This window comes from Methylomonas stagni (assembly GCF_050154735.1).
Lineage (GTDB): Bacteria > Pseudomonadota > Gammaproteobacteria > Methylococcales > Methylomonadaceae > Methylomonas > Methylomonas koyamae_A.
Genome location: NZ_CP189557.1, coordinates 4293004 through 4350674, shown reverse-complemented (window position 1 = coordinate 4350674; position 57671 = coordinate 4293004). Strand labels below are relative to the sequence as shown.

Sequence of the window (57671 nt, the reverse complement as noted above, 5' to 3'; positions counted from 1 at the left end):
CCCCGATCCGTTTTTAAGCGCTACAGCGCATCATACGATTAGGCTTCCAGAGAGAATCAACCTTCCCGCAACAAACCGCGCAGCTGCTCTCTCTCCGCGTCACTCAAGCCCTCTTTGGCCTCCTTTTCGATCAGCCGATTCAACAACAGAGTCCGTCCTTGTTTCACAAGCTGATGCAGCGCCCCCTCGAACTCGGCAACTTCACCGCCCTCCGGCAAACCCAAATCGACAACCCCGAGAGCACCGACGATTTTTTCCTGATCAGTATTCCGGTACCGTTCAATTAAAATGGCGCTGCTTCCGGGTTTTTCAAGCGCAATCGTCGTCAACAGATCACGCAGCAACTCGGCACCAGGAAAATCCAACCCATTCAACGATTCATCCGGAATCTCAGCAGCCTTGGCAACATTTGGATATTGCAACAATAAAGCAATCACCTTGCGCGCCAAGCTCATTTGCTTACCCCCACTCCGCCTTACGGAATTGGGCATCGACGCTTTAAGTGTAGCCGCGTTTTCAACAAGCTCCACCGCGGACAACTGGTACAACCGAGCCAACATCATGTCTTTGAAAAATCCCGGCTGCACCTTGTCGATCAAAGGCTTCGCCTTGCTCGCCAACCCCGAACGACCTTCGACGGTCGCCAAATCGAGCCCATCGGCGACATTCTCGAACAAGTAGTCGGAAAGGACTCGCGCCGTTGCAATTCGTTCCATGAATTTGGATAAATTTTCAGCCCTGATCAACGAATCGGGATCATGTCCTTGAGGCAATAACATAATTTTAATCTGCCTTCCGTCCCGCAAGCACGGTAAGGCCGCCTCAACCCCCTTCCAAGCCGCCTGACGGCCAGCGCTGTCGCCGTCGAAACAAAAGACCAATTCGGAGGTATATCGAAATAATAAATCGACATGCGCCTTAGATAGCGCCGTTCCCAACGCGGCTACGGAATTCAACACACCGAACTGAGTGAGTGCTATCACATCCATGTAGCCCTCGACCACAAGAATCCGCTCAGGCTTGCCGTTCTCGCTTAACAGCTCGCAGAGCCCGTACAATTCCCTACCCTTTGAGAACACCGACGTTTCCGGCGAATTCAAATATTTGGGCAGACTGTCGTCCAAAACTCGTCCGCCGAATCCGATCACGCGCTTACGCTTATCGCGGATAGGGAACATCAAGCGCCCCCTGAAACGATCATAAGCCTTGCCATCATCCTTAACGACCAACATACCCGCTTCGATCAAGGCTTCGCGAGGGAGTCGCCCGACCAACGCATCCCAGCGATCCGGCGCATAACCGAGCATGAATTTCCTGGCCACATCGTCACCAACCCCGCGAGCACGCAGGTACTCGACAGCCCGACTCGCCTCCGGACTCTTGCACAACTGCTCGACGTAAAACCCGGCGACTTTTTCCAGCACCTCGTAAACGGAAGTAAGATTGCGAGACTGCGTCGCATCGGACGACTGAAACTCCCTCGGCACCTCGACACCGGCAAATGCCGCCAAATCCTCGACTGCCTCGACAAAACCGAGATGACTGAAATCCATCAAAAAACTAATGGCGTTGCCGCTGGCACCACAACCGAAGCAATGATAAATCTGCCGATTGCGGTTAACTGAAAAACTGGGAGTCTTCTCGGTGTGAAACGGACAACGGGCCACAAAATTCGAGCCCGTTTTCTTGAGGGGAACATGGGAGTCTATCAGGTCGACAATATCGACCCTGACCAACAAATCGTCGATAAACTGGCGGGGTATCCTGCCGGACATATTACCGCCGCAAAGGATTACGCAGTCAGCCGAGCCTTGATTCTCGCACTGACTTGAGCCATGTCGGCACGTCCTTGCATTTTGGGCTTGAGCACATTCATAACCGCACCCATGTCCTTTATCGTTGCCGCACCGGTTTCGGCTATCGCACCGGCGACCAACTTATCGATTTCGTCATCGCTTAAAGGCTGCGGCAAGAAATCCTGGATAACCAACACTTCGGCCTCCTCTATTTCCGCCAAGTCGGTGCGCCCGGCATCGCGAAATTGCCGAATCGACTCGCGCCTCTGCTTGAGCATTTTATCGAGCACGATCAACACCCGATCATCGCCCAGCTCAACCCGCTCGTCGACTTCGACTTGCTTGATGGCGGCCATAATCAGACGAATCACGCCCAACCTGGCTTTATCGCCGCCTTTCATCGCGGCTTTCATCTCTTCCTTGATACGCTCCTTTAAAGCATCCATGGCCAGACTTAAATTTGCGGACGACCGCGACGCAGATTTTTCAGCGCATAACGCTCGCGAGCCAGCTTTTTCAAATGACGTTTTACAGCGGCGGCGCCTTTGCGTTTACGCTCGGTGGTCGGCTTTTCGTAGAACTCGCGACGACGAACCTCGGCCAATACACCGGCTTTTTCACAAGCGCGTTTGAAGCGACGAATCGCGATATCGAAGTGTTCGTTCTCTTTAACTTTTACTGAAGGCATTAGCAATAATCCGAATTGTGTTAGTATCTGGTTGAAACCTAGGGCACGCTACCCATGTGAAACGTTCGATTATACCGACAATTTCCATTTCTTCAAAAACTAATGTATGTCCTAGGGATAGAAACCTCGTGCGACGAAACAGCTGTCGCCGTTTACCACTCGAATCGAGGCTTGATTGCCCACACTTTGCACAGCCAGATTCCCACGCACCGCGAATACGGCGGCGTGGTTCCGGAACTGGCGTCCAGAGATCACATCCGCAAGCTAGTACCGCTGATCAAGTGCGTATTGGCAGAAGCCAATTTATCAGCGGATTCGATTAACGGGATTGCCTATACAGCCGGCCCCGGCCTGATGGGCGCTTTGCTGGTGGGTGCCGCCGCAGCCCGCGGCCTGGCCTGGAGCTGGCAAATCCCTGCAATCGCCGTTCATCACATGGAAGGCCACCTGCTGGCGCCAATGCTGGAGGCGGAACCGCCGGAGTTTCCGTTCGTCGCTCTGTTGATTTCCGGCGGCCACACGCTGTTAATCGAGGTGGAAGGGATAGGCCGCTACCGGCTGCTGGGCGAGTCACTGGACGATGCCGCCGGCGAAGCCTTCGACAAAACCGCTAAAATGCTGGGCCTAGCTTATCCGGGCGGGCCCAAGTTGGCCGAACTGGCGACTTTTGGCCGGGAGCGCTTCAAGTTTCCAAGACCGATGACGGATCGCCCCGGACTGGACTTCAGTTTTAGCGGCCTAAAAACTTTCACGCTGAACGCGTTGGCCGCTACCGAGCAAACCCAGCAAGATAAAGCCGACATCGCCTACGCCTTTCAACAAGCGGTCGCCGACACCTTGCAGATCAAATGCCGGCGTGCATTGCAGCAAACCGGACTAAAAACCCTGGTCGTCGCCGGCGGCGTCAGCGCGAACCAAGCGATTCGGGCGCAATTGCAAACGCTAACCGACCGAACCGGCTGCCGCATTTATTTTCCAAGGCCGGAGTTTTGCACCGACAACGGCGCCATGATCGCTTACGCGGGCTGCCAGCGGCTATTGGTGGGCCAGCACCAAAATCTGGAGATTTTCGCCAGGCCGCGCTGGCCGATGGAAGAATTGCTAACGATCTAAGCGCTTGCGATCAGAATTCCCGACCCGCCAGCAAGCGCTGAATATTGCCGCGATGCCGCCAAAGCAACACAGAGGAAATCAGCGCGAAAGTGGCGATCAAGTATACGTCGCCAACGATCAACCAGACGTAGAATGGTGTCAATATGGCGGCGACCAGCGCCGACAACGACGAAATCTTACCGATTTTATAAACCAACAACCAAGTACCTGAAACCGCCAACCCCAATAACCACGCAACACCCAAGGTCACGCCCAGCGACGTGGCCACCCCTTTTCCGCCCTTGAATCCGAAAAAGACCGGATACAAGTGACCGAGAAACGCCGCGAACACCACCGCCGACAGCACCGTCGTATCTACGCCGAGCGCCTTGGCGATCAGCACCGGAATCAAGCCTTTTAAGGCGTCGCCGGCCAACGTAATCGCCGCGGCCTTCTTACCGCCTATCCGCATCACATTGGTCGCACCGGGATTGCCTGATCCGTTCTCCCTCGGGTCCGCCAGCCCCATCAATTTGCAAACTATAATTGCGCTGGATACCGACCCGGTCAGATAAGCAAAAGGCACCAGCAACCATTCCATCATTCAAACAACCTCGTCTCGATACTTGTATAGGCCGGCCGGATACTCGATACTGGCCGCTTTGAAGAAAATATCATAACCGGAAAGCAACGATGGACATCATCTTTTTAGGCGGTCTTGAGATCGATACATTGATCGGCATTTACGAATGGGAGCGAAAAATCAAACAAAAAGTGGTGCTCGATATCGAGATGGGCTTCGACATCCGCCCCGCCGCCGCCAGCGACGATATCGCCCATGCCCTGGACTATAAAACCGTTTCCGACCGGGTTGTCGCCTTCGTCGAAGACAGCGAGTTCTTTCTGGTGGAAACTCTGATCGAAGAAATCGCCAAACTACTGCGCAGCGAATTCCCCATTCCCTGGGTACGCATTACTCTTAACAAAAAAGGCGCGATCAGCCGAGCCCGCGACGTCGGCATCGTAATAGAACGAGGCCAGAGATAGACCATGCCGACCGGATACATTAGCATCGGCAGCAACATCGACAAGGAAGTCCACATCCCGTCCAGCTTAAGGGCGCTGCAAGCCCAGTTTGGCGATCTGACGGTCTCGAGCATTTACGAATCGGAACCGGTCGGCTTCAGCGGCGATAGCTTTTACAATCTGGTCGCCAGCTTCGACTCCGACCTTCCGGCTAAAGCGGTGGCAAAACTGCTCCGCCAAATCGAACTGGATCACGGCCGCAGCCGCGACAGCCAAAAGTTCTCGGCCCGAACCTTGGATCTGGATTTGATTTTGTACGGCAGCGACATAATTAGCGACGGCCGCCTGCGAATTCCCCGAGACGAAATCGAACGCTACGCCTTCGTGCTAGAGCCACTGGCCGAAATCGCGCCTAACGAAACCCACCCGGTCTGCGGCCGCCGTTTCGGCGAACTGTGGGAGGCTTTCGACAAGACGCTAGCCAGCCAAACCAAACTAGGCCCGGCGGAATACTAAACTCAACGATTCAAACCGCGACCGCCGTCCACGGCCAGAACCTGACCGGTCACGTAGTCCGCGGTCAGCAAATACCGGACCGCCCCGGCAATATCGTCCGGGTCGCCACGCCGACCTAACGCCACCCGCTGAAGAATTTCGGCTTGGGCCGCTTCGGATCCGGCTTGTTCCGGCCACAAAATCGCCCCTGGCGCGACCGCGTTCACCCTGACCTCCGGTGCCAACTCCTTGGCCAGACAGCGCGTCATCGCTACCAGACCTGCTTTGGCGATACTGTAAACCGAATAGCCCGGCAAACCCGTTTCGGCATGTATATCGGCAATATTGACGATGCTGCCGCGCCAGCGCCTCAAACCCGCCGCCAGCGACTGGCACAAAAAATACGGCGCTTTCAGGTTAGCCGCCATCAAATCGTCCCAATCGCTTTCCGCGACCCTTCCGAACGGCGTCGGTAAAAACGCCGAAGCATTGTTCACCAACGCATCGACACCGCCCAAATCGGCGACAAACTCGATCAGTTTGCCGCGCTGATCCGCCTCCGCCAAATCGGCCTTTACGGTGAAGGCCGAATCGGGTCGAACGTCGTTTAACGCCCCGGCGAGCTCCAACGCGGCGGCTTCCGACCGGTAATAATGCAGCACGACATTCCAACCGGCTTCGTGCAAGGAACTGGCGCAAGCAGCACCGATGCGGCGGGCCGCGCCGGTGATTAAAACGGTTTTCGGCACCGAAACAGTTATTTATCGACCGCGGACAAACTGGCGATCAGCTTGCCGCGAATCAAATAGCAGACTGCCAACGAACACAGCACCGGCAATTGGGTGAGCAGGAATTCGACCACCGAATGCTTAGGCACCATGCCGGCCAAAGGCACGACAATCAGCATTTTGGATAGCCACCACGTCAGCCAATAACCGATCAAACCGATAACCGGCCAGTTCAACAAAGGACCGCCGTGATTTTTCGCGGTCATGTAAAACCAAATCAACGTCAAAATGCCGCACAACTTCGCCAAAAACAACATACCCCCTCCCCTTACTATTGTTATAAATTCGCAAATCAACCGACTCGCGCCCAATGTAATCAAAAGCACCCGGGACTTCAATGCCAAGCCCACCGGCGCTATAGGCCCGAATTTCAATCTTCCGGGCTTCGGACTTATAATCTGGACACTTTGACAATAAGAACATGAGGAAACACCCATGCGCATCCCCAAGCTACTCACCATTCTTGCGCTGACCGGCATCACTCAGCAGGCTTGGTCGCAATCCACTGAAAGCCACGGCGGGCACGGCGGCGGCTCGGCCGGCGGCGGTGGCGGAGACAACTGCATCAAGGCAAAAATCACTCGTTACCACCCCGAACATTTGGCAACGGTCGCGCCTGGCGCGGAATTTTCGTTCGCGGTATCGGGCAGCAACGGCCCTGGCCACATCCATGTCAGCATCCGGCAACAACCGGTCGACGTCGAAATCGAGGACAAAGACACCTTTTATTGGGTCAAAGGTCATCTTCCCGTAGATCTGAAAAATGCAGCGGTCCGGATTTCGGTCACCGCCAAGGCTAAGGCCGGCAAATGCGATGCGGAAGGCGGCTGGCTGCTAAAAGTGAGCGAATAACACCGCGTTCAGCGATTGTCGATGGCGGCCACCCTACTCGCCATCGACCACCTCGGCCGTCAATCCCATTCGAATAAGATCCACTGGTTGACATTGGTGTTCTTATCCAAATCGTTTTTCTTCACGTCCATTTCCCCGTCGCCGTTAGTGTCCAGCATGTAGTAGGGCGGCCCAACATCGGGTTGCACCTTAACCATGACCAATTTGCCGTTACGGCGATACTCGTGAATGATGTCCCGGCCCTTGCGGGTGATCGTAATATCCGGCGCCATTTCTTCACCCGACTGAATCGGCATCGGCAAATCGGGTGGCTCCGGCACAGGCGCCAATTCATCCGGCGCTGGTTCGGCCAGAACGAGTCCGGACGCGAACAAAATAAGGATCAAGCGAAATAGCTGGCGCATTGGAGCCTCTGAAATTTTCGGTGAGTTATCATGATAAACCATTTCGCCGTGCCTTATCGCGGAGCACTTTGATCAAAAAAATCATCAACGGACCGGCGTAGCCCGGCGCGCCAATCACCTCGGCGCGCCTAAACGGACGCAAAGCAATATAATCTGCGAAACCACCCAAGCCGGGGTGCCTAACCAAACCACCGCTTCGTGTGCGAACTAAACGATTCATCCCCTTGACACCGGCTTTCGCGCTAACGCCAGCCTAAATTCGGCTAACCAGATTCGACACCGAATTTGCGATGGCCGTTAAAAAAATTTGGCATCGCCTTGCAAAAAAAAAGCGAATCTATACTGCCTGCACAGTTGTTTCGCTAGGAATGTTAGACAGCGCACTCCCGGAACCACGGCCCAGCCAAGCCGTTAACGGTAGTAGCGATTTAATGCACGCCATGCGACAGCCTAATTATTAAGAAAATACAAGGGGCTAACGAATGTCTTCAAATTACGATAACGACCAGAGCACCAGTGCATTGACCGAATTGCAAGATTCCGGTCTTGTCGACGGAGCGTTTTTATCCGCACTGGACAGAGAGCGTGGCGACACCTTGAGTGTCATTGTCGATCCGGAAACCAGTCTGGTAGACCAAATTCCATCCGGCTCGGACGTGGTCTGGATTCAAGGCGGCGGCGACTTCAGCTTGGACGGCTTAAGCCGCTCGGTGATTCGAGACATGAACGCGCTGATTTTCTCGACCCAAACCAACGTCACCCTTGACCTGTCCAGCCTGTTCAGAGGCTCGGTGATATTCGGCGCGGGCGACGACTTCCTGACGTATTCCGGCCGCATTGCTCAAAACGTTCAAGGCGGCGACGGTAACGACTCCGTCATTGGCGGCACCGGCAGCGACACCGTTAAAGGCGGCGCCGGCGAGGACAGCGTCGTCAGCGGCAACGGCAAGGACATCATCGACGCCGGCGACGGCGACGATACCGTCGATAGCGGCACCGGTAACGACAGCATCCTCTGCGGCGCCGGAAACGACAGTATCACCGCCGGCACCGGCAACGATACCATCGTCACGGGCCTTGGCGACGACACGATCGTCTCCGGCACCGGTAAAGACAGCATAATCGGCAGCTCAGGCAACAATTATCTGGATGGCGGCAGCGGCAACGACAAAATTACCGGCGGCGGCGGCAACGACGTATTGATCGGCGGCGACGGCAACGACAGCATCATCAGCGGCACCGGCAACGATACGATCTTTGGCGGCGCCGGCACAGACACGATCACGGTCGGAGACGGCAGCGATATCGTCGACGCAGGTACCGGCAACGATAAAATCGTCGTCCAATCCAGCGAAATCAACGACGACTCGACCACGATTACCATCGACGGCGGCGCCGGTAGAGACGTACTCGATTTGTTCGGCGTACACATCACCAGCGGCTCGGTCGACACTGCGGCCAATACCGCTACCGTGGTTCTGGCCGATGGCACGACCTTGGACATCAGCAATGTCGAGCGCTTTATTGGTAATTTCGATAGCGATGCGCACGCGGAAAATATCAGTCTGACCGGCCTGGGAAATTTCTTGGATAGCCTGTAATGACGCTTCCGACTAATTAAAACTCCATTGAAAGGTGCCGAACATTCGGCACCTTTTTTTGCCTGACGAATTTTTTGCCGATATTGGCGCAGGTCGGGTTGCGTCGGCCTTGCCCCCAACAAAGTCCCGGCCTGTTTTGACGAGATTAACCCCACTGCCCCTGCTTTCCGCCGAAGCGATAGGCCTCGATGACCGCGACCGAACCGTCGGCGGCGAACCGTCGCACACCCTCGATTTTATCGATACCGCCGCCCGATTGTTGCGCAGCGGCCACCCCTATCACGCATGGCGACTGATCAACAGAGTAACGCGCGTCTACCAACTTAAGTCGGTCGATTTGACGCTTTTGCAAGCCAAGGCGCTCGAGCACTGCCGACAACCCAATGCCGCGGTGGAATTATTGTTCAACGCGAGAAGACGGTTTCCGGACAACGACACGTTGGCCGCATATTTACTGGAACTGCTGGAAGCGCATCCCCAGCCGCCCAACCCCGCTTCGCGGCAGCTGGCCTGGGCGGCCTTGGCCAGACACGATCAACCGGTGGATGTATTACGGGCGGCGCGGATTCTGACCCGATTCGGGGATGCACCGATCGGCGCTTGCCGCTTCGACGGCGAAACCCTCAGCGGTTGGCTGTTGAACGCCGAGCGGCAACCGCCGCTCACCGTGGCTCTCGACGGCATCGATTACACGCTGAAACCGTTTCTGGCGACCCCACTGTTAAACCGGAACGGCTTGGGCGGCGAGCGCGACGGATTTTCCTTTAAACTCCCCAATCGCCCCCGACACATCCGGGTCAATTTGGCGAATAAAGATCTGGCCGGGTCGCCGCTGGTTTTCAGCGGCGCGTCCGATGTCGCGTCCAGCGGCGATGCCGCTTTGACAATAGCGGAGCAAGACGGCGCCGTTGACGTGATCGTGCCGGTCTATAAAGGTTACGCGGAAACCAAGGCTTGTCTGAAATCGGTTCTAACCGCCGCCAATCGCACCGCCTACCGTTTGATTGTCGTCGACGACGCAAGCCCCGATCCTTTGTTGGCAACTTATTTGCGCAAACTGGCGGACCAAGGCCGTATCACACTAGTAAAACAAGCCGTCAACGCCGGCTTCGTCCAATCCGTCGATCGCGGCCTACGGCTCGGCCCGCATCGCGATGCGATACTGCTCAACGCCGACACCGTGGTACACGGCGATTGGCTGGACCGCTTGCGCGACGCCGCATATCTGGCCAACGATATCGGCACTGTCACGCCATTCAGCAACAATGGCGAACTGGTCAGCTACCCGACGCCGATGCGCGCTTGGGCCTTGCCCAAGCCGGCGGTCTTGCAACGTTTGGATCGTCTCTGCGCCGAACTGCCCGCCGACAACATTGTGGACATTCCGGTTGGCGTCGGTTTTTGTTTATACATCAAACGCCAATGTTTGACCGAGGCCGGCGGATTCGATAGCCGCATGATCGAACGCGGTTACGGGGAAGACACCGAGTTTTGCCTACGCGCCGAACGGCGGGGTTGGCGTAACGTTTGCACGCCGCGAGTGTTCGTCGGTCACTCCGGTAGCGTGTCTTTCGGGACTGAAAAAGCCGATCTGGCGGCCAAGAATGTCGCCAAGATCTACGCCAGATACCCGGACCATTCGGATCAATACGACCGCTTCCTATCGGAAGATCCGTTGCGGCCGATACGGCTAGCCTTGCAGCGGCAATTTTTACCAATGCGGTCCGGCAAACGCGCGGAGTTGGCCCTACTGCCCACCACCCAGCCCGGCGATTTGCGAGGAGAATGGTTGGCGCAAGGCCTAAGCCAAACCGCCACGTTTACCCTGCAAGCGTCGCGCGCGGCGGACGGCGCACTGACCCTGTCCTTGCAAGGCACTCGAACCGAAACGCCGATATCGTTGCACTACCGCTGGCCGGATGACGAGCAGCCACTGTGGCAAGACCTGTCCCGGCTGAACCTCGCCCGCATCGATATTTACGATTTGGCCGATTGGCCTTTTCAAATAGGGCCGGGGCTGATCGAACTCGCTATTCCCTACCGGATCTTTTTAAGCGATTATGCCGCGTATTGTCCCCGCATCACGCTGACTCGACCGAACGCGGCGTTTTGCGGCGATCCTCCGAACATCACCGCTTGCGTCGAATGTATCGATCGTTACGGCAGCCGACTGCCCGACCTGAATAGTCCAGCGGATTTGCGCCAGGGTTCGCGGCAATTGCTGGCAAACGCCAGCGGCGTTTATTTGGCGTCGAGGGACGGGTTAAACCGTTTTCGGCGGCGTTTTCCGGAAGTTCGGTTTCGCTACCGAGCCCCAAACTGGGCAAGCGATCGCGACGCCGCCGAAAACATCCCTCCATTGCCTCGGGACCGACACCTGCGCATCGCCGTCATACAGGCCGCGCCCGGTGGCGACGATTTCGAAGCGCTTTTGAAGATGTCCCGATGGCTGGCGGCTCGGCGGCTGAATGCGGAATTGATCGTATTCGGCGAAAGCGTGGATGACGGCGCGCTACTGGCAACCGGCCGGGCGTGGGCGGTCGGCGCGCTCGCCTACCGGGAAATTCCGAGGATGCTCGCGCTGCATCGGTGCTCGTTAATACTCGACGCCAGCCGCTGGCCGCAAATCGAACCCATAGCGTGGCGGCTGGCAAAAACCTGCGGTCTGCCAATCGCCGCGCCCGCCATCGGGACTTATGCCGATTTACTGGACCCAACGGCTGGCGACATACCGTTGGCTCCCGACGCGACGGCCGAAAATTGGCTGAACGCCATACTCTCCGCCCATCCCGTTATTTCGCAATGAACGACCCGACATGAGTTTCCAAGGCGAATTAACCGATTTCAGCGACGGCTATTTGTCGGGCTGGGTCTGCGACGCCACGCGGTTACAGGAACGCGTCGTCGTCGAAATCCATGGCGACGACTATCCGTTGGCGCTAATCCACGCTCATTTTTGGCTGCCGCAATCGCAGACCATCGGGGATGGTTGCTACGGCTTTCGCGTCGCATTACCGGTCTCGAAATTGCGCAGCATTAGTCGCTTACGCGCCAAAGTCGCCAATAGCGAATTCTGGCTGAACGGCACTATTTATCTGAACCGAACCCAAACTCGACCGACCTCGACACTGCTCGGCAGCGTCGCTAATACACGAGGATTGAAACTCACCGGCTGGGCCTGGAATTCCGCCAGACCGGATCAAGCGGTACGCCTGAGTGTTTTCGTGGACGATAAATTGATCGGGGAGGTCCACGCCGACCGGCGGCGCGCGGATTTGATCGAGATGGGTTTAGGCAACGGCCGGCACGGTTTTAGTTACACCCTGCCGTTTGCCTATGCCGACGGCGACAGCCACGAAGTCCGGGTATTGAACGAACAAGGCCAAAACCTGCCTGGCAGCCCACTCACGGTGGCCACGGCCCCGCTATTGTTGGAGCAACTCGTCGAGGCGGACCGCGTGTTGTTGCCTGATCAACGGCGCCTGCTCGCGAAACAGTTCTTAAAATACCGAGATTATTTGCCGATGTCGGTGGATTTTTCGGCGTATCCGGATTGGGCCGCATGCTATCCACCTGAAGCGATCCGGAGTCCGCTCGACTGCCAACAAGACTTATTGATTGTGGTGTTCGGCAACGGTGATTTGCAAAAAACCTTGGATAGCTTGTCTGCGCAAAGCTGGCAGGGTTTCGAGGTATTGGCACAGGGCCAAGGCAACTTCGCCGATTCCCGCCTGACCGTGGTCGATAGCCGAACGTGGCCCGAAGCCATCAGACATAAATTAAGCCAACACGACGGCTTGTTGAGCTTTATCGAGGCGGGCGATACTTTGCCGGCATCGGCGCTAGCCCGAATCGGCAGCGTGTTCGCCGATCCGGCGGTTCGGATAGCCTACAGCGATTGCCTGCTGCATCGTCAGCCGCCGACCATCGAACCCTGGTTCAAGCCGGACTGGGACCTGAATTTGTTCCTGAGCCAAGACCTGCTTCAGCATCTATTCGCGGTGCGAAGCGGGCTACTGCCGCAGGACTCGGTGTGGCTGGAACACCCGGAGTGCTGGCCGTGGCTGGCGGTCCGCGCGCTTCCCGAACGGGAGCGAACCGCGTCGGCGATCAAACACCTGCCGGAAGTGTTATACCACCGTCATCAAGCCAGTCTCTCCCCAGCATTGGACGAGGCGGTCGCCGAGTGCCTGCCCACAATCGCGCCAGGCAGCCGCATCGAAACCCGGATCGCCGAGAACGCGTTCAGAGTAATGCGCTGGCGGCAACCGGAAATCTGGCCGACGGTCAGCCTAATCATTCCGACGCGCGATCATCGAATCCTGCTGGAAAAATGTATCAAGAGCTTAAAGAAAACCGACTACCCCTATCTGGAAATCATCGTCGTCGACAACGACTCGCAAGACAAAGCAACCCTCAAGTATTTATCCCAACTTAAAAAAGCCGGCATTCGCATCATTCCCTACCCGCATCGCTTCAATTACTCAGCGATTAATAACCATGCGGTTACCCTAGCAACAGGCGAAATAATCGGCTTAATCAACGACGATATCGAGGCGATCCATGCTGACTGGTTAAAAAACATGGTTACCCAGTTGCTAAGGCCGGACATCGGCGCGGTCGGCGCAAAGTTGTTATGGCCCAACGGCATGGTCCAACATGGCGGCGTTTTGCTGGGATTACACGGTTTAGCCGGCCATATCGGCAACTTGTGGGACGAATCCGATTTGGGATATTTCGGCTATAATCAGTTAATCCGCGAAGTTAGCGCGGTTACCGCCGCCTGTTTAATCTGCCGAAAATCGGATTATTTGGCATTGGGCGGCCTGGATGCCCAGGCGTTTCCGGTAGCGTTCAATGACGTGGATTTTTGTTTGCGGCTTGGAGACTCGGGCAAAAAAATCGTCTGGACGCCTGAAGCCAGATTATGGCATGCGGAATCGGCCAGTCGAGGACGGGACGATACGCCGGAAAAACGCGCCCGACTGGAGAAGGAAAAATCGGCATTGCGCGGACGCTGGGCGAACCGACTGTTTTTCGACCCCTACTATAATAACAATCTTAACTTGGACCGCTATTCGCACGATGGCTTGGCATTTCCGCCTCGAACTCGCCGGCATCGCTAGCCCCAACTGTCCTTTCCTATGAAAATCCTATTTATTCATCAAAATTTTCCAGCCCAATTCCTGCAAATCGCCACGCATTTAGCCAAGGACACAAAAAATCAAGTCATGGCGATTCGCCAAGCGCCGAATGTCGAAATCGCGAACATCAGTACTATCGCATACACTCCGTCTCGCAGTAGCAACCCGGATATTCATCCATTGATGAGCGAATGGGAAGCCAAAATTCTGCGAGCGGAAGCCACCGCCAAGGCCGCCGATCTGCTAAAAAGCCAAGGATTCCAACCCGATGTCGTGATGGTGCATCCCGGCTGGGGCGAGGCGCTGTTGTTGCGCGATATCTGGCCCCATGCAAAATACTTGGGATATTTAGAATATTTTTACGCGGCGACCGGCCAGGACTTTAATTTCGACCCCGAATTCAAAACCGACGATGTCGAAAAGCTCGCTAAGTTGCGCTTGAAAAATACCGTCAATCTGCACGCGCTGCACGACATCGATGCCGGGATTTCTCCGACCCATTGGCAGCGGAGCACCTACCCCGCTTGGGCTCAATCCAAAATCGACGTGATTCATGAGGGTATCGACACGAACTACTTTAGCCCAGATGCCACTCGAACCCTGACGATTCCAAACAAGGGCATAACGCTTGGCGGACAAGACGAGATCATCACGTTTGTCGCCCGCTATCTTGAGCCCACGCGCGGATTTCATGTCTTTATGCGTGCCCTCCCGGAACTATTGAAGCGTCGACCCGACGCGCACGTCATCATCATAGGTAGTGAAACCGGCGGCTACGGTCCCGGTCCCCACGGCCACGACTCCTGGCTGGCCATGCTGATGCGGGAAGTCGGTTCCCACTTGGACCCGAACCGGGTTCACATCCTCGGCCGCCTCGCCAAGGCGGATTACCGTAACGTTTTACAACTCTCGAAAGTACATGTGTACTTAACCTATCCGTTTTTATTGTCGTGGTCGCTGCTGGAAGTCATGGCGACGGGCCCCATCATCGTTGCCTCCGATACCGCACCGGTAAGAGAACTGATTCAGGATGGCAAAAACGGCTTGTTGTTCGATTTCTTTGATCAAGAGGGCTTGGTCAACCGAGTGGTCGAAGCGTTAAGCCTACCCAAACGAAAAGCCAACTCGCTTTCCAAAGCCGCCAGAAAAACTATAGTGACTCAGTATGATCTTGAGCAATGTTTGCACAAGTGGACCACCAAAATCATGGCGTCAATTTAAAAGCGCTTGAATCTATCGTGGATTATCGCACCACCAACTCAACTCTAGAGCGGACTTAAACTTGGAAGCAAGCACAACCGTTTGTTTCCGAAGAACTTGAATCCCCATTAATCGAGGACAATATAATGAGAGCCGAAGCAGAAAAACTCAATTTGGCCGTTCACGGCGTATACGAACGCCATAAAAACGAGACCGATATCGAAATGCACTTGGAAGAAGTCTCTAGAAACGGCTTCTCGGTAATAAAATCCGCTCTAACGGTAGAAGAAGTCGATTATACCCGGCAAAAGCTGGACGAAATCTATCAGCAGCAAGTCGACGAATTCGGGCTAGACAATCTGATTGCTCTAAAAGATCGGTATATCGTACGCTCCATGCTGGCCTACGACGATTTTTTTCTGCATAAAATTGCCTGTAATGAAAAAATCTTACCGGTGATTAAAAAGGCGCTAGGCAACAATATTAGCCTTTCCTCCCAAGTCGGTATATTAAACCCACCCGACGATACTCTTTATCAAACTGCTTGGCATCGCGAACTGCAATATCAACACTTTACGATTTCTCGTCCGATTGCGTTGCAATCGCTATTCTGTATCGATCCATTTAACGCGACGACCGGCGGCACGTTTTTCCTGCCCGGCTCCCATCTCCATGAGCCTTTTCCTTCGGACGAGTACGCTAAAAAGCATGAAATTCAAATCATAGCGGACCCAGGCGATGCCGTAATATTCGACGCGCTCGCTTACCACCGCGCCGGGGTTAACGTATCGCCTAATGTTAGAAGAGCCATTAACAATCTCTACACCCTGCCCATTATTCAACAGCAAATTAATTTCTCGCGCATGATGAACGGCCGCTTCAAAGACGACCCTTTTCTCGCGGGCTTATTAGGCTACCGCTGGGAAACCGCCGACTCCGTTCTTGCTTGGCGACAAAGTCATTTAAACAATAAAAAAGCCTAACTCAAGAATTAGTATTCGATAAACAACATCCAATACCATGTATAAGAATTTTTTTGACATAAGCGCATACACCGATGAAGAGTTAGCGGTCATTGAGAAATTATTGGTATTCGATAAAAAAGCGTATTTAGAGAAGTTCCCCGATGTCGCCAATACGAAAACCGATCCGCTGATCCACTTTCTTACCCAAGGCATGTACGAAGGCCGTTTCCCTTGGTCGATAAATACTCAAACAGCTCAAGAACAGCAAGCGCGATTACTGTCGTCGCAAACGAGCCTTCGGGACATTTTGGGCTTTGACGAGGAATTCTACAAAAAGCAATACCCCGATGTAACGCAAAACCATTTCCGACACTTCATATTGAACGGCATCCGCGAAAATCGTTTGCCGTTCAATTTCAACGACAACGTGGATAGCGAAACCCTCACTTGGAATATCTTGTCGAGGTTCAATATTGCATGCGACAACTCGCTCGACCGGCAACTGCGTTTCGAGGTTAAAAACGGCCCCGCGCTATTGCAAGCCCTGTTCGACGAAGCCAGTAAAAAAGGCCTTGTACCGAAAACCTATCGCAACAATTATTGGTTGGCTCTAGCAATTGCCTTCTCCGCCTGCGGATATTTTGGAGCATCCGCGCTTTGCTATAACTATTTTTTCAACTATTTCTTACCCATGCCGCACCTGAATAACTGGCGCGAAGGTGTGTACGTCGTTGGAAAAATACACAAAATAGTTCAATTTGCTCAAAATCGCCGCTGGTTTGTTAAAAAGCTTTCTGCGGCATCCAGCATTTCGGTCCCAGACCCGCATTTTCTGAATCGGCCTAACACCATTGGCGAAGTTGAAATTCACCCGCTACCGACACCGTATTACTGTATATTGGAAAACGTGGTGCTAATTGGCGGTAGCGCCATGATCATCGCGAATAGCCACGATTTACTTTACGACCATCTTGACGATACTACCGACAACACTTCCGAAATCAAATGCCATTACATACTTCATGCCGTCAATAATGTTTGCGCGGTAAAATATACTTACACAGACTTGTATGTACCCGAAGCGTTTTCGCTCATGCACGATCATGGTCACAATTACTTCCATTGGATAATTGAGGTTCTACCCCGATACTTATTAGCCAGAAAGAATGGACTCGCTTGTAATGCTACTTTTTTAATCGATGAAAAAATTGGCAAACTTCAGGAAGCCGTCATCCGTCTAATTTTAGGAAACGACGCCATAGTCATCAAGGTTGCGCGAAATGCCTCGGTGAAGGTTGGAAAACTCCATTGGGTATCGGACCTATCGATCAATACGGTTCGCACCCTGCAGCTACCTAAAAAAAGTGACATTTTAATTTCGCCCACAGCCGTCGAATTATTAAAGGAACTCGCTGCCGATCATGCCATGCAAGGCATTGCTAAATATGAGCGGATATTAATTACTCGCACTAACGTCGAATTTCGCCGTTTAGTGAACCGCGAACTCTGCCGTGAAATGCTTATCCGCGAGGGTTTTTGGGATTTCGACCCTGGCCGCGCTTCGTTCGAAGAACAAATCCGCGTATTTTCTAATGCTAAAATCATTGTCTCGGAAGCAGGGGCCGCTCAAGCGAATCTGGTATTTTGCCGCCCTGGAACGATAGTCGTGGTTTTAGTGAATGGTTATAAGAACAGCAACTATTTCTATCTTGCCGAAATGGCCCAAATAGCGAAATTAAAACTGGTCTTCTTTGAATGCTTTAGACTGGACGGCTCCCACGAATTAGGCGTGCATGACGACATGATCGTGAATATCAGCGATCTAAGAAACCATATAAACAATTTAACCAACTCCGCAAACTCGTCTGGAAAACGTGAAAAACGTCTGCCCAAGCAGCCGACTATCCTTAATTGATAGAATTCAGTCTGATCTATCAATTACTGGCTTTACAATCAATTCCATTTAAACTACCAAATGAAACGTGTTTTTATTGGCGGCATGGGTCGCTCGGGCACTACCATTACACTAAATGCACTGTATCGACATGGCGCCCTCTATGCCGTACCGATTGAAACCAAATTTCTGGTTGAAAACGACGGTTTTTACGACCTAATACAGGCGATTACCGATGATTTTTCGACTGCGGGCACGCCCATGGCTGTTAAACGCTTTGAACATTTGATGCGTAATCTAGTAACTGGCTTAGAACCCTCGGAGAGTTTTACCGCTCAAGCAAGGTTTTCATCGGATATTTTCGAGCACTACGAAGGAGCCGTCGATTGTTTGCTGGAAATGGTGTTATGCCGAAACTTTTATCCGCAAAGAGAGCCGGTACTCAACGCGATGCGGCATTTTATTGCCTATACTTTCGACCATGCCACCACCATTTCCGATAAGGCTGGCTGGGTGGAAAAAACGCCGGCAAACTTTTGGCGATTGGAGTTTCTGCGAGAGCTTTATCCGGATTGTTATTTTGTCCACCTGATTCGAGACCCGCGCCTGATTATGTGGAGCCTGATGGAAAAGGGCTGGATTTCCACCGAAGTTTCCAGAGCTGCGATACGCTTCGAGAACATGATTGCCGCGCTAGTGCTTAAACGGAGGGAATTGCTTAAATCCCCCCGGTTTATCGAGGTCAGACTGGAAGATTTAGCGAACCCGGAAACGCTCGGCGGCACGCTGAATCAATTGGCGAATCAGCTGGATCTTGAACCGTTTCCCTCTCCGGCAATCGCATCGGTCGCCGAAACCATTTCAACCTACGAAAAATCTCGGGATGCGCGCGGTCATAGCATTAGTTACTCGAAAGACGAGGCACTGACGATTAATCAACTACTCATGCCGTGGATTTTAGAATTGGGATATTCTCCGGTATTCCCGGCGAGTTTGATTTCCGGATAATGTAACCGCCAAGCCAAGAAAATAACTTTCCAATTCAATAAAATAGCAGGAATGATCAATGGTTGAGGGCATTCAACAGTTTATCAGGTCACAGCAGGCAGCAATAATAAAAAACGATCTCGAACAGTTTCTGCAATCGATGACCCAGTTTTTCATCGAACTAGGAAGCTCTCAACCAATGCAAGGCCTACACTTGGTCTCTTCGAAATTCGACCAAATGTGTCAAGATGTCGGCCGCTTGTCAGCTTTCGAGCTGCTAGCCAAAGCCGAGGAACTACCCAACGAGCCTCATCATATAATATTGGTTACCGAACTGTACTGCCTAGGCGGGCATCTGGAAATAGTTCGCGATATTATACGGACAAGCCAACTGCCAATATTACTAGTTGCCAGTAATATTAATAACCGCAAGAAGCCCGTGATGGCGACTATCTTGGACGAGTCCAATCTAATTGGGTTCATTAATGCCGACAACCAAAGTTTTCTGGATAAATTGCGCACGGTGCAGACCACGCTAGCCAACCCTCACACCAATTCCGTTTACATGCTTACTCACGGTTACGACGCGGTAGCCACGGCGGCAATCGCTTCGGATACCGATAAAACAGTGCTTTTTATGCACCACTGCGACCATTATCCAGCCTTAGGTTGTTACTTGGAGGGTGCGCACCATATCGATTTGCATAATGTCGGCTTTTTACGCTGCAGAAATGAATTCGACATCCAGCAAAACCGTTATTTATGCCTGAGTTCCGCAGGCTTTGCCTATCATCTAAACGCTCAAAGGAATTTTGCATCCCCCCGACTGAAAACCGCTTCTTGCGGCGGATTGCATAAACTCAAAAACCTACCTTATCATCTCGATTACCTGGAAGTCATTCTGCATGTATTGTTAAACCACGACGCCATTCATTTTCATATCGGCCATTTGAGCGACGAGTATTTACAGAATATTTACAATACACTGAGTCGGAATGGGTTAGCCGATTCAAGATTTATTTACTTAGGCCCCGCGCCGAATCTACCGCAGATATTGACTCAACTGGAAGTCGATATTTATCTTCCAACATTACCGTTGTCGGGCGGCAAGGCGATTATCGATGCGATGGCGGCGGGAATTCCGATAGTGGCTCACCAAAATGCGCGCGACCGGCTATGGGGCAGCACCGACTTAATTTATCCGGGGGCACCCACCTGGGATTCTCTGGACAAATTGGACGACATCATTCAACGCATGGACGAATCTTTCTGGCGGGATCAGTCTCGGCAGAGCCGAGCGTATTTCGAACGCTACCATAGCGAAAGCCTATTCGTTTCGCAATTGGCGCAAGGCGGCGCACCGATGGGCAGCCCGGACATTCCATCATTAAATTCCTACCGTCCGGAAATAGCCTATAGCTTGCTTTATTCGGGATTCCGGCAATGATTTTCCCGGCGGTTTGCTTTATTTTTCAGGATAGCCATGTCGGACAATAATCTGTTTGAAAACTTGAATTTCGATAAATTCCGCGAATTGGCGAAATCCGACCAATTAAGCCGACACGAGAAAGTCGGCTTTCCGGACAGTTACCGCGAAGGCAAGGAACCGCTGATTTTTTCCGACGTTTGCAACAAATTGCTCAATCTGCGGCAGCGCGGCAAAACAGTATTGGAAATCGGTCCGGGTTGCAGTCAACTGCCAGTGCTTCTGGAAAAACTGTGCACGGACCAAGACCATCGGCTATTGCTGGCCGATAGCCAGGAAATGCTGGATTTGCTGCCGGACGCTCCAAATACGGTTAAATACCCCGGCTGCTATCCGAATTTACCGGCTTTATTTGCGCAATATACCGGGCGCATCGATGTCATCATCTGTTATAGCGTCATCCAATATATTTTCCTCGAAGGCAATTTGTGGAATTTTGTTGACCTATCCTTATCGCTATTATCGGAAGGCGGAGAAATACTGTTAGGCGATATTCCCAATTCAACCATGCGCAAGCGTTTTTTCTCGAGCAGTGCCGGTATCGCTTGCCATAAAGCCTATGTCGGAAAGGACGAAACGCCCACGGTGACGTTCAATACTTTGGATCCCGGCGCGATGGACGACTCGGTAGTTCTGGCAATACTAGCGCGAGTTCGAGCCCAAGGTTTTCACGGCTGGGTGGTGCCTCAGGCCGCGGATTTGCCCATGGCCAATCGCCGCGAAGACATTTTGATCAAAAGACCTTAATTTGCCGAGATGAATACCGCCATGAAACAACGAAAACTGATTATTGTCGGCGCATCCGGATTCGCCGACATCGCCCAAGAATATTTCGAAGCCGATAGCCCATATAGCGTGGTCGGCTTTGCGGTGGAAAGCGCCTTTTTAACGGGCGACACCAAGAACGGTTTGCCGCTGGTGCCGTTCGAATCCATGACGGAGCATTTTTCGCCAGCGGATCACGATGTATTCGTGGCGGTCACCTATACCCAGCTAAACCGTCTGCGCGCTCGCCTGACGCAGCAGGCAAAAGCCGCCGGATATCGATTGGCGTCTTACATCAGTACTCGCGCGTTCGTTTGGCCCAATGCCCGGATCGGCGAGCATTGTTTTATTTTCGAAGACAATACCGTGCAACCTTTTGTCAGCATCGGTAACGACGTTATTTTATGGAGCGGCAACCATATCGGCCATCATTCCTCGCTCGGCGATCATTGTTTTATCTCCTCTCACGTCGTCATCTCCGGTTTCTGCCACATTGGTGAAAACAGCTTTTTAGGCGTGAACTCCACGCTCGCGAACAATTTGACGATAGGCAAGGACAACTGGATCGGGCCGGGTATCGTGCTAACGCAAAACACCGAAGACGGCGCTTTGTACGGAGCGGAGATGCCTTCTCCGTCACGCGTCAGCTCGCTACGTTTTTTCAAGGTTAAAGCATGACGATGCACTGGCGGAAACTCGGCATCGTGTATGCGCCTCCCGGCGACCAGGATTGGGCCAGCAGCCATGCGATGGTACCAACCCCGTTGCAAATATCGCCCGAGGTGATCCGGGTTTTCGTGACTTTTTGCGACGCCAACGGTTTGGGTAGACCGGGTTTCGTCGATGTGGATGCCAACGATCCCACCCGAGTATTGCGAGTCTCCGAACGTCCGCTACTAGACCTCGGCGCCCCAGGAAGCTTCGATGAGAACGGTTTGCTGACGTGCTCGGTGCTACCGATGGGTGGCCGACGCCTGTTTCTGTATTACGCCGGTTTCGAATTGGGTACCAAAATCCGCTACCGCCTGTTAACCGGGCTGGCCATCAGCGACGACGGCGGCGAAACTTTCCATCGCCATTCCAGCGTTCCGGTGTTGGAGCGCTCCGACCAAGAGCGGCATATTCGGGGTGGCCCCTGGGCCTTGCTCGATCAAGGCGTCGTCCGGTTGTGGTACGTGGCGGGTAGCGACTGGATAGAATTGAACGGCAAAAGCATGCCGGTTTACGATTTGCGTTATGTCGAATCCAAGGACGGCGTGCATTTCCCCAGCCACGGCCAGGTGCAGCTTCGTGTCGAGGAAGCCGACGAGCACGGCTTCGGCCGCCCCTGCGTGATCAGAAAGCGGGACGGCGGATTTCGGCTATTTTACTCAGTGCGCCGACGGTCTTTCGCCGCCTACCGATTAGGTTATGCGGAGTCGGAGGACGGGATACATTGGCGGCGCATGGATGCGCATCTGAACCTGGACGTTTCGCCCGGCGAATTCGATTCGGATGCAATTATGTACGCGGCGCCTATCCAGATTGGCGAGCAGCTCTACGTGTTTTATAACGGCAACCACTTTGGACGCGATGGCTTTGCCTGCGCGCGGCTGGAGCGGGAATGACGTTACAAGTGCGTGCTTACGGCGAAGCGGACGCCGAGGATTGGGATAGCTTTTGCGACGATTCGCTGCAATCCACGCTACTGCATACCCGGCGGTTTTTATCCTATCACGGTAGTCGTTTCGTCGACCAATCGCTGATCATCTACGACGAACACGGCTGGTTGGGCCTGTTGCCAGCCGCGTTGCAACCGGACGACGAAGCTTGCGTGGTCAGCCATCCCGGCGCGACTTACGGGGGCATCGTGCAGCAGGGCCAACTACGTGGGGAGCGGATGATAGAAGCCCTCCGGACCTGTTGCCGGTATTATCGAAGCCAAGGCAAACAACGCCTGTTGTACAAAGCGGTACCGGCCTTTTATCACCGCCAACCGGCGCAAGACGATCTATACGCGCTGTTCCGACTCAACGCGCACCGCTACCGCTGCGATCTCTCGAGCTCGATTGACCTGACGACGCCGCGCGGGCGAATCAGCGAACGGCGGCGGCGCAGTTTGAATAAAGCGCGGAAAAATCAGATAGGCCTATCTGGAGACATGGCCTTACTGGGCGAATTTTGGCAGGTATTAACCGAGAATTTGGCGCGAAAACATGGCACCGGGCCGGTTCATAGCTTGAGCGAAATCACGATGCTCGCCGAGCGTTTTCCCGATCAAATTCAAGTCGTTTGCGGCACCCACCAAGACCAAGTCGTCGCCGGCGTTTTATTGTTCATCACCGCGACCTGTATTCATACTCAATATATCGCCGCGAATGACATCGGCTATCAATTTTCCGCACTGGACGCGGTGTTCGACTTCTGCATTACCAAGGCCGTCAGCGACGGAAAGCGTTGGCTCGATTTCGGTATCTGCAACGAACAGGCCGGCAAAGTGCTGAATGAGGGACTTTATAAATTCAAAACGGAATTTGGCGGAGGAGGAACCGTACATGAGTTCTTCGAGATCCCATTAACCGGAGAAGAAAATGTCGATTAACGATTGCAAAATCATCGAATTACCCCGCATCCCGGATGCCCGCGGCAACTTGACCTTTATCGAGGCGGGGCGCCATGTTCCGTTCGAGATCAAGCGTACTTATTACTTGTATGATGTTCCCGGCGGCGCGACGCGCGCCGCGCATGGTCATAAGACATTACAGCAACTGATGATCGCGATGTCTGGCAGCTTTGACGTAACCTTGGACGACGGCTTCGAAAAGAAACTGTTTCATTTAAACCGCTCCTATTACGGCTTATATATCGCCCCCGGCATGTGGCGCGACTTGGACAATTTTTCATCCGGCGCGGTCTGCTTGGTCCTGGCTTCGGAGTTTTACACCGAAGAAGATTATTACCGCGACTACGACGTCTTCCTGAAGGCCGCTAGAGAAAAGCGCCGATGATTCCGTTTCTGGATTTAAAAACGCCGAATCTAGCATTGCAAAACGAGTTTGAGCAAAGCTTTAAACGCGTCTTGGCCTCCGGTTGGTTCATTCTCGGCGAAGAAGTCGAGCGGTTCGAAGCGGAATTCGCCAGCTATTGCGAAGCCGAACATTGCGTGGGCGTCGGTAACGGACTCGATGCATTAGCGTTGGCACTTTCCGCCCAAGGAATAGGCGTCGGCGATGAGGTTATCGTTCCGTCCAACACGTTTATTGCAACCTGGTTGGCGGTTACCCGCACCGGAGCGACCATCGTCCCGGTCGAGCCCGATACCCACACTTACAACTTGGATCCGTCGCGTATCGAAGCGGCGGTGACCTCGCGCACTCGAGCCATCATTCCAGTCCATCTGTACGGTCAGGTCGCCGATATGGATGCCGTTATGCGCATCGCCGATAAGCACCAGCTGTTCGTTCTGGAGGATGCCGCGCAAGCGCAAGGCGCGTTATATCGCGGCAAAAAAGCCGGTAGCCTGGGCCATGCGGCCGCCACCAGCTTCTATCCCGGCAAGAATTTGGGCGCGCTCGGCGATGCCGGTGCCGTGGTCACCAACGATAGAGAATTGGCCGAAAAATTCGGCGACTTCGCAATTACGGCTCCACGATCAAATACCAACACGACACACTGGGTCAAAACAGCCGCCTGGATGAATTACAAGCCGCTTTCTTACGTGTCAAACTCAAGGTATTGGATGAAAACAATCGGCAACGGCGGGAAATCGCACGCCGCTACCACGTCGGATTCGACAGCCTGATTCAGCGAGATTCAAATCTAATCCGGCCGTTTGTCCCGGACTGGGCGGATCCGGTTTGGCACTTGTACGTCGTATTAAGTCCCCAACGCGACGCCTTACAGCAGCATTTGCAGGCCGCCGGAATTGGCACGATGATTCACTACCCTATTCCTCCGCATCGCCAGGGTTGTTATCCTGAGTTTGCCGAATTTTCATTGCCGATTGCCGAGAAACTTGCTCAAGAGTGCCTGAGCCTACCCATGTGGCCAGGCATGCTCGACACCGAAGTGGACACGGTTATCGATGCCATCGCCGGCTTTCACCGCTAACACACGTCCGGTTCGAAGCTCTCGGTGCGGCTAGCCGAGAGTTCGCCGGAATTACCGGGATATACCCAAGCGTGATAACCAAAATCGCGCGGCTATTTTTCAGGGTTCGGGACTGAAGAAGCTTGCACCGGCTTCTCCAACCAAGTATTGACTTCCTGCAAGTTTTCCTCGCTGATAGCGCCGATGGCCTGTAAAAATCTGAAGCGATTTTTAATATACGCGTATTTGCTCTGCAACAAATCGCGCCTGGCTCGAAACTCGGTTTGCTGGGCTACTAAAACGTCACCGATGGTGGCAACACCGTATTTATAGGCACTCTGCATCGCATCGTGGGACTTTTGAGCGGATTCCAACGCCTTGATCGAAGCCTTAATCCGCCTGACGTTGGCGTTCGACGTCAAAAACGCATCGCTGGTTTCCTTGACCACGGTTCGGAGTTTCTCTTCCTCGGCGTGGCGATTCAGTGCCAAGCGGCTTTCCGCTTCGCGAACCTGATGCATGGTCGTACCGCCGCTAAAGATCGGCACGTTGACGTTAATCGCCGCGACTTGAGTTTGGGTTTGATTGGACAGCAGGGTACTTTGATAACCGGTGTTGGTATCGTAGTAATTAAGCTGCAGGTCGACCACCGGTAGGTGGCGGGATTTCTGGGCGACGAGGTCGTTGTCGGCCGCCTCGATCGCTTTCTGCTGCGCGGCCAGGGCCGGATTATCGTTTGTTGCCACGGCGATCCAGTCGTCCAACTTACCTTCCAATTCCTTGTATTCGATGTTTTCGCGCAAGGTTAGTAGACTGTCCGGCTCCTGGTTGGTCAACTCCCTCAAGTTTTGCTTAGCCGAGGAAACCAAGCTTTCGGCTTCGATTTGGTCAGCCTCGATTTTATCCAGTTGCGCTTCGACCTCGTAAACATCGGTGATTTTGACTAACTGCTTGGCAAACCGCTTTTGCACCTGCTGCAATTGCTGTTGAATCGCAAGCTTCTCGGTTTGAATGAAGCGAAGTTGATCCTCCGCTTCCAAAACGCCAAAGTAGCGTTCAACGACACTGAACATTAAAAGATTGCTCACATCGGTGCGCTCGAGTTCGTATTGCGATTCGGCTACCCGCGCCCGCCGCCAGGTCCAGAATTTGGCAAAATCGATCAGTGTCTGATTCAGCGACAGATAATAACGAGTGCCCGAATAACTCAAATCGCTATTTCGCACGTTCAACCGATTTTCCGACCAATTCGCGGTTCCGGTAACTTGCGGCAGCATTTGGCCCAAGGCTTGGCCGGTTTGCGCGGCGCCGATATCGACTTTGACGTCGGCCGACTTAAGCGACGGCGCCGCCTGCAATGCTTGCTGATACACCGTCAGCAAGTCGTCGGCGCATGCCCGACCCGCCAACGTAACAGCCAAGCCCAACGAGATCAACTTAGTCGAGCGCATCGCTCAATCCTCTCGGAAAGCCCGCGCGAACGCGTCGGTGATGGGTTGCATCAGATACTCCACGACGGTGCGCTCGCCGGTCCGGATCATCACCTCCACCGGCATGCCGGGTACCAATTCCAGGTTTTTCAGCTTTTGCAAGCTCTCCGGCGTCAATTCCACCTCGGCCTGATAATAAGCTGCGTCGGCCTTTTCATCGACGAAACGGTCGGCCGAAATATGAATAACCTTACCTTCGGTAGTCGGCGTCAACGCTTGCTTAAACGCACTGAACCTGACCTCGGCGACCAAGCCCAAACGTATCCGATCGATGTCCAACGGCGATACCCGCGCATCAATGATCAAATCTTCTTGCTGAGGCACAATATCGAGTATCGGATTTCCGGCCATCACCACGCCGCCCTGGGTATGTATCGCCAACCCCATCACCCGCCCGCCAACCGGAGCCTTGATCTCGATCCGGCTAACCTTGTCGGCGGTCGCCGCCAAGCGTTGATTAACGTCGAATAGCTGGGATTGAACTTCGCTCAATTTCTCGGACACCTCTTCTTGAAACTTCTTTTCGAGCTGCAGTATCTCCAGCTTGGTTTCGCCGATCTGAATTTCGGCGGCCGCGATCTGCGACGTTAACGAAGCGATGTCGCCCGAGTTACTGGCATGATTGCGTTCGGTGTCACGCAAGCGTTGTTTGTCGGCAAACCCCTCGGCCAACAACTCTTTTAAATCCTTCGCCTCTTCGCCGTAAGACTCGGACAATGCTTGCTTGCTCTGGCGCTGACCTTTAATCCCGACGATTTGGGTACTGAGCTGGTTGATCTTTTGTTTCAGAACCGAAATTTGCCCTTCGAAGGCCACACGCCTGGCTGAAAATAGCTCGGTCTCGCTAGTTCTGGCTTCCGCGACGCGGCTATCGTCCAAGCGGCTCAAATTGTCGGGGAATTCAATGCGGGCTTTCCGATCGCGCTCGGCTTCCAATCGGGCCAATTGCGCGGACAGCGTGATCGATTGGCCTCGAAGTACTTCCAATTGCGAGCGGGCTTCGGTACCGTCCAGCGTCAGCAAAATATCGCCTTCCCGGACGATGTCGCCGTCCTTGACGAAGATTTGATGCACGATGCCGCCGTCCAGGTGCTGCACGGTTTTACGGTGAGATTTGACGGTGATGACGCCGGAGGCCAACGCCGCCCCGTCGATCGGCGCCCAATAACTCCACAGCGCGAATAAACTAAACGCCACTAACAAAATGATGACGCCGATCAGGCGTATCGGCCTATCGTCGACGACCGGCGTCATTACGGCGCTCGGTTTGACGGACGGGGACAAATTCTTCACATCCATGGGCGGGCAAAGCGATCGATACCGGTCACGACGCTTGCGACTGGGCTTGTTGTTGCAAATGGGCGAGCACTTGGTCTCGCGGCCCGTAAACCGCCAACTTGCCTTCATTCAAGATCATTAACTTATCCACGTTGGACAAAACGCTGTTTCGATGTGTAATCAGAATCACGGTAGCCCCCTTTTGTTTCAGCAAAATCAGCGCTTGAGCCAGCGCCTGCTCGCCTTGTTCGTCCAAATTCGAATTGGGTTCGTCGAGCACGACGACGACGGGCTCGCCGTAAAGAGCCCGCGCCAGCCCGATACGTTGACGCTGACCGCCCGACAAAGCGCCGCCGTTTGCGCCGATGACGGTGTCGTAGCCGTTGGGCAAATGCAATATCAGGTCATGCACGCCGGCCATTTTCGCCGCCTCGACGACTTTAACAGCATCGACTTCGCCAAACCGGGCGATATTTTCGCCGATCGTGCCTTCGAACAATTCTATATCCTGCGGCAAATAACCTAGGTAAGGCCCCAATTCATTGCGATTCCAGGCATGGACATCGGCCTGATCCAGGCGGATCTTCCCGCCGGAGGTGGGCCAGATGCCGAGCAAGGCGCGAGCCAACGTCGATTTACCGGCGCCGCTAGCGCCGAGAACGCCGACAATGTCGCCGGCATTGATCGCTAAGCTTATCCCTTTGATCACCGGCGCGTTGGCACCGGGCGGGGTTACGACGGCCCCCTCCAGCTGAAAACTGCCGCGCGGCCTAGGTAAGGTCATTCGCGCGGGCTCGGCGGGAATCCGCTGCAAGATTTCATTCAACCGCCGATATTGGCCGCGCGCATTGACAAAACCCTTCCAGTTGGCGATCAACATATCGATAGGCGCGATCGAGCGCCCCAGCAGAATCGAACCGGCAATCATCAATCCGGGCGTGATTTCTTTTTGTATCACCAGATACGCTCCCAAGCCCAGAATGAGCGACTGCGACGCCAGCCTGATTACCTTGGAAAACGCCCCGACCAAGCCGGCGCGCGAACTCGCCAGCCCTTGCAAAATCAAAACGTGGTTTGCCGCCGCCAGCCAGCGCTGTTTGATATTCTCGGCCATGCCCATCGACTCGATCACTTCGGCATTGCGGAGATTTTTATTCACCAAGGCCCGTCCGGCTATCGCCACCTTGTTGGCCTCATCCAGCGTGGCGGCGGTGACTTTTTCGTTGACGACGGCAATCAAGACCATCAAAACTGCCGTCGCGACTGCAAACCAACCATATAGCGGGTGAAAAATAAACATCACGCCGAGATAGATCGGCATCCACGGCGCATCGAAAAATGCGAACAAGCCATTGCCGGTCAAAAATTGACGCAACGCGGTCAGATCGTCTAGCGGCTGTGATGTCGCCCTCTGTCCGCCGGAATACAGCGCTTGTTTGTAAGCGACCTGAAACAATCGTTCGTTTAACAGCAGCTCCAAACGGCTACTGACACGCACCAGTATTTGGGAACGAACCCATTCCAAACCGCTCATCGTCGCGAACAAAATCAACATGATCAAGCTCAACATCAGCAAGGTCGACAGATTTCCGGTCGCCACCACTCGGTCATATACTTGCAGCATATACAACGGCGAGGTCAACATCAACATATTGATAATCAAGCTAAAACCGGCGGCGGATAAAAAAGCCCCTTTACAGAGTTTAAGAGCAATTTGAATGTCGGTGGGTTGGGAAATGCTCACGACGCGTTGAAAGAATACTGGCCAAAGTTAGCCCTCCAAGAGTAGCATGATTTTGGCTGTTACCTAGGGAATGTTGTTTTTTACCTACGCAACGGGACGTCTCCGCCACTTGACGATAAAAAGCCGCCGAATTTCGGCGAAAAAAACCGGCGTCCCGAAAAGAGTACGCCGGCTTTGGGTGCCGTCAAGCGGGATTAGCCCTGCGTGCGCAAGTACTTCTCGACACCGGTCGTTCTGGTATAGCTAACTTCGTCGGATTGTAACGCCTGTCTGGCTACGTATTTTGACACGCCTGACACGCTAGGCACCTCTCTATCCGCTACTTCCTGCTTGGCCATGTATTTGGCGACCCCAGTCACTTCGCCGGCGGCCTTTTCTTCGACGGCGTGTTTCGCAAGATATTTGGAAACCGAACTCACCACCACCTCGGGCTTGACTTCCAGCCGCTGCTTGGCGACGTACTTGGCAACACCGGTCAATGTCGGCAATTGTTTAGCTAAGACGGATTGCTTGGCTAAATAACGCGCCACGCCGGTAACCGGCGCGGCCTGACTTTGCAGCTGCAATTGTCTGGCCAAATATTTAGCGACACCGGTTGGCTTCGGCGCCAGTTCGGCCGCCGCGGATTGACGGGCCAGATAGCGATCCACCGCCGAACCTTCGACAATGACTTCGGCGGCAAATGCGATTTCCTCGGCTTGTTCCTGCTTCATCAATGCCTCCGCTTTTTCAGCTTGCAATTTGGCTTCCGCTTCGGCGTAGCGAGCCACCAAAGCCAACGCTGCGGCTTTACGCGCAGCCAACTCCTGTTCGGCAACGAATTTGGCGACCCCGGTTAACGGCGCCTGCTCTTTCAATAACTTGTCTTGCCGAGCCAGATATTTTTCGACGCCGCTCAAAACAGGTACATCCTTGGAAACCAGCGCCTGCTTAGCCAAGTACTTGCTAACGGAGGTTGCCGCCGGCACATCCTTAGCCGCCAAGTCTTTTTTTAGCACGTATTTAGCGACGCCAGTCACCGCTGGAGATTCGGCCATATTTTGCCGAATAACATATTTGGCAACCCCGGTTACCGAATGGTCTTCCCTATCGTGCATGGTGACGTATTTGGATACGCCGGTAATCGGCGCGGCCTTGGACTGGATTGATTCCTTGATCAGATACTTAGCGACTCGGGTAACCGGATGTTCAGCTTGCAGACTCAAATACTTTTCGACACCGGTCGGTACCGGCTCGGGCTCGACAACCTCGACGGCTTCGACGACCTCCTCCTCAATCACTTCTGCTTCGGCCTCCGCTTCCGGCTCGACCGCCGCCGGCTCAAGAGCCGCCAGATAGCGAGCCACGCCGGTCAATGCCGGTTCGTCGTCGGCCGTTTGCGGCTCCAGCCGTTGTAGGTAACGCGCCACGCCGGTCAATTGCGTGCCTCCGTCTTCGCTATTACCCTCGGAGGTACCGCCACCGCCGGGCTTATCGAAGAAAAAGCTCGGCAACAAGCCGAATAAGCTATTCATCAAACTATTATTTGCCATTTGAGAATACTCCTGAATGTTATCGTTGTTATTTTAATCGACCGGTCAACCTGAACTGGCCGGTTGGATTAACCCGAACCGCGCCGCAAGCCTGGCCCGCCGAACTGAGTATTACGACCCGGTGCCGCTAAACACGACTTTGGGTTGAAAGCTGGAGGCCGGATATTTGGGATCGGCTTCCGATTGCGTCTGCGCCTGCTGATTGACGCACGGCACCGCTGCGGCGCTTGTCGGAGCCGAGCTCGCGGTCGGCGCGGCTTCGGCAAGCGCCGGATCGCGGTAAACCACCTTGGGCTGAAAATCGGCCGCCGGATAGTCCTGGGCCTGCGCGGCCGCGGCGGTCAACAGTAACGCAACGAAAAATCCTCGTTTCAATTCCACGCTTTTCATAGTGCTCACCTTCCTCTTCCGTATGAATCGCCCCTGCCCGGCGGACAGGGACGTTTGACAAGTTACCGGCTATTAAAGCACGGCTTCCACATTAGCGACGACATTATCCACGGTAAAGCCGAACTCTTTGAAGAGTTGGCCGGCCGGGGCCGATTCGCCGAAGCGGTCCAGGCCAACCACTCGGCCTTGGCTGCCCGCGTATTTCCACCAGCTGTCGGTCACGCCGGCTTCGACTACCACGCGCGCGGTCACGCTCGGCGGCAGTACGCTGTCTTTGTACGCCTGATCTTGCGCTTCGAACACGTTGGTCGACGGCATGGACACCACGCGGATGTTTTTGCCTTTGGCTGTCAGCGCCTCGGCCGCTTTCGCCGCCAGTTCGACTTCGGAGCCGGTGGCGATGATGATGGCGTCCGGATTGCCTTCGCCGCTCAGGATGTAGCCGCCTTTGGCGATCGCGTCGATCTGGGCTTGGCTGCGCGGCATGTGCGGCAGGTTTTGCCGGGAGAAGATCAGGGTGCTCGGGCCGTCGGTGCGTTCGATCGCGGCTTTCCAGCTGACCGCCGATTCCACCGCGTCGCACGGACGCCAGACTTGCATGTTGGGGATCATGCGCAACGTGGCGGTTTGTTCGATCGGTTGGTGGGTCGGGCCGTCTTCGCCCAGACCGATGGAGTCGTGGGTGTAGACGAAGATGGTCGGCGCTTTCATCAGTGCGGCCATCCGCAACGCGTTGCGGGCGTATTCGCTGAACATCAGGAAGGTGGCGCCGTAGGGCTTGAAGCCGCCGTGCAGGGCGATGCCGTTCATGATGGCGCTCATGCCGAATTCGCGGACGCCGTAGTAGGCGTAGTTGCCGTCGTGGCCCGCAGCGTTGATGTCTTTGCAGCCTTTCCACAGGGTCAGGTTGGAACCGGCCAGGTCGGCGGAGCCGCCCAAGAGTTCGGGCAACAGTGGGCCGAAGCCGTTCAGGGTGTTTTGCGAGGCTTTGCGGCTGGCGATGGTTTCGGCTTTGGCGTTGACGTCGGCGATGAAGGCGTTGGCTTTTTCGCTCCAGTCGCCGGGCAGTTGGCCTTTGACGACGCGGCGTTCGAATTCGGCGGCCAGGGCCGGATGCGCGGCTTGGTAGGCGGCGAATTGGGCATTCCAGGCGGCTTCGCGTTCGGCGCCCTTGGCTTTCGCATCCCATCCGGCGTAGATGTCGGCGGGGATTTCGAACGGGGCGTGCGGCCAGCCGAGTTGTTCGCGGGTGGCGGCGACTTCGGCTTCACCTAAAGCCGCACCGTGGCATTCTTCCTTGCCTTGTTTGTTCGGCGAGCCGAAACCGATGATGGTTTGGCAGCAGATGATCGATGGCTTGTCGGTGACGGCTTTAGCCGCTTCGATGGCTTTTTTCACGGCGTCGGGGTCGTGGCCGTCGACTTTGGGGATGACGTGCCAGCCGTAGGCTTCGAAGCGTTTCGGGGTATCGTCCAGGAACCAGCCGTGGACGTCGCCGTGGCCGCGCACTTCGCCGTCGATGGAGATGTTGTTGTCGTCGTAGATGGCGATCAGTTTACCCAGGCCCATGGAGCCGGCCAGCGAGCAGGCTTCGTGGGAAATGCCTTCCATCAAGCAGCCGTCGCCCAGGAACACGTAGGTGTGGTGGTCGACGATGTCGTGACCGGGACGGTTGAATTGACCGGCCAGTGCGCGTTCGGCGATGGCGAAACCGACGGCATTGGTGATGCCTTGGCCGAGCGGGCCGGTGGTGGTTTCGACGCCGTCGGTGTAGCCGTATTCCGGGTGACCTGGCGTTTTGGAGTGCAGTTGCCGGAACTGTTTCAACTGGTCGATCGGCAGGTTATAGCCGCTCAGGTGCAACAGCGAGTAAATCAGCATGGAGCCGTGACCGTTGGACAGGACAAAGCGGTCGCGATTCGGCCATTTGGGGTTGGTGGGGTTGTGGCTCAGAAAATCGTTCCACAATACTTCAGCGATGTCGGCCATGCCCATCGGCGCACCAGGGTGGCCGGAGTTGGCTTTTTGGACGGCGTCCATGCTGAGTGCGCGTATGGCGTTCGCTAAGTCTCGGCGCGAAGGCATTGGTGTATCTCCTTTAAATATCGATGATGACAGCGGGCGGTTGGCGCCGCTTTTCAAAAACTGGGGTTTAAAACGTAAGAAAGGACGAGTGGCGTTAGCCACCCGTCCTTAGATCTTGCAGATTACAGCTTAGGTCTAACCAAAGCGGTCTTATGCGGAAGCGGCGTCGACCAGCTCGCGGATCTCTTTTGCCGCGGTAGCAGGGCATGCAGCCCCGTAGATTGCCGCGCCGACCACGATAATGTTGGCGCCCGCTTTAACGGTTTGATCGATAGTAGCTGGTTTGATACCGCCGGCAACGGAAACGCGAACGTTCAAGCCCAGGTTAGCGACTTCCGCCAAATCGGTGAAAGGCGTTTGACCGGCCGCTTGTGCGTCCAGACCGGTGTGTACACCCATGATTTGGGCGCCCAGTTTCGCGGATTCGCGAGCGCACTCGCCTTTGTTAGGCACGTTGATCAGGTCGACTTGAACTTCGGCGCTATATTTTTTAGCCGCTTTGATCACGCCACCGATGGTGGCCAGACCGGAAACGCCCAATACGGTGCAGATGTCCGCGCCGGCAGCGTAGAAAGCACCGGCTTCGTATTCGCCGGCGTCCATGGTTTTCAGGTCAACCAGCAGCAGTTGGTTAGGGAAACGTTGTCTCAATTCCTTGACCAGATTGATACCGTTGTATTTGATGCAAGGGGTACCGATTTCGAAGATATCGACGTAAGGTGCGACTTTGTCGGCCAACGCAACGGTTTGGTCGAAATCCAGTGAGTCCAACGCCATTTGAATTAATGGTCTTGCCATACTTATGTGCTCCGATTGTTATAGTTACAGTTATTGTTTTTAAGGCGACCCTTACAACAAAGCTCCCGTTTCCCAGCAAGATTCGAGAGCCTAGCAAGCCTTTGTTGACGGGCAAAATAATCGAGTGCGGCAACTCTAAATCAGAACCGGCACCCTGTCAATTCGCGACGGGCCAAATAAACGCAAAAAACTCCGGGAATCGATTGGATTTGATCGCGACTCAGCCTTCCAGGCCGGTCCAGGGCTTATACAGACCGGCGGCATCAACGCCGAACATATCCAATATGCGGCCGACCCCCTCGTCAACCATTGCCCGCAGCGAATCGGATTTATTGTAAAACGCCGGCATCGGCGGAAATATGATGCCGCCCATCTCGGTAACCGCCGCCATGTTGCGGATGTGCGCCAAATTTAACGGGGTTTCGCGGGGCACCAGCACTGTTTTACGGCGTTCCTTCAGTGCCACGTCGGCCGCCCGCGAAATCAGATTGTCGCCAAAACCGTGCGCCACCGCCGCCAGGGTTTTCATCGAACACGGCGCAATGACAACTCCCTCGGTCTTGAAGGAGCCGCTTGCAATACTGGAGGCAATATCGTTGATGCCGTGCGTCACGTCGGCGAGCGCATACAGCGCCGCCCTATCCATGTCCAATTCGTATTTCAGATTGACCAGCCCCGCCGAGGAAATCACCAGGTGCGTTTCCCATTCCGGCCGTTCTCGGAGTATCTCCAGCATCCTGATACCGTAGATAGCGCCGGTTGCGCCGGTCATTGCGATCACCAAGCGTTTTTTCGTATCCGCCATGTTTTAGCCCAACAGCCCAGCCATCCGATCGGCCGCCGCAACCAAGGCGCCGATCATTTCCTCGCCGCGAGCAACGTGTCCGGCATTGGGCAGCACGATATATTCGGCATGAGGCAATGCGCGATGCAAGGCCCAACCTGCCTCCAACGGACAGGTTAAATCGTTCTGCCCGTGGATGATCGAACAGGGAATCTCGCTCAAGAGTCCGCAATTCGCCAATAGCTGACTTTCAGAGAGAAAATAGCGATTTCGGGCGTAATGCAGCTCCATCCTGACTTGCAACACCTCACGTTCACCGGCCGGCTCTGCACTCGCGATGAACTCATTACCCAAAGCGACCTGGCCGCCCCAGTCCTGCCAACCTTTCGCCGCGCGCCGGGCAAGGCTCTCGTCGCCACCGAATACCGAGCTCAACAAATTGGGCAGTACCTCCTGATTTTCGTTGGCGTCGACACTATCCAGCAAACCTTGCCAAGCTTGCGGATAAATCCGATTGGCGCCATTGCCGAGAAACCAATCCATATCGGCCGCACGCGCCAAAAACACGCCCCGCAGCACCATGCCCGAGACCTTTTCGGGGAAACGCTGCGCATAAAGCAAAGCCAAGGTAGCCCCCCACGAACCGCCAAACAGCAACCACCGTTCCACGCGCAAGCGAATTCTGATCCGCTCGATGTCGTCGACCAAATCCAGCGCTGTATTCGCCGCCAACTCGCCAAACGGCAGAGACTGGCCGCAGCCGCGTTGGTCGAGCAAGACGATGTGATAGCGCTCCGGATCGAAGTAGCGCCGATGTTCCGGCTTGGTACCGGAACACGGTCCACCGTGCAGAAAGATCACCGGGATACCAGCGGGATTGCCGGATTGTTCGACATACACCCGATGCATCGAATCCGTGTCGAGAAAGAAGCTGTGAAAGGGCGATATTTCAGGGTAAAGCGTTCTCATCATTTAATTCAACGCTGTTAAACGAACCGAGTTAAGCGCTTGGCACTCGGCATGTGAAGGAATCGGCGCGCGCTCGGTTTTTGATTTCGTTGGCCGGGAAGTCATTTTTCGGGCATCGGCAGGATAAAAAGGCACCGACAGCGGCGACGGATTTTTGAGACAACCGATTGACAAGTGCCGCCATCTCAATCAAATCGAATCTGTGTAGTATAACATCAGAGAAACTCGCATCAGGCCTGTAAAACCGACTACTCCCAATGGCCCGCTACCCTCGGAAATGACCGACTACGAAATACCCCAAAACCTAGACGAAACAACAAATGATTGTTCTTCATCAATTTCCCAGAGCCTGGCATATCCCCAACCCCGGCCAGTTTTGCACGAAGCTGGAAACCTATCTGCGGATGGCCGAAATCGAGTACCGGATCGTGGAAACGCTACCGATATACGCGCCGCTAGGCAAATTGCCCCACATCGACCACGACGGCCGCAAAATCGCCGATAGCCGGATCATCATCGCCCATCTGCAACAGAATTTCGGCAACCGGCCGGACCAAACCCTTTCCGACCGGCAAAAAGCCCAAGCCCTTGCCTGGCAACGGCTGCTGGAAGAGCATTTGTATTGGGTCTGCATGTACAGCCGCTGGCAAACCGGGGCGGAGAATTGGCGCATCAACAAACAGGCAATTTTTCGAAGCCTGCCGCCGCTCCTTGCCGACGGGGTCGCCAGCCTTTACCGCCTGCGGATCAAAAGCCAGATTCGCGGCCACGGCATCGGTCGCTTACCGGCCGCACAAATATTCGAGTTGGGCCGGCAGGACGTGGCCGCGTTGGCCGCTGCCTTAGCGGACCAACCCTATTTGCTCGGCGAGCAACCCGCCAGCGTCGACGCGTCCGCCTACGGCATCTTGATCAACCTACTGGCCTGCCCTGTTGCCTCGCCGGTCAAGGACTATGCGCTGGCGCAACCGGCCTTGACCGATTACTGCCGGCGCATGCAGTTGCGCTACTTTCCGGAACTGGGCGAGCCGCGATTCGTTTAAGCCGTCAACTCGACGCAAGCGGCGCGGATCTCGCTGCGCAACCAACGGTTGGCCGGCTCCTGGTCTTGCAACGGATGCCAGACCATGACCGTGGCGTAATCCGGCAAATCCAACGGTAACGGCACCCATTGCAGAGGCTGGTTTTGCGCGATTTGCAAGGCGGTACGCTTAGGAAAGGCCATGACCATATCGGTTTGGGCCACAATCAACGGCGCCGACAGAAAATGCGAAACCGTCAATGCCACCCGCCGCTCCAGACCGCGCTCGGCCAGCCAACTATCAACTTGGCCGCTACCGGAGCCGGCGCCAGACAGCATGATGTGCGGCAAGCCGATGTATTGCTCCAGCGTCAATTCCCGATTCACGACCGGATGACCGACCCGCGCCACGCAAACCATGCAATCGTCGAACAAGGCCAGACAATGCAGATGCTTCGGCGGATTCAGCATCACCTCGAAACCCAACACCAGATCGATTTCGCCTTGTTCCAACGCATCGAGCGGAAACCGGCTACTGGTACGTTTGAAACGAATGTCCACGCCCGGCGCCTGACGGGCGATGCGCGGTGCCAGTTTAGGCAAGAGCAAGGCTTCCACGTAATCGGTGGCGGCAATCGCGAACGCGCGCCGGCTGCCAGCCGGATCGAACGGGGCCGGCGCCCTGATCAAACCTTCCACCTCTTTCAGCACCACGGAGACCGGATCGACCAGTGCCAAGGCCCGCGCGGTAGGCACCATGCCGGCCGGGGTTTTCACCAGCAACGGGTCTTCCAACTGTTGCCGTAAGCGCTGCAATACATGGCTCATCGCCGACTGACTGATGAACATTTTCTCCGCTGCCCGCGACACGCTACGTTCTCGCATCAGCCAATCGAAAGCGACCAGTAAATTCAAATCGAAGCTGCGTAAATCGGCCATGGTCGGAATACCCAAAACCGCGGAATGTTAACGACGCGCCGGGAAGACCGGCATCGAAAATATTCATCCGCGTATGAATATTCGCCATTTTACGCTTGGCTCCAGCCGGCCTAAAGTAATCCCCGACGCCGCCATTCGGCTTGCATCCCCCCAAGGATTTCGCAAACCTGGACTAACGACGCGTCGCCCGAGTTCGGATCGCCGCCGGCGCCAGGCGACCGAATTCGGATTTTAGCGGCCCCCAAACCGGCCCGTCCCAATACTTCAAATTCAGGAGAATCACCATGCCTTTGTGGAAAGTCTACCATCCGACCGGCGCCTTCAGTGCCGAAGACAAACAAGAACTCGCCGAGCGCATCACCGGCATCTACGCCGGCGTGCCCATCCCCAAGTTTTACGTCGTAATCCTGTTCGAGGCCATCGATAAGGGCAATTGCTACGTCGGCGGCAAACCGCATAACCAATTCGTTCGCTTCAAGGTGGACCAGATCGCCAGAACCATTCCCGGGCCTATCCTACGCGAATGGTGGATCCGCACCCTGGACGCCGTAGTCGCCCCGTATGTGAAGGAGCGCGGTTACGACTGGGAAATTTCGATCGACGAAACGCCGTTCGATTTGTGGTCGCTGCAAGGCGAATTGCCGCCGCCGTTCGAATCGGTCGCCGAAAAGCGCTGGGTGGCCGAGAACAAGGCCAGTCCTTACACGCTACAGGAGAAACTGCCGGTCAACCTGATGCTGACGCCGGGCCTGACCGATCGCGCCTAAACCGAATGCGGCCGGCTCCGCGCGGGCCGGCCTTTCGCCATCTTGAATCGGGACTCCACCTTGAGTTACCAATCCATCAACCTCGCCAGCGGTGAACTCATCGCCAGCTATCCCGCAATATCAGACGCGGAACGGGAGAGCGCCGTCGCCGGTGCCGAGCGAGCATGCCGAAGCACCGCTGGCTTCGGAAAAAACCTCGAACCTGCTGCTGGAGTAAATCGATCGGGCCCGCCAAGCCGGAGCGGCGATCGGATTGGGCGGCGACCGCCTCGACCGGCCCGGCTATTTTATGGAACCCACGGTGATTACGGGGATAGACGAACGCAATCCGGTGTTTAACCGGGAATTGTTCGATCCGGCCGCAGCTTTCCACGTCGTCGACAGCACGGCAAGCGCGATTGCGTTAGCGAATGCTACACCCTTCGGCCTCGGCACTTAGGTATTCATGGCCGGTATCGAGCGTGGGCGCGCCGTTGCCGCGCAAATCGACTGCGGCATAGTGTTCGTCAACCAACCGGCGCGGACCGCGCCGGAACTGCCGTTCGGCAGACTCAACAACTCCGGTTTCGGCCGCGAGCTAAGCGAACGCGGATTTTACGAATTCGTCAACGAGAAACCGGTCAATTTGGCACAGGCGGGCGCCCGCCTTTGGGGCCCGGTGGCTGACTCAGCGGAATATCAAGATGCCACCACGAACAAGTTGCAAGCCAAAGCCATCCTAATGCGCCGATAACCAATTGAGCATAAAAAAAGGGAAGGCTTTGACACCTTCCCTTTTTGGGTAACGCGGGGTTTACAAATTAAAATTTGAAACCAACGTAACCGCCAGTACTGAAACCGTCGGTTGGCGTACCATCAACTTTGCTCGTTGAATAATGGTAACGAACATCGGTACCCAGAGTGATACCTCTGAAAATATCGTATTCCACACCACCGCCGAATTGCATGCCGGCGTTCAACACGGAAACCGCGTTGGAAGGAACACCCAGAATATTGATATCAAGACCGACGGGGATGATCCATGGACGCAATTTGCTGTCGTGCATGAATTTGATTTTTGGTGAAGCGTTGATCCGCAAGCGAGAATCGGTGGACTGATGCGGACTTACAGTCGCATTTACCGCAGTCACGGTACCCAGTGTATTCAAGCCTTTACCAAACTCAGAGTACTCAACACCAATCTCAACGCCGAATGAAGTGTCATCCATCAAGCCGAATAAATCGTTGTTGACATTAAAGTCAAACGCACCGCCAAAGTAAAAGCCATCTGAATTCATATTGTTAGACAGCAATGCGCCATCGTTCAGAACGCTGTCGTTGTCTCCACGGGCGTGATCCAGTTTTTGCCAACCACCACGGACTGCAACCAAATTATCTTTGGCATGCGAGGTTTCGGGAGCTGATTTAACAGACGCCATCCAATGATCTAACTCTTGGATTTTGGCGGTTTCGGTAGAGGATTTAGCGGAAGAAGCCGTTTTAACCCGGTTCAACTCGGCTTGCATGGCTTGCATTTGTTCAGCCATTTGTTGCATTTGAGCTTCCAACGCTTCGGTTTTTCTAGCGGCGGCATCGGCCACGCGCTCGGCGCTGGCGCCCGCTGCTTGGGCTTGCGCGCCAACCAGTGTCAAAGTCGCCGCAGCAACGCCTAGCGCTAATTTGGTTTTGGTAAAACTCATAGTCGTTCCCCCCAAGGGTTGTTATTGTTAAGACTGCATTGGCTGGAATGCAACACAGGATTTCTTCACGCGGGCAATAATAGCAGCAAAAAACCAGCCGTACAAGTTTTACGTCTTTTTTTGCGAATTAAAATTTAATTAGAATTCATTGATTTACATCAAAATCATAATCTATATTCAATGTTTGTCTATTTTTCACAACAGCCGTTTGTTTTTTTACACTCCGCGAAAGCCGACTCACCTATTCCGCGACGGGCCGGCTTCGTGATAACTTAAAAAGATTCGCCCTTGCCAATCTTCCGCACCCGCATGACGCAAAATCTGGACATACTCATCATCGGCGGCGGCATCAGCGGCCTGCTGGCCGCGCGCGAACTCCGCCTGGCCGGACGCGATGTCGCCATCATCGACAAATCCCTCGCGGGTCGGGAAGCGTCCTGGGCCGGCGGCGGCATTTTGCTGCCGATTTACCCTTGGCGACAAGCCGACGCCATTTCCAAACTGGCGACAGCCAGTATCGAAACCTATCCGCAGCTGTGCCGCGAGCTGCACCAAGCGACCGGCATCGATCCGGAATGGCGGGATTGCGGCATGCTGATCAGCCAAAACCCCGACCATGCAGCCGCCACGGCGTGGTGCGAGCGCTACGCCATTCGCCATCAAACCCCGCCGACGGACCTCTCCGCAGGGCTGCATGCCGACTGGCAGGAACCGTTATGGCTACCGGACATTGCCCAAGCCCGCAATCCTCGGTTGCTGAAATCGCTGCAAGCTTGGCTGCGCTTACAAGGTGTCGAGTTTATCGAGAATGCCGACATTACTTCGCTGACGATACGCGGCCGCCGAGCCGTGCATTTGCAAACCGCCGACCGCACACTGGCTATGCGGGAGCTCGTGGTCAGCGCCGGCGCCTGGACGGCCAACTTACTGAATGCTTTGCTACCCGAGCAAGCTCTGGATTTGCGCATTCAGCCGGTACGCGGGCAAATGCTGCTGTTCGAGGCCGAACCGGAAACCCTACCCTGCATGGTGCTCGACGGCGATCACTACCTGATTCCGCGCGGTGACGGCCGCATCCTGGCCGGCAGCACCGTGGAGCAAGCCGGCTTCGAGAAAGCGACGACCGAATCGGCCGGCCGGGCGCTTTTCGAATTCGCGACGCGATTGCTGCCGGCTTTGAAAGACTTCCCGGTCGCTCATCATTGGGCCGGCTTGCGTCCCGGCAGCCCCGACGGAGTCCCGTATATCGGCCCCCATCCCGATATCGACAATCTGTACGTCAACGCCGGACATTTTCGAAACGGCTTGGTGATGGGCCCCGCCGCCGCTCGCTTGCTGAGCGATCTGTTGTTGAAACGCGCCACCGCGCTGAATCCTAGCCCCTACTTACCCAAACGCCTGCCGCCACCATGAACCTGTATCCCTTGCTGCGTCCCTTGCTGTTTTCGCTGCCGCCGGAAACCGCCCACCATGCCACCCTGCAACTGCTGCAAGTTGCCCATGCCAGCGGCGTCAGCGCCCTGACCCGGCCGGCCGCGCCGGACAAACCGGTCGATGTGATGGGTTTGCATTTCAAGAATCCGCTGGGATTGGCCGCCGGCCTGGACAAAAACGGCGATTACATCGATGCCTTGGCCGATTTGGGCTTCGGCTTCGTCGAAATCGGCACCGTCACGCCCCGCCCGCAACCGGGCAATCCCAAGCCGCGCCTATTCCGCCTACCGGAACATCAAGCCATCATCAACCGAATGGGATTCAATAACTTAGGTATCGATCATTTGCTGGCACAGGTAGGCAAATGCCAGTATCGCGGCGTTTTGGGGATTAATATCGGCAAGAACGCCGACACCCCACTGGAAAACGCTACCGAAGATTATTTGATTGGCCTGCGCAAAAGCTATGCGGCGGCAAGCTATATCACGATCAACATTTCTTCGCCCAACACCAAAAACTTACGCCAATTGCAGCAAGGCGACGAAATCAAGCAATTGTTAAACGCTTTGAAGGAAGAACAACTAAAACTTCAGATGGCGCATGGCAAATACACGCCAATCGCGGTGAAAATCGCCCCGGATTTAACGGATGAAGAAATCAGCCACATCGCGGCATTGCTGTTGGAATTTGCTATCGACGGCGTGATTGCCACCAACACCACCATCGCCCGCGATAAAATCCAGGGCCATATCCACGCCAACGAAGCAGGCGGCTTGAGTGGTGCGCCGGTCAAAGATAGTTCGACTAGGGTAGTGAAAGGCTTGGCGGCGGAATTAAACGGCAGACTGCCGATTATTGCAGCCGGCGGCATATTGAGCGGCGCGGACGCCCAGGAGAAATTAGCCGCCGGTGCCAGCTTGGTGCAGATTTATAGCGGCTTAATCTATCGAGGGCCCGAATTGATTGATGAGATATTAAGCGCCATCTAATTTGGTCGGACGCCCGATCTGACCTTATAGAATTTAACGGTTGGTAAGGTCATCTTATCCTTGTTTATCTTCCGCGTTTTCCCAAGTACCGCCCCCGCATGCCCTAACCGACGTCGATTAGCGTGCCGAGGCATTTTCGATGGCGTTTACCGGCGAATCAAGCACCCAACCGCCGCCGAAAGCCCGGTATAGCGACACCATGGCTACGCGCACCGCCGTTTCGGCTTTGGCGCGTTCATCGCTGACTTCCAGCTTGCTGCGCTGCGCATCCAGAACGGCGAGATAGGTAGCTGCACCGCGCTGATACAGCGCATCCACCAGCCGGTAAGCTTTTTCCGCCGAGGCTTCCGCTTCGGTCAATCGGCCTGAGCTATCGGTAGCGGAACGACTGGCGACGAAGGCGTTTTCCACGTCTTCCAATGCCAGCAAAAAGGTCTTTTCGTAATTGGCCGCGACTTGCTCCAGCCGGGCATCAGCGGCGGTAATCTGGGCGCGGATGCGGCCGGCGTTGAAGATCGGTGCCGAAAGACCCGAGCCCAGCGCATAAACGCTATCGGCCAGACTTGGAAAACCGCCGACCGCCAATGCGCCGACGCCGCCGCTAGCCGACAGCACCAGCTTGGGATAGAGATCGGCCCGCGCCGAACCCAGGCTGGCAGCCGCCGCGCTGACTTCGGTTCGAGCCAGGCGCAAATCGGGCCGTTGTGCCAACAAATCGGCCGGCAGCAGCTTGGGCATGGCCGGCAAACTCCTAGGGGAACCCTGAATAGCTCCGTCGACGAGGCTCTCCTGAGCATCGCCGAAGGGCTCAGGACGAACGGCAAGCGGTTGATTCCGTTCGTGGTGAGCTTGTCGAACCATGAATGGAATCAACTGATTCAATGCTTCATTAGGCGGCGGGCCGACGGTGGCCAAGCGGTTTCCTAGGCTTTCCGGCGGTTCGCCCAGCAATACGCCCAAACGATGGATCAGCTTTTGCTCGGTGTTGGCCAGTCCCGGCAGCGTCGCTTCGGTGCCCTGCAGCAAGGTTTGCTGACGGGCAAGGTCCGCCTCGTTAGTCAGCCCGGCTTTAACAAACGCCCGCAAAGTCCGCAAGCGTTCACGTTGCAAGGCGATATTGCTTTGCAGAATGCCGGTGCGTTGCTGCACGCCGCGCAACTCCAGATAGTTTGTCGCCACCTGGGCCAACAGGCCGACTTGCGCCGCATGCAAGCCTTCCTGGCTGCCCTCGGCTTGCGCGGCGGCGGCTTCCGCTTCGAGATGCCGGCCGCCGAACACGTCAATTTCCCAGCGCGCCGCCAAGCCGCCGCTGACCGCATCGGCGGTGGGCGTAATCAATTTGATGCCTTGCCCGCTCGGTACGCCGACGATGCGGTCGATGCGTTTTTCCCGGCCGCCGGACAGCGAGAAATCCAGGCTGGGATACAACGCCGCTTCGGCAACGGTGACCATCGCGTTAGCTTCGCGGACGCGAGCGGTGGCGATCTTGATGTCGTGATTGGCGGCCAAGGCTTGGTCTATCAATTCGTTCAGCAAGGGATCGTTGAATCCTCGCCACCAAGTCTTCATGTCAACTGCTTCGGCGGTTTGGGCGCTGGGCGCGTGTTGCCATTTTGCCGGGCTGTTGAGCGCTATTTGGTCGCCGACGCGGGTCGGCGTACAGGCGATTAGACTGACCAGGGGCAGTAGGGTTAGCGGTATTAGATATCGGTTAGTCATCGTCATGACTCCATGCTACAAGCCAAAATGTAGGTTGGGTTAGCGAAGCGTAACCCAACAAAATTAAAATATTGGACGTCATCGCATTCAGCCCAACTTACAGTCTTTAGAGTCCGCCGGCCCACGCTCCACCCTGAACCACGCCGCATACAGCGCCGGCAGGAAGAACACCGTCAACACAGTCGCCACCGTCAGCCCGCCCATGATGGCGATGGCCTGCGGGCCAAAGAAATCGTTGCGCGACAATGGGATCATCGCCAGGATCGCCGCCGCAGCGGTCAGCATGATCGGCCGGAAGCGCCGCACCGTCGATTCGACGATGGCCGACCAGGTGTCGAGTCCGGACTGTTCATCCTGATCGATTTGATCCACCAGAATCACCGAGTTGCGCATGATCATGCCGGCCAGCGCCAGGATGCCGAGCAAGGCTACGAAACCGAACGGCGCCCGGAACAACAGCAAGGCGAAGGCAGCGCCGATCACGCCCAGCGGCGCGGTGCTGAACACCATGAACGTCCTGGACAGGTTCTGCAGCTGCATCATCAACAAGATCAGCGTGACGATCAGCACCAACGGAATCCAGATCAGGATAGACTTTTGCGCGTTCACCGCGTCTTCCTTGGAACCGCCGGTTTCGATGAAATAACCGGCCGGCAGGCTATCCTGGATGGATTTAAGTTTCGGAACGATTTCCGCCGCCACGTCCGGGGCCATCTTGCCGTCGGCCACGTCGGCGCGCACCGAAATTGTTGGGAAACGGTTGCGCCGCCAGCGTACGCCGTCCTCGAACACGGTATCGAACTTGACGAACTGCGACAGCGGCAGCGACTTGCCATTGGCGGTGCGCACCGCGACGTCCGGCAATTCGGCGGCGGCGGTACGCAATTCGGGGCTGGCCCGCCAGACGATGTCGATCAACTTATCCTGTTCACGCAGTTGCCCGACCGGGATGCCGGTGTAATGAGCCTGCAAGGCTTGCGACAGGCTGGCCGTCGAAACGCCCAGGGCGCGGGCCTTGTCCTGATCCAGATCTAAGCGGAACGACGGCATCCGGTCATGCCAGTCGTCGTTGACATCCACGGTGCCGGGATGATTGCGTACGACCTCGGCCACCCGCTCGGCAATGCCGCGCACGATGTTGGGGTTTTCGCCGAGCACCCTGAACGCCAACGGATAATCCATCGGCGGCCCGACATTCAGGCGCTTGACCCGGCCCCTGACATTCGGGAAGTCGGTTTCAAGAATCTGCCGGACGTGCTGCATCACCCGTTCGCGCGCCTGGTTATCCTTGGTCATCACCACCAATTCGGCCAGATTGGTATTTGCCAGTTGCTGCACGATTAACATAAAAAACCTCGGCGTGCCGCTGCCGATATAGCTGGCGACATGCTCCACATCCTCGTCCTGGGCTAACAGCGCTTCCATGCGTTTGGCAGCGGCTTCGGTTTGCTCGAAGGCACTGCCCTCCGGCAGCCACAGATTGACGATGACTTCCGGCCGGTTGGACAACGGAAAGAACTGTTCGGGAACGTGGGTTAAGGCCACGACACCGAGACCGAACAAGGCCAGCGTGGCGATAATGACTTTGTTGCGGTGCACCACGCAGGCATCCACCCAGCGCCGCAAGCGGTTGTAGAACGGCGTGTCGAACAGGTCGTGGATAGGGCCATCGGCGTTGGCATGCACCTTGAGGATCAAAAATCCCAAATACGGGGTGAACACCACCGCGCCTATCCAGGACAGTATCAGCGAAATGCCGACCACCTGAAAAATCGCCACGGTATACTCGCCGGCCGAGGATTGCGCCAGCCCCACCGGCAGGAAACCGGCGATGGTGATCAATGTACCGGTCAGCATCGGAAAGGCCGTGGCAGTATACGCATAGGTCGCGGCGCGCATCCGGTCCCAACCTTCTTCCAGCTTGCGGGCCATCATCTCGACGGCAATCATCGCGTCGTCCACCAGCAGGCCCAGCGCCAGGATCAATGCGCCCAAGGAAATCCGTTGCAGATCGATGCCGCACAGCAGCATGACCAGCAGGGTGGCGGCCAGCACCAGCGGCACGGTCAGCGCCACCACGGAACCGGTGCGCCAGCCCAGGCTCAAGAAGCTGACCACCAACACGGTCGCCAGGGCTTCGAAGAAGGTTTGGCCGAATTCCGCCATCTGATTTTTCACCACATGCGCTTGATTGGCGACTTGCTCCACGTCCATGCCCAACGGTAATTCGTTTTTGATGCCGGCCAGCGTGTCCTCCAGGTTTTTTCCCAGGGCTATCACGTTGCCTTTTTTATTCATGGTCACGCCCAGGCCGAGGGCGGGTTTGCCGTTGAAGCGCATCTTGAATTCGGCGGGATCGACATAGCCGCGAGTCACCTTGGCGAAATCTTTGACCTTAAAAGTGCGATTAGCGATGCGTACCGCCATATTGGCGACGCTGTCTTCCGAGTCGAAGGAGCCGGTCAGGCGTATCGGCAGATTGCGCTGCGCGGAAAACACCGTGCCGGCCGGCGCCATGCCGTTCTGCGCCTGCAAGGCCTGGGCAACCGCCGCCGTATCCAAACCCAGTTCGGCCAGCTTTTTGTCGGAAAACTCGACGAAAATCTTTTCGTCCTGTACGCCGATCAGATCGACCTTCTCGACATCCTTGACCCGCAACAATTGTTGGCGGACCGAATCGGCGGCCAGCTTCAGATCGGCGTAACTAAAACCCTCGCCGGAAAAAGCGTAGATCAGGCTGTAGGTATCGCCGAATTCGTCGTTGAAAAACGGTCCTATGCTGCCGGGCGGCAGCGTCATGCGAATGTCGTCGACTTTCTTGCGCACCTGATACCAAAGCTCGGGGATCTCCCTGGGTGGCGTATCCTCGCGCGGGGTGACGAAAATTACCGATTCGCCGGGTTTGGAGTAGCTGCGCAGATAATCCAGATTAGGCAGTTCCTGGATTTTCTTTTCCAGCCTGTCGGTCAACTGCTGCTCCACTTCAAGGGCGGTGGCGCCGGGATAGAGGGTCTTGACCACCATGATACGGAAGGTGAACGGCGGATCTTCCTGCTGGCCCAGCTTGAAATAAGCGAATAGGCCGCCGAGCACCACCAATGCCAGCATGAAGCCGGTGAAGGAGCGATGCTTAAGCACCCATTCGCTGAGGTTGAACGCTTTCATAATTGTCCCTCTTTTGCACCATGCTTAGCCAAGGCATTTTCTTTCGGCAAGCGGACAGCCTGACCTTCAGCCAAGCGCTGGACGCCGGCGCTGACCAGCAATTGGCCAGCGGAGACGCCCTCGACGGCGATGCGCTCGCCTGCAAGCGTTTTGCCAAGCTTAACCGGCACGGATTTGACCGTGGCAGCCTGCTCATCGACCAGCCATACCAAGGAATGATCGGGCTGGTTTTGCGGGGTATAGACGGCGGAAAGCGGGATGGCGATGCCGGATGCGGTGTTCGCCGCGATATGAACGGTCGCCGTCATGCCCAATTGCACGGCGTCCAGGCCTTCGAGCAAGCTGGCCTTGACGCGGTAGGTGCGGCTGGCCGGGTCGGCGGCCGAGGCGATTTCGCGAATTCTGGCCTTGAGTAGCCTATCTTCGTCGGTCCACAACGAAACATTAACTTCTTGTTGACGTTGGATTTCCGTCAAGCGATGCTCGGGCACGTCGAAATGGATTTCCTTTTCGTCGAGCTGGGCCAGCGTCACCACGGCTTGGCCGGCCGCCAGCACCTGCCCGGCCTCGACAGCCAAGGCCGTGACCACGCCGTCGCGGTCGGCATGCAATTCGGTATAGCTTAGCTGGTTGTTCGCCTCGGCCAATTGCGCCTCCAGCGCCGCCGTCCGCTCCCGCGCCGTGGTATAAGCCGTTTCGTGGCGCTCGAACTCCGGCGGACTGATGACTTGCTGAGCCAGCAATTCGCGGTATCTGACCAGATCGTCGCGTAAGAAAGTGCTGTCGGCCTGGGAGGAAGCCAGCTGCGCCTTAAGACCCTGCACGGCGAGGCGGTAATCATTGCCGTCCAGTATTGCCAGCAACTGGCCTTTACGTACCGGGTCGCCAACATCCACTTTGCGCTCCAGCAGTTTGCCGCCCACCCTAAAGGATAAGGGCGTCTCGATTCTGGCCCGGACTTCCCCGGCAAAGCTTCTGGCGCCGGCGACGGCGTTCTGCTCGATTCGGAACACTTTCACCGGACGAGCAACCGCTTGAGAGGGGTTGTTCTGGTCGCTGCATCCGGCGCTGATTGTCAACGGCAGCAACAATCCGACCAGAAACCGGTGGTTATGGTTGAAGGTTAATCGAGATTGAAACCAATCCCGACCTAACGATACTAATGGAGTTTTGGGGTTCGGCATATGGCTACCTCCTTCGGTAAAAGGTTCGGTCGTATTTGAAATAATCATTCGATGCTGCTTACTATCAGTATCTCGGCGGCCAACCTGGCATCGACGGCCACGCCGGAATTGCGCTGCAATTGTTCGGAGACGATGGCGCCTTCGAACAAGGCACGGAGTTGCCCCGCCAGCCGTTCCGGAAACCGTGCGCCGGCCCGTCCCGACAAATCGGTCATATGGTGTTGTAGCCTGCGATAAAACGCGGCGGATGCTTGATGCACAGGATGGCGTTGATCGGGGAATTCGCGGCTGCGTTGATCAATGGGCAGCCTTGGAAATCAGGACGGGTCAACCATCCGGCATGAACTTCGAAAATAGCCAATAGCTGGTCTTTCGGCGTCGGCGCCTTGCGTTCAACTTGCTCGACAAACCAAGACCACAATCCGGCATCGTATTTTTCTAGGCAAGCCACGATCAACGCCTCCTTGGAAGGAAAATACTTGTACAGACTCATCTTGGAAGCATTCGCCGAGCGGACGATGCAATCGATGCCGGTAGCTCTAATACCTTGGGCGGCTAGCAGCTCGGTCGCCGCCGACAAGATTCGTTCGCGCACCTTTGAGGATTGAATAGACATCGTAATCACGGCTCCCCAAAGTTGGTCATCGCTTAGTCTCTCGCCCAAAGATCAATAACGTCGATGTCGCCGAGGCATAGAGCCGGCCTTCGTCGTCTATCAGCCGAGCCTCGGCAAAAGCGGCTCGCCTCCCTAGCGTTAGAACAGTGCCTTCCGCTCTGACTAAGCCCGTGTGCTTGGTCATCGCCTTGTGATAGGAAGTCTTCAAATCCAAGGTGGTGTACGCCTGCTTTTCGGTGAGTCTGGAATGGACGGCACAGCCGCAGGCGGAATCCAGCAAGGTGGCCGCATAGCCGCCATGCACGGTGCCTAGCGGGTTATAAGCATGTTCGCCGGGTCTGCCGGCAAAGACGGCTTTACCGAAGTCGACTTCCACCAGCTCGAAATCCAGCGACACCAGAATTCCCGGCTTCCGCCCCGAGGCCATCAGGGCACGCAACTGATCTAAGCCATTGAGTCCGGCGCAGGGTTTGGTCGCAAAACTCATATAGCGACCGTTCCTGCCAAGATATGCTTGATCGCGGCATGCGCCGTCGTCTTGGTATGCTTTGAAAAATGAATCATGTCGTTATCCTTCAACGATTCAGACTATCGGCAGCTGGTTAAACTGGCGCAAGCTCCTGTCTACCAAGGCTTCCGGGAGGAAACGGCGCAGGAAGCGCACTTGGGTTGCCTGTTTTCCGGCGGTATAACGCCTTTTGGGGACCTCGGCAGTCGCGGCTTTCAACACCGTATCGGCGACCACCTCCGGAGCATCGCCCGCGTTCACGCCCTTGCGCATCAGCGCTTCCATGCCGGTACGCACCGAGTCGTAGACGGCCAGCGGTTGATCGGGCTTGGTTAAGCTGGATTCGAACGCGGTGCGGGTATATCCCGGTTCAACCAAAACAACCCGGATGCCGAAGCTGCGCAGTTCGTGGTCCAGCGATTCGGAATAGCCTTCGACCGCATGCTTGGTCGCGGCATACAGTGCGTTGTAAGGCGCAGGGATAAAACCAAGGGCTGAGCTGATATTGACGATTCTGCCTTTCCCTTGGTTGCGCATGGTCGGCAACACGGCATTGGTCACGCGGGTAATGCCGAACAGGTTAACGTCGAACAAGGCCTGAGCCTGGGCGGTTGACGACTCTTCCGCCCCTCCGAGCAAGCCGACGCCGGCATTATTGACCAACAGGTCGATGCGGCCGGCCTGCTTCAATACCTCGGCTACCGTGTTGTTTACCGAAGCTTCGTCGGTCACGTCGCAACTCAGCATGGTGATGCCGTCGACGCTTGCAGCTGCCTTGCGGCTGGTGCCGAATACCCGGTAACCCGCTTTTTGCAGGGCCTTGGCCGTTACCAGTCCAATGCCCGAGGATGCACCGGTGATCAAGGCTACGGCATGGTGTTTAGTGTTCATATCGAATCTCCCGTGGTGTGGATTGTCTGTCGCCTAAGTGTTACTATCATTTCGATAGCAATGTTACTATCATTTTGAAACTAAGTCACTACTAAAAACGTATGAACGACAAAAATATTTGCGCGGACCCTTGTCCGATCGCTCGCTGCCTGGCTTTTCTGGGTGACGCCTGGAGCTTGTTGATTCTGCGGGACGCCCATTTCGGCCTGACCCGCTTCGACCAATTTCGAAAAAGTCTCGGCATCGCACCGACGATGCTGACCCGGCGCTTGGCGACGCTAACTGAGGAAGGCATGCTGGAAAAGCGGCTGTATTCGGAGCGGCCGCCGCGTGAAGAGTATGTGTTGACCGATGCCGGCCGGGATTTTCTGCCGGTATTGGTGATGATCGGGGCTTGGGGGCACCAGTATCGCGGCGGCGGACCGCTGGTGCGGATTCAGGATGTCGAAACGGAGGAAGATATTAAGCCGGTGACCATCGACGCGGTCACGGGGGCAAGGATAGGAACTCGCCCGCTACGCTTTGTGTTGCCTGATGTCGACTGATCGATTAAAGCGTCAAATGGGTAGCGTCACTATTTGCTTGATGTCGCCGGTTTTATTAACCCAACCCAATTTATCGCGAGTATACCGTTCGAGCTGAGCTCGGCTAAGCCCAGGCTGGCTAGCCCTTCGACGGGTTCGGAGCGAACGGTATTTTAAGGGCCGGGTTAATAACGCTAACGCAGCACATCAACCGCCACTTCGACTGCAGACAACGATGCCGGCGATGGGGACAATACCTGCAACGGCGGCGACACTCTGGACATCATTTCTGAAGAGCCGGCACGATCCGCCCGTCGGCGACATGCTGTTCGGCCATATCCGCGGGCAGGTAGGCCCAAGTCGGCTCCGAATATAGCGGTGGCGTGATTCAACGTCCACTGCTCGGACGCTAAGCACCCCGGACTGCCGGCTTGACGCAGCCATCGTCGCGAAATTATCGTCACGGTTCATCGGTGCCTCTTGCTACAGGCCACGAATAACGAAACAAATGAGTTAACGGCATGACTGAAATTGCGCTCAATAACGTCTTAGCCCCGCCAAACCGTCTTGATAGCGTTTCCGGTTAAAAGAGCCTACAAGCTCTTCCGCCCAATTTCATATTCGCCAGGGACGAACGTCACCCTAAAGCCATTGGCATTAAGATTTATTCACCCGCTATGGCCATCTGCTCCAACAGGATAGAGCCGACTCGCAGATTGCCGCGCAGATCCACGTCGTTGCCGATCGCAACGACGTTGCGCAACATGTTTTTCAGGTTCCCGGCGATCGTGATTTCCTGCACCGGATATTGAATTTGGCCATTTTCGACCCAGAAACCCGACGCACCCCGCGAGTAGTCGCCCGTCACCCGGTTGATGCCCTGCCCCATCAACTCGGTGACCAGCAAACCGGTATCCAGCAAAGCCAACATACCGGCGAAATCGCGTTCGCCCGGTTCGACGATCAGATTATGCACGCCGCCGGCATTGCCGGTGGTGCGCATACCCAGTTTGCGCGCCGAATAAGTACTCAGTACATAGGATTCCAGGACGCCGCCACGCACAATGTCTCGGGCCTGAGTGGTCACACCCTCGGCATCGTAACTGGCACTGCCCAACGCGCCTGGCAGCAAGGGTTCTTCATGAATGCGGACGAAATCCGGCATTACTTGAGTGTGCAGGGAGTCGAGCAAAAACGACGACTTACGGTATAAATTGCCGCCGCTGACCGCGCCGATCAAGGCACCTATCAAACCCGACGCCATTTCGGCCGCGAACAATACCGGACATTGCCGCGTGCTCAGGCTGCGGGCGCCCAATCGGGCCACCGTCCGTTGCGCCGCCTTGCGTCCCACCAACTCCGGCGCTTCCAAGAATTGCGGATTGCGCGCCACGCTATACCAATAATCGCGCTGCATGCCGTCGTTGGCACCGGCCAGCACCGAACAGCTCAACGAGTGCCGGCTGGATTGATAACCTTGCAAAAAACCCTGCGAATTACCGAACACCCGCGTTCCGGAATGACTGTTGACGGTGGCGCCTTCCGAATTGCTGATCGCCGCATCGTACTCGCGCGCCGCGTTCTCGCACGCCACCGCCAACTCGATGGCTTGCGAGGCTTCGATTGCCCAAGGATGGTAAATATCCAGATCGACCGCCGATCGCGCCAAGTCCTCCGGGTCAGGCAGGCCGGCGAAATCGTCGGCACTGGCGTAGCGGGCGATGCTGCAGGCCGCCTTAACCGTTTCGGTCAACGACGCGGCGGAAATATCGTTGGTGCTGGCCGAACCTTTTTGCTTGCCAAAGTAAACCGTGACACCGATTCCCTGGTCGCAGTGATACTCGATGGTTTCGACTTCGCCCAAGCGGGCCGATACCGATAAACCGTTGTCGATGCTGAAGCCCGCCTCCGCGGCATCGGCGCCTTGGCGCTTGGCTTCGTCCAACAGTTGCTGAACGACATCTTTTAAGCGATTGATTTCTTTTTGATTTTGCAAGTTGAGTATCCTTGAAAGCTGGTTTCGGCCGAAGATCGGTTCGGGATCGGCTTAAACGCCGGTCCCGCCGACGGTCAAACCGTCAATTTTCAGGGTCGGCTGACCAACGCCGACCGGCACGCTCTGCCCGTCCTTACCACAGGTGCCGACGCCGCTATCGAGTTGCATGTCGTTACCGACCATGGAAACCTTGGTCAGCACGTCGGGACCGTTGCCGATCAAGGTTGCGCCCTTGACCGGCCGGGTAATTTTGCCGTTTTCGATCAAGTAGGCTTCGCTAGCCGAGAACACAAATTTGCCGGAGGTAATGTCAACCTGTCCGCCGCCGAAATTGCGGGCATACAACCCCTTGGACACCGAGCGGATGATTTCTTCCGGATCGCTTTGCCCCGGCAGCATGTAGGTATTGGTCATCCGCGGCATCGGCAAGTGGGCGTAGGATTCGCGGCGGCCGTTACCGGTCGGCTTGACCCCCATCAAATGGGCGTTCAACCGGTCCTGCATGTAACCGCGCAGGATGCCGTTTTCGATCAATACCGTATTCTCGGTCGGCGTGCCTTCGTCGTCGATACTGAGCGAACCGCGCCGCCCCGGCAGCGTGCCGTCGTCGACGACCGTGCATAAGTCCGATGCCACCCGTTCGCCGACCCGCCCACTGAAAGCGGAGGTGCCCTTGCGGTTAAAGTCGCCTTCCAGACCGTGTCCGATCGCTTCGTGCAGCAAAATGCCCGGCCAGCCGGCCCCCAACACCACCGTCATGTTGCCGGCCGGCGCCTCGCCGGCTTGCAAATTGACCTGAGCCTGGCGCACCGCCTCCCGGCCGTAATCGAAGGCGCGATCGCCCTCCAGAAAATAGCTATAATCGCTGCGACCGCCGCCGCCCATGCTGCCTTGTTCGCGACGGCCGTCTTCGACCATGATCACCGATACGTTCATCCTGACCAGCGGCCTGACGTCGGCAACCAAGCAGCCATCCTGATCCGCGATCAACACCGTGTCGTAGGCCGCCACCAGACTAACCATGACTTCCTCGATCCGGCTGTCCAGTTTACGGGTTTCGCTATCCACCCGCTTCAGCAGATCGATCTTGGCCTGGTCGTCAAGCGATTTCAACGGATTCATCGGCTGGTACAAACTCGGCCAACTCGCCGCGGTATCGATGCGGTGCCGGGTATTTTGGCCTTGTCGGACGATGGCTTTAACGTTGTTGGCCGCTTCCAGCAAGATCGGCAGTTCGATACGGTCGCTATAGGCAAAACCGGTTTTATCGCCGCTGACCACCCGCACGCCGGCGCCGTGCTCGATCGAATGACTGCCTTCCTTGACGATGCCGCCCTCGAGCGACCAGGATTCGAAATGGCTGGATTGAAAATAAATATCGGCGGCATCGACCGGCGCGCCCAGCAGAGCGGCCATCACCCGGTCTACGTCTTGAACTTGCAGGCCGTTTGCGGCCAGGATGGAGTCGGTAACTTGATCGAGTAGGGACATGAATGAGTTAAAGTTTATAGGTTCCGGCGGCCGGGCTGCTCAGATGACGAAAAAAGAAGCAATATAACCGACCGCGACCACGACCACCAGCAACGCGGCTTTATGAGTCAGCGTCAACGATTGCCAATACAACTCGTATTCGGTTTTCCGGCGAACCCAGCATTCGCTCAGCCACAGTTTGAACGTCAGCCAAATCCTCGGCATGATTTTCCACAAACGGTACAAGGCGTAACCGATCATGGACATCAAAATGTAAAAAGTCACGACTTGACTGCCGTGACGACCGGTATCGAACAGAAACTCGACCACCTCGCCGATATTCAGGATGTGAAACGCCACCTCGACCGCTTCTTCGATACCCAGTTCTATCCATTCGAACGCGCCGTGCAGTAATTCGAACAACAAATGAAACAACTCGCCCAACAACTCCAGCGTGATGTCGTACATGACGATCGCCAGCACGATGAAACCGACGATGATTAAGTCGAGATGTCTTCTAAGCATTGATTCAGTTCCTGTCCGCCGCCGATGCGACCGTTTCCGGCACCTGCCAATCCACCCGCCACTGGCCTCGCCCGGCCGCCAGCACGCCATCCAGCCAAGGCAACAATTCCTCGGCCTGCCGATCGAGTTGCCAGGGCGGATTAAAGAAGACCATTCCGGCCCCGGTCATCCCTCTGCCCGCCGTATCGGCTGCGACACAATGCTCGATACGCAATTGCTTGGGAATGCCGGTCGCGACCAAAAGCCGCATAAAGCGCTCGGTTGCGTCTCTATCGATCACCGGATACCAAAGCGCGTAAACGCCGCCGGCAAACCGGTGGTAAGCGGCCGCCAGCGCTTGAACCACGGCTTGATATTCGCTCTTCAGTTCGTAACTCGGATCGATCAGAATCAGGGCGCGCTTCTGAATCGGCGGCAATTTTTTGCCCAACATTCGCAAACCGTCTTCTTTTGCCACCGTCACCTGATTGTCTCCGGCATATAGTTGTTGTAAGACCTGAAAGTCGCTGGTATGCAATTCCGACAATGATAACCGATCTTGCGACCTGACCAAGCGTCTTACCAGCTGCGGCGAGCCGGGATAGCGCGCCAGACGGTTTCCGGTATTTTCGGCCCTGACCGCCGCCAAATAATCGCGCAGCAAGGGTAACGGTTGTTTTTCGTCCCAAAGTCGGGCGATGCCCTCGCGGTATTCACCGGTTTTCTGGGCAAACTCCGATTTAAGCGCATATTTGCCGGCCCCGGCGTGCGTGTCGATGTACACGAAGGGCTTGACCTTTTGCTTGAGCGCGGCGATCGCCAGACTAAGCAAACTGTGCTTTAAAACATCCGCGAAATTGCCGGCGTGAAACCCGTGGCGATAGCTGAGCATGCGCTAACCTAAAAAGAGAACGGGAAGGGACTCCGGCAAACCGCAACCATCGCCTAGCCCAATTTGGAACGAAACATGAAATACACCGCGCCCAGCAGACACAGACCGGCCCAGAGGTAATCGAGTTTCAGCGGTTCTTTCAGGTAATAAACGGAGAACGGCACGAACACGCTCAACGCGATCACTTCCTGAACGATTTTCAACTGGCCGACGCTCAAGGCGGTGTAGCCGATGCGATTGGCCGGCACTTGAAACAAATACTCGAACAGCGCGACGCCCCAACTGACCAGGGCCGCCAGCAACCAATGCCGACCGTTCAATTCCTTCAAATGGGCGTACCAGGCGAAAGTCATGAATACATTGCTGCAAACCAGCAACCCGGCGGACGTTAAAATCGCGTTCATGCGCTTAGCGGCTGCTCCGCGGCCAAGCGCCGCTGTTTGAATTGCTGGATTCCGGCAATGCGCAGCTGCCGGATCGCCGCGCCGATTTGCGGGCCGGATGCGCCGTTTTGAGTAGCCGACGTCGTATCGACTGCCACGGCGGCGGCGGCGGCCTCCCGCAGATAGGCGGCTTGGGGATAGTCGCGCTGTTCGAAACCGGTTCGACCTCGCGCGTCGGCTTCGCAAGCCAGTATAAAATCCTCCAGGCAACTGTCCGGTTTGAACGCGCCAATCGCCTGCAACATGTCGACCAGCGTGTCGGGCCGCAACTCCAAGACTCTGTGGCAGTGGGTATGGTAAGCCATGACGTGGCACGCCAGCGTTTTGTGGACCTTAGGCACCCGCAAACGTTCGCAAAAACGCTCCAGCACCGGCAAACCTTTTTGTTCGTGGCCGTGATGGCTAGGCCAGAAATGGCTGGGCGTCAGCGCCTTACCCAAATCGTGCAGCAAGGCCGCCAAACGAACCTCGGCGCTGGCGGACAATATGGCCGCTTGTTCCAACACCATCAGAGCATGGATGCCGGTATCGATTTCCGGATGATGTTTTTCCGGCTGAGGCACGCCAAACAAGGCGTCGATTTCCGGAAAAATCGCCTTCAATGCGCCG

The 57671-nt window shown here is 55.7% G+C and carries 53 protein-coding genes and 2 pseudogenes (1 of these 55 running past the window's edge); 24 read left to right on the top strand and 31 right to left on the bottom strand.

Features of this window, described 5'->3' with window-relative positions:
* Positions 1-56: 56 nt before the first annotated feature.
* From dnaG to rpsU, 3 genes are read right to left on the bottom strand one after another with little or no spacing between them, the layout of a single operon-like run.
* Entirely contained in the window at positions 57-1775 is a 1719-nt protein-coding gene (dnaG, locus tag ACP4CD_RS20150; RefSeq protein ID WP_426992312.1) for a DNA primase, read from the bottom strand.
* A gap of 17 nt (positions 1776-1792) precedes the next feature.
* The gene (locus ACP4CD_RS20145; RefSeq protein WP_064031711.1) at positions 1793-2242 is read right to left on the bottom strand and encodes a GatB/YqeY domain-containing protein; all 450 of its coding nucleotides are present in this window, start codon (positions 2240-2242) and stop codon (positions 1793-1795) included.
* Between the two features lie 8 nt (positions 2243-2250).
* A complete protein-coding gene (gene rpsU / locus ACP4CD_RS20140) occupies positions 2251-2484 on the bottom strand; it encodes a 30S ribosomal protein S21 (protein WP_020483611.1) in 234 nt (77 codons plus the stop codon).
* A 102-nt stretch (positions 2485-2586) separates the two neighbouring features.
* Here rpsU and tsaD point away from each other — a divergent pair, with 102 nt between their 5' ends.
* Positions 2587-3597, top strand: a complete 1011-nt coding sequence (gene tsaD / locus ACP4CD_RS20135; protein ID WP_281021463.1) for a tRNA (adenosine(37)-N6)-threonylcarbamoyltransferase complex transferase subunit TsaD — start codon at positions 2587-2589, stop codon at positions 3595-3597.
* A gap of 10 nt (positions 3598-3607) precedes the next feature.
* On the opposite strand, the gene plsY is transcribed toward tsaD, so the two are convergent.
* The gene (gene plsY, locus ACP4CD_RS20130; RefSeq protein ID WP_426992309.1) at positions 3608-4180 is read right to left on the bottom strand and encodes a glycerol-3-phosphate 1-O-acyltransferase PlsY; all 573 of its coding nucleotides are present in this window, start codon (positions 4178-4180) and stop codon (positions 3608-3610) included.
* An 89-nt stretch (positions 4181-4269) separates the two neighbouring features.
* Between plsY and folB the strand changes: the two genes are divergently transcribed.
* The gene (gene folB / locus ACP4CD_RS20125; RefSeq protein WP_064031714.1) at positions 4270-4623 is read left to right on the top strand and encodes a dihydroneopterin aldolase; all 354 of its coding nucleotides are present in this window, start codon (positions 4270-4272) and stop codon (positions 4621-4623) included.
* 3 nt (positions 4624-4626) lie between these two features.
* On the top strand, positions 4627-5118 hold the full coding sequence (gene folK, locus ACP4CD_RS20120; RefSeq protein ID WP_313730523.1) for a 2-amino-4-hydroxy-6-hydroxymethyldihydropteridine diphosphokinase: 492 nt from the start codon (positions 4627-4629) through the stop codon (positions 5116-5118).
* Between the two features lie 2 nt (positions 5119-5120).
* On the opposite strand, the gene ACP4CD_RS20115 is transcribed toward folK, so the two are convergent.
* Positions 5121-5846 carry a pteridine reductase gene (locus ACP4CD_RS20115; protein ID WP_426992307.1) on the bottom strand — a complete coding sequence of 242 codons (726 nt, stop codon included), beginning with the start codon at positions 5844-5846 and terminating at the stop codon, positions 5121-5123.
* An 8-nt stretch (positions 5847-5854) separates the two neighbouring features.
* Positions 5855-6142, bottom strand: a complete 288-nt coding sequence (locus ACP4CD_RS20110; protein ID WP_064031717.1) for a hypothetical protein — start codon at positions 6140-6142, stop codon at positions 5855-5857.
* A 178-nt stretch (positions 6143-6320) separates the two neighbouring features.
* Between ACP4CD_RS20110 and ACP4CD_RS20105 the strand changes: the two genes are divergently transcribed.
* Entirely contained in the window at positions 6321-6737 is a 417-nt protein-coding gene (locus tag ACP4CD_RS20105) for a hypothetical protein (protein WP_064031718.1), read from the top strand.
* 59 nt (positions 6738-6796) lie between these two features.
* Here ACP4CD_RS20105 and ACP4CD_RS20100 read toward each other — a convergent pair whose 3' ends face one another.
* Entirely contained in the window at positions 6797-7141 is a 345-nt protein-coding gene (locus tag ACP4CD_RS20100) for a DUF2782 domain-containing protein (protein WP_064031719.1), read from the bottom strand.
* A 482-nt stretch (positions 7142-7623) separates the two neighbouring features.
* Between ACP4CD_RS20100 and ACP4CD_RS20095 the strand changes: the two genes are divergently transcribed.
* From ACP4CD_RS20095 to ACP4CD_RS20030, 14 genes and pseudogenes are all read left to right on the top strand, one after another.
* On the top strand, positions 7624-8742 hold the full coding sequence (locus tag ACP4CD_RS20095; protein ID WP_064031720.1) for a calcium-binding protein: 1119 nt from the start codon (positions 7624-7626) through the stop codon (positions 8740-8742).
* A 136-nt stretch (positions 8743-8878) separates the two neighbouring features.
* A complete protein-coding gene (locus ACP4CD_RS20090) occupies positions 8879-11548 on the top strand; it encodes a glycosyltransferase family 2 protein (protein WP_426992305.1) in 2670 nt (889 codons plus the stop codon).
* 10 nt (positions 11549-11558) lie between these two features.
* Positions 11559-13868, top strand: coding sequence for a glycosyltransferase family 2 protein (locus ACP4CD_RS20085; RefSeq protein WP_426992304.1), 2310 nt, complete (start codon positions 11559-11561; stop codon positions 13866-13868).
* A gap of 18 nt (positions 13869-13886) precedes the next feature.
* Complete coding sequence (locus ACP4CD_RS20080; protein ID WP_281021471.1) at positions 13887-15107, top strand: glycosyltransferase; 1221 nt, start codon at positions 13887-13889, stop codon at positions 15105-15107.
* 125 nt (positions 15108-15232) lie between these two features.
* Positions 15233-16069, top strand: a complete 837-nt coding sequence (locus tag ACP4CD_RS20075; protein WP_064031724.1) for a phytanoyl-CoA dioxygenase family protein — start codon at positions 15233-15235, stop codon at positions 16067-16069.
* Between the two features lie 37 nt (positions 16070-16106).
* Entirely contained in the window at positions 16107-17966 is a 1860-nt protein-coding gene (locus ACP4CD_RS20070) for a glycosyltransferase family 61 protein (RefSeq protein ID WP_064031725.1), read from the top strand.
* Positions 17967-18026: 60 nt separating this feature from the next.
* Positions 18027-18953: a sulfotransferase family protein gene (locus tag ACP4CD_RS20065; RefSeq protein ID WP_168032839.1), complete on the top strand. Its 927-nt coding sequence runs from the start codon at positions 18027-18029 to the stop codon at positions 18951-18953.
* Positions 18954-19011: 58 nt separating this feature from the next.
* Entirely contained in the window at positions 19012-20379 is a 1368-nt protein-coding gene (locus tag ACP4CD_RS20060; RefSeq protein WP_426992303.1) for a hypothetical protein, read from the top strand.
* A gap of 36 nt (positions 20380-20415) precedes the next feature.
* Complete coding sequence (locus tag ACP4CD_RS20055; protein WP_426992302.1) at positions 20416-21165, top strand: hypothetical protein; 750 nt, start codon at positions 20416-20418, stop codon at positions 21163-21165.
* Positions 21166-21186: 21 nt separating this feature from the next.
* Positions 21187-21861 carry an acetyltransferase gene (locus tag ACP4CD_RS20050; protein WP_426992301.1) on the top strand — a complete coding sequence of 225 codons (675 nt, stop codon included), beginning with the start codon at positions 21187-21189 and terminating at the stop codon, positions 21859-21861.
* On the top strand, positions 21858-22790 hold the full coding sequence (locus ACP4CD_RS20045; protein ID WP_426992300.1) for a hypothetical protein: 933 nt from the start codon (positions 21858-21860) through the stop codon (positions 22788-22790). Before ACP4CD_RS20050 ends, ACP4CD_RS20045 begins: the two co-directional genes overlap by 4 nt.
* Entirely contained in the window at positions 22787-23764 is a 978-nt protein-coding gene (locus ACP4CD_RS20040) for a GNAT family N-acetyltransferase (RefSeq protein ID WP_426992298.1), read from the top strand. Before ACP4CD_RS20045 ends, ACP4CD_RS20040 begins: the two co-directional genes overlap by 4 nt.
* Positions 23754-24170 carry a sugar 3,4-ketoisomerase gene (locus ACP4CD_RS20035; RefSeq protein ID WP_064031731.1) on the top strand — a complete coding sequence of 139 codons (417 nt, stop codon included), beginning with the start codon at positions 23754-23756 and terminating at the stop codon, positions 24168-24170. The genes ACP4CD_RS20040 and ACP4CD_RS20035 overlap by 11 nt, the downstream gene beginning before the upstream one ends.
* Positions 24167-25272: pseudogene (locus ACP4CD_RS20030) on the top strand (DegT/DnrJ/EryC1/StrS family aminotransferase). The gene ACP4CD_RS20035 and the pseudogene ACP4CD_RS20030 overlap by 4 nt, the downstream one beginning before the upstream one ends.
* Positions 25273-25364: 92 nt before the next feature.
* Here ACP4CD_RS20030 and ACP4CD_RS20025 read toward each other — a convergent pair.
* The 9 genes from ACP4CD_RS20025 to pip all read right to left on the bottom strand — a co-directional run bounded on the left by ACP4CD_RS20025 (position 25365) and on the right by pip (position 36321).
* Positions 25365-26702, bottom strand: coding sequence for a TolC family outer membrane protein (locus ACP4CD_RS20025; RefSeq protein ID WP_426992297.1), 1338 nt, complete (start codon positions 26700-26702; stop codon positions 25365-25367).
* Positions 26703-26705: 3 nt separating this feature from the next.
* Entirely contained in the window at positions 26706-27995 is a 1290-nt protein-coding gene (locus tag ACP4CD_RS20020; protein WP_426992295.1) for an HlyD family type I secretion periplasmic adaptor subunit, read from the bottom strand.
* Positions 27996-28065: 70 nt separating this feature from the next.
* Complete coding sequence (locus ACP4CD_RS20015) at positions 28066-29763, bottom strand: type I secretion system permease/ATPase (RefSeq protein WP_426992293.1); 1698 nt, start codon at positions 29761-29763, stop codon at positions 28066-28068.
* Positions 29764-29957: 194 nt separating this feature from the next.
* On the bottom strand, positions 29958-31295 hold the full coding sequence (locus tag ACP4CD_RS20010) for a hypothetical protein (protein WP_426992292.1): 1338 nt from the start codon (positions 31293-31295) through the stop codon (positions 29958-29960).
* Positions 31296-31406: 111 nt separating this feature from the next.
* Positions 31407-31685: a hypothetical protein gene (locus ACP4CD_RS20005; RefSeq protein WP_064031736.1), complete on the bottom strand. Its 279-nt coding sequence runs from the start codon at positions 31683-31685 to the stop codon at positions 31407-31409.
* Between the two features lie 72 nt (positions 31686-31757).
* Entirely contained in the window at positions 31758-33770 is a 2013-nt protein-coding gene (gene tkt / locus ACP4CD_RS20000; RefSeq protein WP_426992290.1) for a transketolase, read from the bottom strand.
* 150 nt (positions 33771-33920) lie between these two features.
* Positions 33921-34568 carry a 3-hexulose-6-phosphate synthase gene (gene hxlA, locus ACP4CD_RS19995; RefSeq protein ID WP_064024493.1) on the bottom strand — a complete coding sequence of 216 codons (648 nt, stop codon included), beginning with the start codon at positions 34566-34568 and terminating at the stop codon, positions 33921-33923.
* Positions 34569-34788: 220 nt separating this feature from the next.
* Complete coding sequence (locus tag ACP4CD_RS19990) at positions 34789-35373, bottom strand: UbiX family flavin prenyltransferase (protein ID WP_168028082.1); 585 nt, start codon at positions 35371-35373, stop codon at positions 34789-34791.
* A gap of 3 nt (positions 35374-35376) precedes the next feature.
* Entirely contained in the window at positions 35377-36321 is a 945-nt protein-coding gene (gene pip / locus ACP4CD_RS19985; RefSeq protein WP_426992288.1) for a prolyl aminopeptidase, read from the bottom strand.
* A gap of 320 nt (positions 36322-36641) precedes the next feature.
* Here pip and ACP4CD_RS19980 point away from each other — a divergent pair, with 320 nt between their 5' ends.
* On the top strand, positions 36642-37364 hold the full coding sequence (locus ACP4CD_RS19980; RefSeq protein WP_426992287.1) for a glutathione S-transferase family protein: 723 nt from the start codon (positions 36642-36644) through the stop codon (positions 37362-37364).
* Here ACP4CD_RS19980 and ACP4CD_RS19975 read toward each other — a convergent pair.
* Positions 37361-38281 carry a LysR family transcriptional regulator gene (locus ACP4CD_RS19975; protein ID WP_313730498.1) on the bottom strand — a complete coding sequence of 307 codons (921 nt, stop codon included), beginning with the start codon at positions 38279-38281 and terminating at the stop codon, positions 37361-37363. The genes ACP4CD_RS19980 and ACP4CD_RS19975 overlap by 4 nt on opposite strands.
* A 284-nt stretch (positions 38282-38565) precedes the next feature.
* Here ACP4CD_RS19975 and ACP4CD_RS19970 point away from each other — a divergent pair, with 284 nt between their 5' ends.
* Positions 38566-39048, top strand: a complete 483-nt coding sequence (locus ACP4CD_RS19970; protein WP_313730497.1) for a tautomerase family protein — start codon at positions 38566-38568, stop codon at positions 39046-39048.
* 217 nt (positions 39049-39265) lie between these two features.
* Positions 39266-39781 (top strand): annotated as a pseudogene (locus ACP4CD_RS19965) (aldehyde dehydrogenase family protein).
* Between the two features lie 67 nt (positions 39782-39848).
* Here the strand turns inward: ACP4CD_RS19965 and ACP4CD_RS19960 are convergent.
* Positions 39849-40727 (bottom strand): hypothetical protein, encoded by an 879-nt coding sequence (locus ACP4CD_RS19960; RefSeq protein WP_064024507.1) that lies wholly within the window; start codon positions 40725-40727, stop codon positions 39849-39851.
* Between the two features lie 309 nt (positions 40728-41036).
* Between ACP4CD_RS19960 and thiO the strand changes: the two genes are divergently transcribed.
* Positions 41037-42140 carry a glycine oxidase ThiO gene (thiO, locus tag ACP4CD_RS19955; protein WP_426992285.1) on the top strand — a complete coding sequence of 368 codons (1104 nt, stop codon included), beginning with the start codon at positions 41037-41039 and terminating at the stop codon, positions 42138-42140.
* Positions 42137-43150 carry a quinone-dependent dihydroorotate dehydrogenase gene (locus ACP4CD_RS19950; RefSeq protein WP_426992283.1) on the top strand — a complete coding sequence of 338 codons (1014 nt, stop codon included), beginning with the start codon at positions 42137-42139 and terminating at the stop codon, positions 43148-43150. Before thiO ends, ACP4CD_RS19950 begins: the two co-directional genes overlap by 4 nt.
* A 117-nt stretch (positions 43151-43267) precedes the next feature.
* On the opposite strand, the gene ACP4CD_RS19945 is transcribed toward ACP4CD_RS19950, so the two are convergent.
* The 7 genes from ACP4CD_RS19945 to ACP4CD_RS19915 form a co-directional block, all read right to left on the bottom strand.
* The gene (locus ACP4CD_RS19945; protein WP_426992281.1) at positions 43268-44869 is read right to left on the bottom strand and encodes a TolC family protein; all 1602 of its coding nucleotides are present in this window, start codon (positions 44867-44869) and stop codon (positions 43268-43270) included.
* A gap of 87 nt (positions 44870-44956) precedes the next feature.
* A complete protein-coding gene (locus tag ACP4CD_RS19940) occupies positions 44957-48034 on the bottom strand; it encodes an efflux RND transporter permease subunit (protein WP_426992280.1) in 3078 nt (1025 codons plus the stop codon).
* A complete protein-coding gene (locus ACP4CD_RS19935) occupies positions 48031-49218 on the bottom strand; it encodes an efflux RND transporter periplasmic adaptor subunit (RefSeq protein WP_426992278.1) in 1188 nt (395 codons plus the stop codon). Before ACP4CD_RS19935 ends, ACP4CD_RS19940 begins: the two co-directional genes overlap by 4 nt.
* A 44-nt stretch (positions 49219-49262) precedes the next feature.
* On the bottom strand, positions 49263-49433 hold the full coding sequence (locus ACP4CD_RS19930; RefSeq protein WP_426992276.1) for a hypothetical protein: 171 nt from the start codon (positions 49431-49433) through the stop codon (positions 49263-49265).
* Positions 49430-49834: a TetR/AcrR family transcriptional regulator gene (locus ACP4CD_RS19925; protein WP_426992274.1), complete on the bottom strand. Its 405-nt coding sequence runs from the start codon at positions 49832-49834 to the stop codon at positions 49430-49432. The genes ACP4CD_RS19930 and ACP4CD_RS19925 overlap by 4 nt, the downstream gene beginning before the upstream one ends.
* A 25-nt stretch (positions 49835-49859) precedes the next feature.
* Entirely contained in the window at positions 49860-50321 is a 462-nt protein-coding gene (locus ACP4CD_RS19920) for a PaaI family thioesterase (RefSeq protein WP_426992272.1), read from the bottom strand.
* 96 nt (positions 50322-50417) lie between these two features.
* Complete coding sequence (locus ACP4CD_RS19915) at positions 50418-51233, bottom strand: oxidoreductase (RefSeq protein WP_426992270.1); 816 nt, start codon at positions 51231-51233, stop codon at positions 50418-50420.
* A gap of 101 nt (positions 51234-51334) precedes the next feature.
* Between ACP4CD_RS19915 and ACP4CD_RS19910 the strand changes: the two genes are divergently transcribed.
* Positions 51335-51778: a winged helix-turn-helix transcriptional regulator gene (locus ACP4CD_RS19910; protein ID WP_426992269.1), complete on the top strand. Its 444-nt coding sequence runs from the start codon at positions 51335-51337 to the stop codon at positions 51776-51778.
* 643 nt (positions 51779-52421) lie between these two features.
* Here the strand turns inward: ACP4CD_RS19910 and pmbA are convergent.
* The 6 genes in view from pmbA to ACP4CD_RS19880 are tightly spaced (at most 53 nt apart) and all read right to left on the bottom strand, a layout consistent with a single transcriptional unit that may run on beyond the window.
* A complete protein-coding gene (gene pmbA / locus ACP4CD_RS19905) occupies positions 52422-53753 on the bottom strand; it encodes a metalloprotease PmbA (protein ID WP_426992268.1) in 1332 nt (443 codons plus the stop codon).
* Between the two features lie 51 nt (positions 53754-53804).
* A complete protein-coding gene (gene tldD, locus ACP4CD_RS19900) occupies positions 53805-55244 on the bottom strand; it encodes a metalloprotease TldD (protein ID WP_426992266.1) in 1440 nt (479 codons plus the stop codon).
* Between the two features lie 39 nt (positions 55245-55283).
* Positions 55284-55748: a hypothetical protein gene (locus tag ACP4CD_RS19895; RefSeq protein ID WP_064031489.1), complete on the bottom strand. Its 465-nt coding sequence runs from the start codon at positions 55746-55748 to the stop codon at positions 55284-55286.
* Positions 55749-55752: 4 nt separating this feature from the next.
* Entirely contained in the window at positions 55753-56619 is an 867-nt protein-coding gene (locus ACP4CD_RS19890; protein WP_064031488.1) for a 23S rRNA (adenine(2030)-N(6))-methyltransferase RlmJ, read from the bottom strand.
* A 53-nt stretch (positions 56620-56672) separates the two neighbouring features.
* Positions 56673-57023, bottom strand: coding sequence for a DMT family protein (locus tag ACP4CD_RS19885; RefSeq protein WP_071158755.1), 351 nt, complete (start codon positions 57021-57023; stop codon positions 56673-56675).
* Positions 57020-57671, bottom strand: partial view of a multifunctional CCA addition/repair protein gene (locus tag ACP4CD_RS19880; RefSeq protein WP_426992265.1) — the 3' portion only. The gene runs 599 nt beyond the window's last position; the window shows 652 of its 1251 coding nt (coding positions 600-1251); its start codon lies off the right edge, out of view — the gene reads right to left on this strand; its stop codon occupies positions 57020-57022. The genes ACP4CD_RS19885 and ACP4CD_RS19880 overlap by 4 nt, the downstream gene beginning before the upstream one ends.

Bases quoted from the DNA above. Each gene is read 5' to 3' on its own strand.
- ACP4CD_RS20085 (WP_426992304.1), top strand. From the start codon at position 11,559: ATGAGTTTCCAAGGCGAATTAACCGATTTCAGCGACGGCTATTTGTCG.
- ACP4CD_RS20110 (WP_064031717.1), bottom strand. From the start codon at position 6,142: ATGTTGTTTTTGGCGAAGTTGTGCGGCATTTTGACGTTGATTTGGTTT.
- tsaD (WP_281021463.1), top strand. From the start codon at position 2,587: ATGTATGTCCTAGGGATAGAAACCTCGTGCGACGAAACAGCTGTCGCC.
- ACP4CD_RS19990 (WP_168028082.1), bottom strand. From the start codon at position 35,373: ATGGCGGATACGAAAAAACGCTTGGTGATCGCAATGACCGGCGCAACC.
- rpsU (WP_020483611.1), bottom strand. From the start codon at position 2,484: ATGCCTTCAGTAAAAGTTAAAGAGAACGAACACTTCGATATCGCGATT.
- ACP4CD_RS19960 (WP_064024507.1), bottom strand. From the start codon at position 40,727: ATGAGTTTTACCAAAACCAAATTAGCGCTAGGCGTTGCTGCGGCGACT.
- pip (WP_426992288.1), bottom strand. From the start codon at position 36,321: ATGAGAACGCTTTACCCTGAAATATCGCCCTTTCACAGCTTCTTTCTC.
- ACP4CD_RS20020 (WP_426992295.1), bottom strand. From the start codon at position 27,995: ATGACGCCGGTCGTCGACGATAGGCCGATACGCCTGATCGGCGTCATC.
- dnaG (WP_426992312.1), bottom strand. From the start codon at position 1,775: ATGTCCGGCAGGATACCCCGCCAGTTTATCGACGATTTGTTGGTCAGG.
- ACP4CD_RS20145 (WP_064031711.1), bottom strand. From the start codon at position 2,242: ATGGATGCTTTAAAGGAGCGTATCAAGGAAGAGATGAAAGCCGCGATG.
- ACP4CD_RS20040 (WP_426992298.1), top strand. From the start codon at position 22,787: ATGACGTTACAAGTGCGTGCTTACGGCGAAGCGGACGCCGAGGATTGG.
- ACP4CD_RS20010 (WP_426992292.1), bottom strand. From the start codon at position 31,295: ATGGCAAATAATAGTTTGATGAATAGCTTATTCGGCTTGTTGCCGAGC.
- hxlA (WP_064024493.1), bottom strand. From the start codon at position 34,568: ATGGCAAGACCATTAATTCAAATGGCGTTGGACTCACTGGATTTCGAC.
- ACP4CD_RS20095 (WP_064031720.1), top strand. From the start codon at position 7,624: ATGTCTTCAAATTACGATAACGACCAGAGCACCAGTGCATTGACCGAA.
- ACP4CD_RS20060 (WP_426992303.1), top strand. From the start codon at position 19,012: ATGGTTGAGGGCATTCAACAGTTTATCAGGTCACAGCAGGCAGCAATA.
- ACP4CD_RS20045 (WP_426992300.1), top strand. From the start codon at position 21,858: ATGACGATGCACTGGCGGAAACTCGGCATCGTGTATGCGCCTCCCGGC.
- ACP4CD_RS19970 (WP_313730497.1), top strand. From the start codon at position 38,566: ATGCCTTTGTGGAAAGTCTACCATCCGACCGGCGCCTTCAGTGCCGAA.
- ACP4CD_RS19920 (WP_426992272.1), bottom strand. From the start codon at position 50,321: ATGAGTTTTGCGACCAAACCCTGCGCCGGACTCAATGGCTTAGATCAG.
- tldD (WP_426992266.1), bottom strand. From the start codon at position 55,244: ATGTCCCTACTCGATCAAGTTACCGACTCCATCCTGGCCGCAAACGGC.
- ACP4CD_RS20050 (WP_426992301.1), top strand. From the start codon at position 21,187: ATGAAACAACGAAAACTGATTATTGTCGGCGCATCCGGATTCGCCGAC.
- ACP4CD_RS19885 (WP_071158755.1), bottom strand. From the start codon at position 57,023: ATGAACGCGATTTTAACGTCCGCCGGGTTGCTGGTTTGCAGCAATGTA.
- ACP4CD_RS20025 (WP_426992297.1), bottom strand. From the start codon at position 26,702: ATGCGCTCGACTAAGTTGATCTCGTTGGGCTTGGCTGTTACGTTGGCG.
- ACP4CD_RS19975 (WP_313730498.1), bottom strand. From the start codon at position 38,281: ATGGCCGATTTACGCAGCTTCGATTTGAATTTACTGGTCGCTTTCGAT.
- folB (WP_064031714.1), top strand. From the start codon at position 4,270: ATGGACATCATCTTTTTAGGCGGTCTTGAGATCGATACATTGATCGGC.
- ACP4CD_RS19950 (WP_426992283.1), top strand. From the start codon at position 42,137: ATGAACCTGTATCCCTTGCTGCGTCCCTTGCTGTTTTCGCTGCCGCCG.
- ACP4CD_RS19980 (WP_426992287.1), top strand. From the start codon at position 36,642: ATGATTGTTCTTCATCAATTTCCCAGAGCCTGGCATATCCCCAACCCC.
- thiO (WP_426992285.1), top strand. From the start codon at position 41,037: ATGACGCAAAATCTGGACATACTCATCATCGGCGGCGGCATCAGCGGC.
- ACP4CD_RS19915 (WP_426992270.1), bottom strand. From the start codon at position 51,233: ATGAACACTAAACACCATGCCGTAGCCTTGATCACCGGTGCATCCTCG.
- tkt (WP_426992290.1), bottom strand. From the start codon at position 33,770: ATGCCTTCGCGCCGAGACTTAGCGAACGCCATACGCGCACTCAGCATG.
- ACP4CD_RS20065 (WP_168032839.1), top strand. From the start codon at position 18,027: ATGAAACGTGTTTTTATTGGCGGCATGGGTCGCTCGGGCACTACCATT.
- ACP4CD_RS20035 (WP_064031731.1), top strand. From the start codon at position 23,754: ATGTCGATTAACGATTGCAAAATCATCGAATTACCCCGCATCCCGGAT.
- ACP4CD_RS20005 (WP_064031736.1), bottom strand. From the start codon at position 31,685: ATGAAAAGCGTGGAATTGAAACGAGGATTTTTCGTTGCGTTACTGTTG.
- ACP4CD_RS19910 (WP_426992269.1), top strand. From the start codon at position 51,335: ATGAACGACAAAAATATTTGCGCGGACCCTTGTCCGATCGCTCGCTGC.
- ACP4CD_RS19945 (WP_426992281.1), bottom strand. From the start codon at position 44,869: ATGACTAACCGATATCTAATACCGCTAACCCTACTGCCCCTGGTCAGT.
- ACP4CD_RS20055 (WP_426992302.1), top strand. From the start codon at position 20,416: ATGTCGGACAATAATCTGTTTGAAAACTTGAATTTCGATAAATTCCGC.
- ACP4CD_RS20105 (WP_064031718.1), top strand. From the start codon at position 6,321: ATGCGCATCCCCAAGCTACTCACCATTCTTGCGCTGACCGGCATCACT.
- ACP4CD_RS20080 (WP_281021471.1), top strand. From the start codon at position 13,887: ATGAAAATCCTATTTATTCATCAAAATTTTCCAGCCCAATTCCTGCAA.
- ACP4CD_RS19935 (WP_426992278.1), bottom strand. From the start codon at position 49,218: ATGCCGAACCCCAAAACTCCATTAGTATCGTTAGGTCGGGATTGGTTT.
- ACP4CD_RS19940 (WP_426992280.1), bottom strand. From the start codon at position 48,034: ATGAAAGCGTTCAACCTCAGCGAATGGGTGCTTAAGCATCGCTCCTTC.
- folK (WP_313730523.1), top strand. From the start codon at position 4,627: ATGCCGACCGGATACATTAGCATCGGCAGCAACATCGACAAGGAAGTC.
- ACP4CD_RS20075 (WP_064031724.1), top strand. From the start codon at position 15,233: ATGAGAGCCGAAGCAGAAAAACTCAATTTGGCCGTTCACGGCGTATAC.
- ACP4CD_RS19895 (WP_064031489.1), bottom strand. From the start codon at position 55,748: ATGCTTAGAAGACATCTCGACTTAATCATCGTCGGTTTCATCGTGCTG.
- ACP4CD_RS20100 (WP_064031719.1), bottom strand. From the start codon at position 7,141: ATGCGCCAGCTATTTCGCTTGATCCTTATTTTGTTCGCGTCCGGACTC.
- ACP4CD_RS19890 (WP_064031488.1), bottom strand. From the start codon at position 56,619: ATGCTCAGCTATCGCCACGGGTTTCACGCCGGCAATTTCGCGGATGTT.
- ACP4CD_RS20070 (WP_064031725.1), top strand. From the start codon at position 16,107: ATGTATAAGAATTTTTTTGACATAAGCGCATACACCGATGAAGAGTTA.
- plsY (WP_426992309.1), bottom strand. From the start codon at position 4,180: ATGATGGAATGGTTGCTGGTGCCTTTTGCTTATCTGACCGGGTCGGTA.
- ACP4CD_RS19925 (WP_426992274.1), bottom strand. From the start codon at position 49,834: ATGTCTATTCAATCCTCAAAGGTGCGCGAACGAATCTTGTCGGCGGCG.
- ACP4CD_RS19930 (WP_426992276.1), bottom strand. From the start codon at position 49,433: ATGACCGATTTGTCGGGACGGGCCGGCGCACGGTTTCCGGAACGGCTG.